Raw genomic sequence first — 57671 nt, forward strand, 5'->3', positions numbered from 1 at the left:
AAAAGAAAAGCTTAGATAAAAAATAAAAAAAGAAACAATCCTTGTTAATTGGCCAACACCCTTTTCATTTCCATTAAAAAATTTTTTCTGGTATGCAGGAAAAATAGCTTTCAGTATAAACTGAATCAAAATTGCGGAAAAAGATGAGATAAAGACCAGAATAATAAGAAACTTGATGATTTGCACATCAATAAGCAAAGGTGGAGAAATTTTAACAATTATGGTGGATAACCAATATAGGATCATGATGTGCACGACTTGGTCCAAAATAAAATAGAGAAATGAACCTAAAGAACTCTTAATGGATAGTTTTGATTTAAATGAGTCGATCATAAAATGGAGAATCCCGTTTAATAAAATAAATCCCAATATGTAAGAATTAAATGGGAATAGAAGAATCAGCATGCAAATTGTTATAATTGATGAATGAAGTAAATTCCATCTCCAATATTTTAGTTTATTTTCTGCAATTTTACCTGTTTGAAATGTAAAATCACCTAGCAGGTGGCCTAATAGTAAGTAATAGAACACATCATTTACCCCTCTGTCTTATTTTAATATGCGAATGTATGCATACTTTAAAAAGTAGATGAAAACCCTCTTAATTTTTAAGAGGGTTTTCATGGATGATTATCAGTCCCAATTATAACGTGAAAAATGCTCAGCCAAAATTTGTTGTTTCTTAACATGAATCTCAATATTTTCCCCTGTTGCCTGATCGTAAAGAAATCCATCGTATTTGTCTATTCTAATGTGAACCTTTTTAAAGAAATTTGGTGTGTCTGGGGCAAATTCAACATATCCTACCCCATTCTCAGCATAAACCTTGACATCAAAAGTGGCCGGCAACTTCGCTGGATCGATAAAATCCTTTTTAAACTCAACATTGACAAAGCCAACTTGATATCTGCCACCATCTTCTGTTACCGTAATCGTATCCGTATAAATCACTGGATTCTCAGCTGCCACAACTGGTATGCTTGAAAGCAAGAGTACAAGTGCTGTGATAATGAACATCATTCTTTTCATTCGTCTCACCTCCTTTCGATCCTTATCGCTAAAAGAAAAGGCACCTATATGAACAAGCCATAGGCGCCAAGATGATTTGCTTATTAGACAAATCAATAAATAACTCAAGTCATGCTATTTAAAACGAACAAACGTTAAGCACAACTCTAGTATACTTTGTTTCGGCAACCTGGCAATCATAGAATGATTATTCCTTAGACCCATGGCTTTGCGTCCTTACCTTTCGATAAGTTTGCTATTATCGACATCTATTAAGTTTTTACAAAAAACGACAAAATCGTTTCAATTCTTATCAATACCGTATATAATAGATTTTGGAATGATTTACTAACTTTCTTTATGATAAATAAACCATAAACTTCACTTTTTGTCAATCAAAGAACCTAGTTTTTATCATTTTTTTACGCTAGGAGGGATTCTTATTCTTTGTTTTAATTGCGGTTATCACTTACCATCAAATTATCCAAAGGAATGTCCTTTATGTGGGATGAAATTGCCAATAAAATGTTCTTCCTGTGATTCACCTAACCCCATCATGGCCAAGTTTTGCTTTAATTGTGGACATAAAATATCCCAATCAGAGATCGAAAGCTCTGTGCAAAACTATGAGATTCTTACGGAAAACAGAAAAAATGTAGCTGTCATCTTTGCTGATGTATCTGGATTTACGGCATTGTCGGAAAAAATGGATCCAGAGGAAGTTCGGGAAATCATCAATGAAACTTTTGCTTATATCACCAAACCTGTATATGAATTGGAAGGAACCATCGACAAGTACATCGGTGACTGTGTGATGATTCTTTTCGGAGCAAAATATCCTCATAGCGATGACCCTTACAGAGCCGTCAGCTGTGGCATGAAGATGATCGACTTAATCCAAGATTTTTCAAAAGAAAGACTATCCAGTAAAGGTGTAACATTAAATCTTTCCATCGGAATTAATTACGGCCAGGTTGTGACTGGAAGTGTGGGAAACTATTTTGATAAAGACTTTACCGTTATGGGAGATGTGGTCAATACAGCGCAAAGACTTCAAACTCAAGCAGCTGCTGGCACGATCCTTGTATCAGAATCCGTCTATCAAGAAACAAATGATCAAATTGATTATTCTCCTGAAAAAGAGATCATTGCCAAAAACAAAGAAAAACCAGTAAAATGCTTCACCCCTCTTCATTTAAAAAGAGAAGCAGCTATTGATTCGCTGTTTTTAATCGAACGGGATGATGAAACGAACTTTCTGCATTCAATCTACAAACAACTGAATAGCACAGAGTATATTACCATTATCGGGGAGGCAGGAACTGGTAAAACAAGCCTGCTAAGAAGCTTTACGTCAGAACTAGACAATGAACTTAAAAAAAATTGGGTCGATATCAATGTTGGCTACAAAAACAAAATGTATTCGGTTCTGTCCAACATGATCTACCAAATGATGAACCTCCATCCTACTGAAAGTGAAAAGATAAAAGAAAACCGCCTAAAGTCGTATCTTAATTATCTCTTTCAAAACTCAAGCATTGGTGAGGAGGAGATTCAACGGAACTATCGTTTTTTAAGCTTGGTTATGGGTTTAAAAAGAGACCATGAATTTCAGAATATCTTGAATGCGATGAACTATGAAGATATCAAAAGAGAAATATTCAATCAGATTTCTCTATTTATCAGACAGGCCGCTTATAAAGAACCTTTTGTTATCATCATTGAGAATATCCACTGGGCAGACGCAAGATCAATGGAAATATTGACAAATCTGGTCAAAACACTGCCAGATGTGAAATCCCTTTTCATTTTTACTTCAAGATATGATATAGAAGAATTAAGTGATAGTGGCAAAGATAGCCATCCTATTCTGAATCTCAAACCGCTTAGTCCAACTGGAACAGAGAAACTAGCTTGCAAATTATTAAATTGTAGCCATCTTGATGAAGCATTGCTTCAAGCGATTATTCAATTTACAAAAGGATATCCACTCCATATCAAAGAATATTTGATGGCTCTTAAAAGAAGAAAAACATTCTCTATTCAAGACGGAACCGCATCGATCGATGTATCCGAACTTCAGACGATTCCTAACACCATTGAAAGCCTTATTTTAGCTAACTTATCTGATCTGGATGAACAGGCGAGAAACTTATTACAAATCGCTTCAGTTATCGGGAAAGAGTTTCATTTAACCTGGTTGACTCATTTAATGAATTCAACATCCACTGAAGATGTATTAGCGCTACCTGTGAAAATGAATATTATTTCACTGCAATCAGTCCATACCTCTTTAGGGATTGACAAAATCTATACATTCAATCAAGAAACGGTAAGAGAAGTCATATATCATAGTATGCTAAACAAAACAAAAATGGAATATCATAAAAAAATTGCTGAATGGCTTGAAATCAACTATGAAAAAGACCTTGAAAACTATTACGAACAATTAGCCACTCATTTTGAAAAAGCTGGTAGCCTAAGTAAAGCAAAAGAGTATTACTATAAAGCGGCTTTCAGATTAAAAAAGGAGTATCAATATACTAGTGCTTTAGACTTTTTTAAGAAATACCTTGAAATCAACGAGAAAACACAAAATAAAGAAACAGAGTCTAAAACGGTTCTTTCTCTCATCGAGATGGGAAATATTTATACTATCCTTGCCCAATATGACAAGGCATTAGATCATCTTAAAAAAGCGCTTGAGATCGCAAATGTATCAGATGATATCTATCAGATTCAAATCATGATTGCGAATCTCTATAAAGAAAAGAGCCAATACGAAGAGGCATTGGCAATCTTAGATGAAATTCAGCCGAAAATGCGACAAAACAGAAATACGTATGGGAAATTACTGCAATTAAAATGCAATATTTTAAGAATTTTAGGAAATCCTGAAGCATTATCTTTTGCTGAAAAATCGGAGGAAATCTTATTAAAAACAAGGGATTACGAAAATCTAGCAGAAACGATGAGTCAAGCTGGAATCATATACTTTATTAAAGGAGATATAGATAATTCTCTATTTTACTTAAATAAAGCTTATGATTATGCTGAAAAAATAAATAACCTTCGATTATTAGCTAGAATTTCAGGTAATTTAGGGATTATATACCATTCATCAGGAATAATATCTCAAGCCTTAAAAAATCTTAATAAATCAAAAGAAATATCTAAACAGATATCTAATATACAAAGTCATATAACCGCTCTTAACAATATAGGAATTTTATATATAGAAAAAGGCTTATTCGCTAAAGCAGAATTATTTTTGAAAGAAGCCATCACGAAAGCTCAAAATGGAGTATCTATCTATTTAATGGACATCGCATTATTGAACTTAGGTGAGTTGATGTATGAAAAAGGAAATATAGACCAAGCTTTTGACTACTACAAGCAATCGCTGGAGATAGCAAAAACACATGGTTTACCTGTTGAGGAAGGAATCAACTATATAGGGATGGCAAAGCTTTATTTCAAACAAAAAGCCTATCAAAAAATTCCTGAGCTCTTGGAAAAAGCTTATCAAATTTTTAATGAAACAAATGAGATCTCCTATCTTAGCGACTATTATCGCTATAAGAGTGTATACGAACTGAATCATCATCATCTTGATCTTGCTGTCGAACATTGTGACCAAGCGATTAACTTTGCCGTGAAAACAAAAAACGATTTGAAAAAATTAAAGGCTTTAAGGCTTAAGGGAATCCTTTTAGTGAAGAAAAAAATATACAATGAAGCGATGACACAATATAATGAATCCATCCATTTAGCTGAACAATTAGAATCAGATTATGAAGCAGCAAAGGGATATTACAGACGATTTGAAGCCCTTCTCTCTTCAGATCGCTATGATGATGCGATTAAAGATTTGCAAAAGGCAAAGGAATTGATCGAGAAAGTGGATGGTTCTAGATGGACGCCTATCGTTCAACAAGCTTATGAACAATATTGTAATCTAAACCATCAATAACAATTAAAACGAAAAAGGGGCTGTCAATAGATGATTTTATCTACTATTGACAGCCCCTTGATTTATTCCTGGAAAATCAGGGCTTATATGACTTTAAAGTTAAACCTTAAATTTTTTGATCATCTCATTTAATCTTTGTGCTAAATCCGCTTGTGAATTGGCCACTTTACTTACTTCTTCAATCGCAGTTGAAATCTCAATCGAATTGTTGGCAATGTCTTGGGAACTTGCTGCTGATTGTTCTACAGATGAGGCCACTGATTCAATCGCTGAATTGATTTGGTCAATCGATGTTGAGATTTGTTCTGATTTTGCTGTAAATTCCTCAAATAATTGACCGATTACATTAGCATCTTGTTGATATTGTTCGCCAGTCTCAAGCAGCATTTTGTAATCAGTAGCTACCTTATCATTTACAAATTGTAAAATATCCTTGGCATTCTCCGATAAATGATGAAAACCATCTTGTACTTGCTTGACCACTTGTTGAATTTCAGAAACGGTAGAGGTAGATTGCTCAGCCAATTTACGTACTTCATCAGCAACTACAGCAAAACCTTTGCCATGTTCCCCAGCTCTTGCTGCTTCAATTGCTGCATTTAAGGCTAATAAATTGGTTTGTCCTGCAATTTCTGCGATCACTTCAGCCATTCTGCCAATTTCTGAAACAACTTTTCCTGCTTCGATGGCTTTAAGGATCCGTTCTTGTTTTTCTTCATAAATTACAGACGCTTCTTTACTTGAATATTCTACATTTTCTTTTATTTGTTCGGCTCTCTTCTCAATTTCCTTTGCGATTACATTCCCTTCTCCTGCACTTGTGACGAATTGGTTAGTTGCCGTTGCTACTTCTTGTCCTGATGCGCTAATCTCCTCGGTAGAGGCGCTGGTTTCTTCCATTCCCGCTGCGATCTGTTGTGTTGCTGCATTAATGGTTTGACTTTGAGCGGATATTTCCTCCACTGTAGCAGAGAGCTGCTGGCTAGAATCGTCTAACTCCCTTATATTTGTACTAATTTCTTTTATCATCCCTTTTAAATTAGCAACCATCATATTAAGTACTTTTCCAAGCTCGCCAATTTCATCATTAGACTCAATTGTAACCTCATTAATAGAAAGATCATTATTTGCTATTTTTGTAATCTGATTAGCAACAATCAAAATTCGGTTTGATAGTCTATTGCTGAATATATAAACAATGATTCCAGCTAAGAGAATAAGAATCACCATAATCACAAGTTGAAAGGAGACATTCTTTATCATATTTTCCTTGTACACCTTTTCTTGTTGGCCAACTATTGTATCAATTTCATCGATATAGTTTCCTGTACTTACGATATAATTCCATGGTTCAAAGAGTTTTGAATAGACTCTTTTCTCCGTTAGCTTATTTGTTCCTACATCTGTAGGTTTTTCCCACATATATTCGGAAAATCCATTATTTTCACCGTCTTTAGCAGCTTTAATAATATTTTGGATTAAGTAAGTACCATTCGGATCTTTGATATTAAGTCTGTTGCTACCTTCCTGATCTGGAAGCATTGGATGTCCAACCAACATACCATCTGTTCGATCAATCCAAAAATAGCCGGAATCTCCATAGCGCAGTTCCTTTACTAGCTTAACACCTAGATTTTTCGCATCATCTTCACTCATCGTTCCATTTTGATATTGACTATACGCATAGTTTAATAGAGTGACTGCCGTTTCTACTTCACTTTTAATCATCGTGTCATAATCTCTTAAAAGATTTTCTTTAAAATGGTTTAGTGATTGATGATTTTGATTGATTGTAGATAAAATATTATATCCACCTAAAAGACCTAAAACAACCAGTACAATAATAACAAAAAACATGATTAGTTTATATTTTATTTTTCTCATTTCCCTGCTCCTTTTCGACAAAATCTATTATTTTTGAACTTAGTTTGACAAAATATCATAGTAAAGTTTACTAAATTTTGATAGATTTTTGAATAATATTCCCCAAAAATAAGACTAAAAATAGGTCAAAATAACTAGATTGCATTAACACGAAAAGGAGTTTAGGAAGTGGCTATTGTTTATTTTTGTTGCGATTGACTCATTTGCATTACTCTTTGTACATTTCTACTACGGTAAAGAATCGTGCTTCTTTTTAAATACTCTAGCGGAATACTCCAGACATGAACGAGTCGAGTAAATGGCCAAATGCCAAAGATGGCAAAGGCAAAGAGTGTATGCAATTTAAATAGTAAAGGTACATCAACCATTAGTGTTGGATCTGGTCTAAAGAGAAGCAATCCTCTTAACCAAGGTGCAAGGGTTTCTCGATAGTCAAATCCACCAACGAATAAATTAAATCCTAGGGTATTATAGACACCTATCGCAATCTCTATAAACAAGAGAACCGCAATTAGAATATCGCTAATATGACTTGTCATACGAACTCGTTTTACATTGACTCGACGGAATAATAGGATCATGATCCCAGCTAATGTGATGATTCCAGCAAAACCACCCCCAAAGATCGCTCCAGCATGATACATCTCTTCTGTCATCCCAAGTGCTTTGGTCCAAGCTTTAGGAACAAGCAATCCAACCAAATGACCACCAAAAACCATCAAAATCCCTACATGAAATAGAATACTTCCCCATTTTAAGGATTTCTTTTCCATAAATTCACTTGATTTCGCTGTCCAACCTAATTGATCCGTATTATAACGATAAATATGGCCAACAACAAAGATGGTTAATGTAAGATAAGGGAATATCACCCACCAAAATTGGTTCCAAACGTTCATCTTTGCACCTCCTCCTTACTCTACAAAGTGATTAGGAAAGATTTGATTTAAAATCATTAAACTTGCTTCTATCAAATTAGCATATGGACTATCTACCTCTAACAGCTCATCTCTTAGCTTTTCAATCGCTGGTTGAAAGGGTGGTAGTATTTTTGCAATGTCTTTCTGGTCAGCAATTGCAATAAATTCAAGGAAAAGTGGAAGGTAATCAGGCAATTCCTCCGTTTCCATGACAAGGCCTGCCTGTTCGTAAAATTGCTTTAATTCCACTAAAACAACTCCGCGTTCTCTTTCCTCTTTCATTTTTGAATATGACAAGTAGAGATTCGTCTTTTCATTAAAATCGAATGTTTGCACGTAAAGATTCCTTAATTCATCAGCATCCGTTTCTTTTAAATAGGCAAGAAAATGAGTAAACTTTTGATAAATCTCAGGGTTTAAATCGGAGACTTCCGCTATTTCGCTTTCGAAGTCGGCTTCAAACCATTCCTGATCAGGATATTGCAATAGAATAGAGATGAGATGAAGCAATTCCCTATTTCCCATTTTTACCACCTGTCATTAAGAAAAAGCTATGATTGTCTCCATAATAATCCCCAGTCATACAAGTATTACAATCCCCACCATTAAAGTCGAAGCCTGTTGTCCCCTGTTCAGAATAAAGATGCATAAATTCTTCTTTGTGAGCTGTTGGAATCACAAACCGCTCTTCATACTTGGCGATGGCTAGAAGACGATACATTTCTTCGATCATGGTTTCATTTAGACCCAATGCTTGTAAAATCGTTTCGTCATATCCTTTTCCGAGATTTTTGGCTCTCATGAATTGTCTCATTGCTGCCATTCGTTTTAAAACAGTGGTTATCACTTTTTCATCTCCAGCAGATAGCAAATTCGCTAGATATTGAACAGGAATGCGCATTTCATCAATTGCTGGGAAAATATCGACTGGATCTAACTGGGATCCTTTTCCTTCAATTCGGTTCATAATTGGACTTAAAGGTGGAACATACCATACCATTGGCAATGTACGATATTCTGGGTGTAGTGGTAGAGCAATCCCATATTCAATCGCCAACTTATAAATTGGTGACTTGCGTGCTGCCTCTAACCAATCCTCGGAAATGCCATCACGTTTTGCTTGAGCAATCACTTCTGGATCATTCGGATCAAGGAAAAGGCTTAAATGGGATTTATATAATTCCTTTTCATCTTCAACGGACGCAGCTTCTTCTACTCGATCAGCATCATAGAGTAGAACACCAATATAACGAATTCTTCCGGTACAGGTTTCACTACATACAGTAGGCAATCCAGATTCAATTCTTGGGAAACAGAAGGTGCATTTCTCTGCTTTTTGAGTTTGCCAGTTGAAATAGACTTTTTTATAAGGACAGCCTGTCATACAGAAACGCCAGCCGCGACATGCTTCTTGGTCAACTAAGACGATTCCATCCTCATCGCGTTTGTAGATTGCTCCTGACGGACAGGAAGCGACACAAGAAGGATTTAAACAATGTTCGCAAATTCTAGGTAGATGCATCATAAAGGCTTGCTCAAACTCAAAACGAACATCTTCTTCAATTCCTTTTAAGTTGGGGTCTCGCTTTCCTGTTTCATGCGCCCCTGCCAAATCATCTTCCCAGTTAGGCCCCCATTTTAATTCCATATATTCGCCTGTAATCTGAGACTTTGGCCGTGCAACAGGTTGAACTTCTTTTTGAGGACTATTCGTTAACTTCTCATAATCATAGGTCCAAGGCTCATAATATTCATCGATTGTCGGTAAATCGGGGTTATGGAAAATATTTGCAAGCTTACTTACACGATTTCCCGCTATTAATTCCAATTTTCCATTCTTTAAGACCCAGCCACCTTTATATTTCTCCTGATTTTCCCATTCCATTGGATAGCCGATCCCTGGTTTTGTCTCTACATTGTTAAACCAGATGTATTCTGCACCTGGACGATTGGTCCAGGTATTCTTACAGGTAATGCTACAGGTGTGGCATCCAATACATTTATCAAGATTCATGACCATGGCTACCTGTGCTTTAATCTTCAAGCCAATCCACCTCCTTGAGTTTACGAATCACTACTTTTAAGTCACGTTGGTTTCCTGTTGGTCCATAATAGTTAAATCCATAACTAAATTGAGCATATCCCCCAATTAAGTGGGTTGGTTTCAAATGAATACGTGTTGGACTGTTATGGGTACCGCCACGTAAATGAGTCACCTGAGAACTTGGTACATTGATGGTACGATCCTGTGCATGGTACATATAGGTTGTTCCTTTTGGTATACGATGGCTAACGACTGCTCGTGCTACGACAACACCATTGCGGTTATATACTTCAATCCAATCGTTATCCTTAATGCCAATCTCTTCTGCATCTTCGTTATTCATCCATACGGTTGGGCCGCCACGGAAAAGGGTTAACATCGTTAATGAATCATAATACATACTGTGGATGTTCCACTTTCCATGTGGTGTTAAGTAACGTAAGGTAATCGTTTTCCCTTCCGATTCAGGCATTTGCTCATGCTTAGCAAATGCTTTAGTTGGAAGAGTAGGTTTAAATACAGGCAAGCCTTCTCCATATTCCAACATAATCTCATGATCAACATAAAAGTGTTGACGCCCAGTTAAGGTTCTAAATGGAACAAGTCGTTCAATATTGGTCGTAAATGGTGAGTAACGACGCCCTTTATTCGTTCCACTAAAGACAGGTGTTGGAATCACTTCTCTTGGTTGAGCAGTAATACTATTAAAATCAAATTTTTCTTCGGTACGACCCTCTACTAAATCTTTTAGCTTAAGACCTGTTTTCTTTTCTTCAGACTCCCAAGCTTTTAATGCCATTTTCCCATTAGTAGCACTAGATAGGGTCATTACTGTTTCCGCTACTTGGCGAGCAGTTTCTAACTGAGGCATTCCTTCAGTGATCCCCTTCGTTTTTACTGTGTTGTTGATTCGTTTTAATTCTTCATATTGCTCTTTTGCTGACCAAGCAACCCCATGTGCTCCAATCGGATTTTTCTCGACCAAAGGACCTATTGCCGTATATTTATCATAAATCTTAGTATAATCCCGTTCAACAATGACGAACTTTGGCATGGTTTTACCTGGAATAGCTTCTACTTCACCTTTTTTCCAATCACGAACCTTTCCATAAGGCTGTGCAATTTCATCAGGTGAATCATGCAATAATGGTGCAGCGACAACATCCTTTTGCACACCGGGTAAATAGGTTTTTGCCATTTCTGAAAATACCTTTGCTAAGCCTTTGAAGGTATCCCAATCCGATTTAGACTCCCATGGAGGATTTATCGCAGGATTAAATGGATGGACAAATGGATGCATATCTGTACTGCTAATATCATGCTTTTCATACCAGGTTGCTACTGGTAAAACGATATCGGAATACATAGCTGTTCCAGACATTCTAAACTCTAGGTTCACTAGTAAATCTAGTTTACCTTCTGGTGCTTGTTCACGCCATTTGATTTCACTTGTGCGCAGTTCTTTGCTCTCTTCGCCAAGCAAACCATGAGAGGTACCTAAGAAGTTTTTCAAGAAATAATCGTGCCCTTTTCCAGAACTAGAAATTAAGTTTGCACGCCAGACAAATAAAGTACGAGGGAAGTTCAATGGATGATCTGGATCTTCAACAGCAAATTGCATCCGGCCTTCTTTTAACTCTTTTACGATATAGGAAACAGGTTCTTCTCCGGCTTTTTTTGCTTCTTCTACTAGTTTGATAGAATTACGATCAAACTGTGGGTAAGAAGGTAACCAGCCTAAACGGGCTGCTAAAGCATTATAGTCTGCTGCATGTTGGTATCTTGGTTTTTCTACATTTGCTGCAATTAATTCGTTCATCGGCAATTCTTCATAGCGCCACTGATCTGTTGCAAAGTAATAATAAGATGTGGCATTTTGTAATCTTGGTGGCATTTGCCAATCTCTTGCAAAAGCGACGGTTTGCCAACCTTCTGCTGGACGGACTTTTTCTTGTCCTACATAGTGAGCCCAACCACCACCATTTACTCCTTGGGATCCTGTTAAGAGGACAAGATTTAAAATGGTACGGTAAATTGTATCTGCATTGTACCAGTGATTAATTCCTGCTCCCATGATGATCATTGAACGACCATTTGTATCTACCGCATTCTGAGCAAATTCACGGGCAATTTGAATCACTTGCTCCCGTGGTACACTGGTATATTCTTCTTGCCATGCAGGTGTATATGGTTTTTTGTCATCATAATCTTTTGGATAATCGCCTGGTAAGCCACGATCTATTCCATAGTTGGCAAGCATGAGATCATAAACGGTCGTAACGAAAAGTTCTTTTCCGTCTTTTTCAACCCTTTTTACCGGAATAGAGCGATGAAGGATATCTCGATTCAGATCATCAAAGTAAGGAAGTTCAATAGAGACTATTTTGTCTTCGACTCCTAAAAGAGAAATACTTGGATCATAAGCATTCCCTTTCTCATCTTGCATCTGAAGATTCCAATTTCCTTTCCCTTCATGACGATGTCCAATACTTCCAATCGGAACGACGAATTGCTGTGTTTTTTCATCAAAGACTACTGTTTTCCATTCTGCATTTTCGTAAGTGTCAGCTAAGTCGTTTGCTAAGAGGAAACGGTCAGTAATAAAGCTGTCCCCTTTTTTCTTTAATGTAACTAGGTAAGGTAGGTCAGTATATTTCTTTGCATAGTCTATAAAATAGGGCGTTTGTTTTTCGATATAAAATTCTTTAAGAATAACATGGGTCATGGCCTGTGCTAATGCACCATCAGAACCAGGGTTGACAGCTAACCATGTATCAGCGAATTTCACTGATTCTGCATAATCCGGGCTAACGGAAACGACTTTCGTTCCTTTGTAGCGTACTTCAGTCATAAAATGGGCATCAGGTGTACGTGTTAAAGGTACATTTGAACCCCACATCATTAAATAACCTGCATTGTACCAATCACTACTTTCAGGTACGTCCGTTTGTTCACCCCAAATTTGTGGTGAAGCTGGAGGTAAATCTGCATACCAATCATAGAAGCTAAGCATGGGGGCTCCAACTAAGGATAAAAAACGAGAACCAGCGGCATAACTGATCATCGACATCGCTGGAATCGGTGTAAATCCAGCAATTCGATCAGGACCATATTTTTTAATCGTATAAAGAAGTTGTGCAGAGATGATTTGATAAGCTTCATTCCATGAAGTACGAACCATACCCCCTTTACCTCGAGCTGATTTGTAAGCTCGGACTTTGTCCGGGTCTTCTACAATTCGCTTCCATGCTTCTACAGCATCACCGTTTGCTTCTTTTAGAGCATCACGCCAAAATTGAAGTAGAATACCGCGAATATATGGGTATTTCACGCGTAGCGGGCTATAGGTATACCATGAAAAACTTGCTCCCCTAGGACATCCCCTTGGTTCAAATTCCGGCATATCTGGCCCTGTTGTCGGGTAATCAATCGCTTGATTTTCCCATGTGATAATTCCATCCTTAACAAATACCTTCCAACTGCAAGAACCAGTACAGTTTACCCCATGAGTTGTACGAACGACTTTATCGTGCTGCCAACGATTACGATAAAGTTTTTCCCATTCTCTATCTTGAGAAGTTAATTCGCTCCAACCATTGGCATATTGTTCTTTAGGTTGGAAAAATCTTAACTTTTTCCATAATGGTGAACGTTTCTTTCCCATGCGTATCTCCTCCCTTTAATGTATTGAATGTGTTTAATAATCCAGTATATTATTTTGATTTGATAATTTCATAAGGTATTGACGATGATTAATAGCAACATTCACAAGCGTATAAATGGCCAAAAGTAAAAAACCTAAACTATAATTTCCTGTCATCTCTTTAATCATTCCCATCAAAATCGGAGGAAAAAATCCCCCTATTCCACCAACCGCACCCACTATTCCTGTCACAGCGCCAGTATCATTAGGGAACAATTGAGCTACTAGTTTAAAAACAGCTCCATTACCAATACCGACAAATAAAGCGATGGTTAATGAGCCTATCGAAAACAAAATAAAATTCTTTGTGCAAAATGTAAGAAGGATTGAACTAAAAATAATCATGAGAAAAGCAATATGTAATACTTTGCCTGCATGATATCGGTCTGAGAAATACCCACCTAATGGTCTAGCTGCAGTGGCTAGAATGATAAAACCGGCAGCTCTTAATCCTGCATCAACTGTCGATAGATGAAATAAATCTTGCAGTAAAGAAGGTAGATAAACACCAAAAGCAACAAAGGAACCAAAGGTCACAAAATAAAAGTTAGATAAAGCCCATGTATCTTTGTATTTCATTACTGAAAAAGATTGAAGGATAAACTTCTTTTGTTGAAGCAATGGCATTTCCTTTGTATTGGTCCAAAAAAGAATCGCCGTAATCCCTGTAACCGTAGACATCAGCCAAAAAGTGATTGAAATCCCAAAGTGGTTAGCGACTGTAGGCAAGGTGAAATTAGAAACAGCAGTCCCTGCGTTCCCAATCCCCACAATTCCTAAAATTAGTCCTTGTTTTTCTTGTGAATAGAATTTAGAGACATAAGTAATCGCAATGGCAAACGATGTCCCTGCCATACCAATAAGAAATGCCCAAAAAAGCAACATGGTAAAGGACTGAGCAAGGCCAATTCCGACGGTTGGAATGATTAAAAACAAAAGAAGCAAAGTAAAAACCTTTCTTCCTCCATAAAGATCAGTAATCACACCAACCGGAATTCTCATCAGCGATCCGAGCAAGACAGGGATTGCAACAAGGATGCTCTTTTCTGTAACCGACAAACGGTAAACCCTTCCAATTTCATATGCCATCGGTGCCAGTGAAGCCCATAAAACAAATGTAACGATCATCGCAAAGACAGTAACGATCAATGTTGTTCTTGGAGTTTCATGATCAGAGAGGTCTTTTTTTACATTCATACTATTACCCCCCTCTTTTTCATTACATACCATTTTAACCCTCTTTTAAATCAGGGGAATCCCCTATTTTGTTTAGTGGACTCCCCTATTTACACGGGTAGGAATTTTCCTAAGTGCTTAGTTTTTACTTATACCTGGATAAACTGACTTTGCATATTTAGTTTTTAGGATGAAAGCAATAAAGATTGAAATCACGGCTAGCACGGTATAAACGATAAATCCTTTTGCATAACCAGCTTGACCATAGAAATCAACAAAGATTCCAAGAATAGGAGGTACAGCAAAGCCTCCAAATGCACCTAATCCGCCAACCCAACCACTTGCACCACCAGGTGCACTTGGTACATATTTAGGAACAAGTTTAAATACGGCAGCATTGGCGACGCCCATTCCTGCCCCCATAATGATTTCACCTAGTAAGGAGATACCAAAGCTTTTTGCAAAAGCAAGAACCACCGATCCGACTAAAACAATCATAAAACTAACCATGGCCGTTCTTTCGCCACCAAATTTGTCACTAATATGACCACCATAAACCCTAATAAAGGAAGCAAGAATTGAAAAACCTAAAGCCATTAATAGTCCCGCTTGGCGTACCTCAAGTCCATGATATTGAATCCAATAGGTAGGGAACCAAGTGGTTAAAGCTAGGAAACCACCAAAGGATGTAAAGTATAAAGCGACTAGTCCCCATGTTCCAGGAACTTTTGCAGAAATCTTTAATGCTTGTACAACAGTGCCAGATGGAAATAATTCTTGTCCAAGCTCTTTGGATACTTGCTTTGCTTCCTCTTTTTCTACTCCTTTTTTGATCAACTGGAAGTAATAAGCATCTTGAGCAAATGCAGTGTAAATCGATGTTCCGATCACTAAGAAAAGAAACCATGTTGCATATGAACCTGTTAAGCCAAGTCCAACTAAAGCAAAGGGAAGTAAGATCCCAAAAATCCCAGGAGCTGTATTTCCTAAACCACCATATGCTCCAAGTGCAAAACCTTGTTTATTCTGAGGAAACCAATAGGAGGTTTGTGGTACCCCGACAGAGAAGGTGGCAATTCCACTACCACTTAATAGACCAAAGAAAAAGATAAGTGGGTACATTTTAAGCGTTAGTTGGTCTGGATAGTAAAGATAAAGAATACTAGTAAGTCCAGCCATTCCAATAATTGATAAAGCAAATAGAGTTAGAAAAGGCTTTTTTCCTCCTACTTTATCTACCCATGCCCCAAAAGGGATTCTTAAAAGAGAACCTGTGAGGTTTGGTGCAGCCACTAAAAACCCTAACATCAGAGCAGGCATATTCATCACTTTATTAATATTAGTTGCCACAGGTCCATACAGAGAAACAGCAGCAAAACCAATAAAGAAGCCAAAAGTTGCCATCGTTAATCCTGTTTTTGGGTTTCCTTTTAGATTGTACTTTTTCATTAAACTCTCTTTGTTCATCTTTATATCCATTCCTTTCGCTTCGCTCAAGGCACAAAACGTAATGAAATAGTTGTGCTTTGGGCGAAATTTTTATTATTTTAAACTCATAGGAATACCAGTAAACTACAAATCACGTGGAGGTGAGTGGGTTGCTCCAATTATGGAGTGACCGCATTTTTATATGTGTAGATTGCCTTTCCAAGCACAAATAAGTGTGACTTCGAGCACGCAGACTTATCTTTGTATAAACACTACTCGTTTATTGCTGGGCAATCAGTCAATGCTGGCTATCCCTATACACCTCAGAAAGGAGTTTTTCCTATTACAAACGCCATCGCTTTTCAACTTTCACCAAAGGTTTGAAAGAGCTGTCAAAATGGCTTTGTCAAAATAACTGTAAGGATGTCTGTATGGAATCTACCGGGAAATACTGGATTCCCGTGTTTAATGTACTTGAAGATTCCTGCAATATCACTCTGGCACATCCTAAATACGTCAAGGCGATACGCGGCAAAAAGACGGACAAAAAGGATGCCAAATGGATTGCCGATTTATTTAAGCATGACCTTGTAGCTGGAAGCTTTATGCCTCCACTTGCGATCATCGATCGATGGCTTGTTTGCTATGCCTTTTTTTATAGAATACTACTTCAAGTAATCATTTCAGACTTCCTCTCCCAAATTTTCTTTTTTCTATTTAATTCCACTATCATTCTACTTTTTCAGTAATGAAAACGTAATCAGGGAACTCCCCTATCTTTGGCTAGTGAATTTCCCTATTAGAAAAGGTTTGTATATTCTAAAGCGCTCCATTGTCTGTGCATTTCTTTTGTATTAAAAATTTTAAAAAAACTGCTGACATCATTGTCAACAGCCTATTATTATTGAATTATAATTTAACTTTTTACAAATAACCTGAGATTGATCACAAAATTCACGAAGGTGAATATCCCTAACAATAGGAAGCCAAGCATATATTGTCCTGTGATGTCCTTAACGATTCCCATTAAAATTGGTGGAAAAAAACACCTATTCCACCAGCAGCACCAACGATTCCGGTAACTGCCCCTGTTACTTTTGGAAACAATTCTGGCACTAATTTAAACACAGCACCGTTGCCAAATTCGGCAAAAAAGGCTATCCCCAAAGCAACTAATGCCAATGGTTGGAATGATTAAAAATATCATTAACCATGTATAAAGTTTCTTTCCTCGATAACGGTCAGTCCATATTCCTAGGGGAATTCTCATCACAGAACCCAATAAAACAGGAATGGCAACAAGAATACTTTTTTGTGTCGTTGACAATTGATATAGTTTTTGGATCTGTGAAGCCATAGGGGAAAGTGAGGCCCATACAGCAAAAGCGATAATCATCGCAATCATCTACATGATTAATGCAGAATTGGCACCATTTATCGTTCCATTCTCTTTAGTTCTCAATACAAATACACCTCTTTTTTAAGGTTTATTTTTTGTCAGCCGAAAAGTACGGAGAAAGTTAATACTACGGTAACTAATATAGTTGCGTTTTAGATATTCCAACGGTAAACTCCATAGATGGACAAGTCGTGTAAAGGGCCATAAAGCAAAGAGTAGAAATGCTAACAGAATATGAATTTGAAAACTTAGAGGTACGTCCCTCATCAATGTTGGATCAGGTGAAAAGGTGAAAAGACTACGAAACCAAGGACCAACTGTACTTCTATAGTCAAATTCACCTACCAAAAAGTTTCGAATGACGGTCATATAAACCCCTTGAAATACGACCAATAACAAGACAAACTCAGTGAACCAATCCATTCTTTGCGTAAATAAGCGAATTCGAGAAACGGTTAAGCGACGAATGACTAAAATCACCAAACCAATCAAGGCCATCACTCCAACTACTCCACCTATCGCAACAGCACCTAAATGGTATAGCTCATCTGGAACCCTTAGTGTTTCATAGACTGATTTTGGAACTAAAATCCCAGCCACATGTCCAAAAAAGGCAAAGATAATCCCATAATGAAACAGAGGGCTTCCCCATTTTAACAAGCGTTTTTCCATAATCTCACTTGATCTGGCAGACCAACCAATCTGATCTCGGTTATATTTGTAGATGTGGCCTAAAATAAAAATGGTTATGGTGACATAGGGGTAAATCACCCACAAAAATTGATTAAGGATTGTCATAACACACCTCCAGTAAGTTCAGGTTGCATTAGAGATTGAATGTGATCTAAGCTGGCTCCAACCACAAATTGATAGGGGCTTTGCAGATTGGCCAACTCCTTATACAGCTTTTCAATATTCTCTTTTTGCGAATAGAGAATATTCGGCCAATATCGATAAGGAGCGATCGCCAAAAATTCGAGTATAACGGGTAAATAATCAGGCAACTCGCTACTTTCAAGGTAAAATCCAGCTTTCCGATATTCATCCTTTAATTGCAGAAGAGCAGGTCCTCTTTCCTTTTGATCTTTATGCTGAAAATATGTCAGATAAAGGGCTGTCTTCTCATTAAAATCAAAGGTTTGAACATAGCGTTCACAAAGATCTTCTAAGTGATGATGATCGAGATAATCTTTAAATTCCTTTAAAGATTCTTTTTCTTTCCCGTTATTTAAAAATTGAAGCATTTTATTTATGTCTTTGCTTCTTACCCATGACTCTTCAGGATATTGCAAGAAAAGTGAACATAGTTTAAATAAAAGTTGGGTGTTTTCCATTATTCCCTCACCTCTAGATGGAGTTGATGGTTATCCATTTCGTCACGATACTCAGTACTACATGTTTGACAGCCTTCCAAGAAGGAAATACCTGCTATACCTTGCTCTTCTTGTAAATCACCGGTATTTTCCCGATGAGCTGTTGGAATCACAAATCGATCACTATATTTGGCAATCGCTAGTAAACGATACATCTCTTGCATCTTTCGGTCTGTAAAATCAAAGGGTTGAAGCAAGCTTGAATCTGGTTGTTTACGAATATTTAATGCACGCATATATTGGCGCATGGCAACCATTTTCTTCAGGACATTGCGAATGATTTCAGTATCCCCAGCAGTTAAGAGATTGGCCAAGTACTCAATCGGAATTCGTAATTGCTCAATCGCTGGGAATAAGACACTTGCATCTTCTTCCCCTCCTTTTCCTTGAAAGGCATTCATAATTGGACTAAGTGGTGGTACATACCATACCATAGGTAAAGTTCTAAACTCAGGATGCAATGGTAAGGCAACACCATATTCCACAGCCAACTTATAGATGGGTGAGCGCTTTGCTGCTTCAAGCCAACCTTCTGGAATGCCATCATGTCGTGCTTGCTCAATCACGTTAGGATCATTGGGATCTAAGAACATGCTTAACTGGGCTTGATATAATTCTTTTTCATCCTTTGTGGAGGCGACTTCCTTGATTCGCTCAGAATCGTACAAAACAATCCCGATGTAGCGAAGGCGACCAACACAAGTCTCAGAACAAACGGTTGGTAAACCAGCTTCAATCCTTGGGTAACAGAAAGTACACTTTTCCGCTTTTTGTGTATTCCAATTATAATACGTTTTCTTGTAAGGGCAGCCTGTCATACAAAAACGCCAACTCCGGCATGCTTCTTGATCAACCAAGACAATACCGTCTTCTTCCCTTTTATAAATCGCACCTGATGGGCACGAGGCCAAACAAGAAGGATTGATACAATGTTCGCAAATTCTTGGAAGGTAGACCATAAAGGTTTGTTCGAATTCGAAGCGGATTTTCTCTTCAATTCCTTTGAAATTATAATCTCGTTTTCCTGTCACATGAACGCCTGCTAAGTCATCCTCCCAGTTTGGCCCCCATTTAAGCTCCAGATATTCTCCTGTTAACAAGGATTTAGGCCTTGCTACAGGTTGATGTTTTTGTAAAGGGCTTTTGGTTAATTCTTCATAATCATAGGTCCAAGGTTCATAGTAATCATCGATCGGTGTAAGATGAGGATTGTAAAAGATTTGCGATAACTTTGTACTTCTTCCACCTGCTTTTAATTCCAAACGATCATTAAGAAGGGTCCAACCTCCTTTATGTTTTTCTTGATTTTCCCATTCTTTTGGATAGCCGATCCCAGGTTTTGTTTCTACGTTGTTCCACCACATGTATTCGGCACCTTTACGATTCGTCCACACATTGTTACAAGTAACGCTACAGGTATGGCATCCTATACACTTATCCAAATTCATCACCATGCCAAATTGTGCCTTAATAGTCAAGCCAGTACACCTCCTCCAATTTGCGTATGATCACTTTATCATCACGTTGTGTTCCTACCGTTCCGTAATAATTAAAACCATAACTAAGCTGTGCATAGCCACCGATCATATGAGTGGGTTTTAAATGAAGGCTCGTTAAACTGTTATGTGATCCACTTCGTTCCCCTGTCGTCGGTGAGCCAGGAATATTAATCGTACGATCTTGAGCATGGTACATATATGCGGTACCTTTTGGCATCCGATGACTTACGACAGCACGCGCAGTAACCACTCCGTTGCGGTTATATAATTCGATCCAATCGTTATCTTGAATCCCTGCTTCTTCCGCATCCTTAGTACTGATCCAGACATGGGGTCCACCACGGAATAAAGTGAGCATAGGCAATGTATCATAAAAAGTCGTATGATAGGACCATTTATGGTGTGGTGTTAGATAACGCAAGGTGATTTCCTTATCATTCGTATTTGGCCTTCGATCATTTGGATAAAAAGGTTTCATTGACAGAGTTGGTTTATAAAGCGGTAAATTCTCGCCAAATTCCATGATCAATTCATGATCTAAGTAAAAATGTTGACGACCCGTTAATGTCCTCCATGGGACTAACCGTTCTACATTAACAGTAAAGGGAGAATATCTTCTTTCCCCACTCATATGCCCACTAAATATAGCTGATGAGATCACCTTTCTTGGTTGGGTAGAGATATCAAAAAATGAAAAATGCTCTTCAGCTCGTTCTTTAGCAATATCGTTTAATTCTACTCCCGTTTTCTTTTCAAGTGCTTCCCAAGATTTCATTGCCATTGAACCATTGGTAGTACTCGATAAGGCTAATATGGCCTCGGCAGCATCCCTCGCACTGTAAAGGGAAGGACATTCCGTAAATCCTTCTTTGTCCCTTGTGCCTAGTAGATTCTGGAGTTTGGTATATTCTTCTGCTCCCTTCCAGGCGATTCCATGCGCTCCAATCGATTCTTTTACAAGCGGACCAAGGCTAATCATCTTTTCATAAACTTGGGTATAATCGCGGTCTACAACGTGAATCCTAGGAAGATTTTTCCCTGGAATGGGATCATGTTCTCCATTCTTCCAATCAGGCACTTGACCAAATGGCTGAGCGATCTCATCAGGCGAATCATGAAGTAAGGGAGTTGTAACAATATCTTTATGTACCCCTGGTAAATAGGTTTTGGCAAGCTCAGAAAAAACTTGGGCAATTCCTTTAAAAATATCCCAATCCGGCCTTGCTTCAAAAGGAGGATCAATGGCTGGGTTAAAGGGATGAACAAAGGGATGCATATCTGTACTACTTAAGTCAAACTTCTCATACCAAGTCGCTGCTGGAAGAATGATATCTGAATAAAGCGGAGTTCCAGCCATGCGAAAATCTAAACTGATGATCAAATCCGCTTTCCCTTTGGGAGCCTCTTCCCTCCACTTGATCTCTGATGGTTTTAAGGTCTGGTTTTCTTCACCTAAAACCCCGTTATGGGTTCCAAGTAAGTGTTTAAGGAAGAATTCATGTCCTTTACCTGAACTTTGCAATAGATTTTCCCGCCATAGCAAAAACACCTTCGGGAAATTTTTAGGATCATCTGGATCTTCTATTGCAAAACGTAGCTTCCCTTGTTTTAATTGATCAGCCACATATTGAACGATTTGATCCTTTTCCTTAGCTCCTGATTGCTTTGCCTCTTCCACTAATTTCAGTGGATTTTGATCAAATTGAGGATAAGAAGGTAACCAACCAAGACGAGCCGCTAATACATTATAATCTGCTGTATGACGATAACGAGTTTGGGCAACCAATGGTGAAGTGAGTTCCTCCAACATTAATTCATCATATCGCCATTGGTCGGATACGAAATACCAATAAGAGGTTCCATTTTGCAATCTAGGTGGCCCACCCCAATCTCTTGCCATCGCAATTTGCTGAAACCCTTCAAAAGGACGAATCTTTTCTTGACCCACATAATGGGCCCATCCTCCACCATTTTTACCTTGGGAACCTGTAAGCATGACTAAATTTAAAATCGTCCGGTAGATCATATCTGAATGGTACCAGTGATTGATTCCTGCACCCATAATGATCATCGAGCGCCCCTTGGTATCGATTGCATTTTGGGCAAATTCACGGGCAATTTGAATCACTAGATTCCGATCTACACCTGTAATCGCTTCTTGCCATGCTGGTGTATAGGGTTCTGCATCGTTATAATCTTTTGGATAATCTCCCGGCAATCCACGATCCACACCTGAATTTGCTAACATGAGATCGAAGACAGTTGTCGTATAGATGATTTCCCCTTGATATTCTAATTTTTTTACAGGAACAGAACGATGAAGAATTTCCTTCTTTCCTTCATCAAAATAAGGGAAAACGACCATCACAACCTCATCTTGGTGACCTAGAAGTGTTAACGGTGGATCCACATTTGTAATTCCCTTTTCACTATCTTCCATTTTTAAATTCCAATTCACTTTACCATCCCAACGATGGCCGATTGAGCCATTGGGAACGACAAATTGGTTTGAGTTTTTATCAAATACAACCGTTTTCCATTCAGCTTTATCCAAAGGTAGTCCTAAGTCACTAGCAACAAGGAAGCGGTCAGCTACAAAATTTTCTCCACGTTTTTTCAGTTTGATTAAGAACGGAAGATCCGTAAACTTTTTCACATAATCGGTAAAATATTCTGTTTGTTTGTTTACATAGAATTCCTTCAAGATGACATGGGTCATGGCCATCCCTAATGCAGCATCAGTCCCAGGGTTAACTGCCAGCCAATGATCCGCAAACTTAATGTATTCTGCGTAATCAGGGCTAACGCCAACCACTTTCGTTCCCCGATAACGTGCTTCTACCATAAAATGAGCATCAGGAGTACGAGTCTGTGGGATATTAGAACCCCATATCAGAATGTACCCTGAGTTATACCAATCGCTACTTTCTGGCACATCGGTTTGCTCCCCCCAGATTTGCGGCGAAGAAGGTGGTAAGTCTGCATACCAGTCATAAAAACTAAGTATCGGGGCACCGACAAGATTAAGAAATCTAGCCCCTGCAGAATAGCTAACGATCGACATGGCAGGGATCGGTGAAAAACCGACAATGCGATCTGGGCCATATTCTTGAATCGTATGTATCATCGAGGATGCGACCATCTTGTTTACTTCATCCCAAGAAGCGCGAACAAATCCACCTTTACCGCGTGCCTCTTTATATGCTTTTGTTTTTTCTGGATCACTTAAAATACTTTTCCATGCTTCAATCGGATTTTGCCCATATTGCTTCATAGCTTCTCGCCAGAATTTTAGAAGTGTGCTTCGAACGTAAGGGTATTTCACACGTACAGGACTATAGGTGTACCATGAGAAGGTTGCCCCTCTTGGACATCCTCTTGGCTCGAATTCTGGCATATCTGGACCTGGTGAAGGATAATCAATCGCCTGATTTTCCCAAGTAATGATTCCATCCTTCACAAAAACTCGCCAACTGCATGAACCTGTACAGTTCACCCCATGGGTAGTGCGGATAAACTTATCATGTTGCCAACGACGACGATAAATTTTCTCATTATCCCGATCATAGGGTGTTACTTCACTCCATCCATCCTTCGATCGGATCTTTTCTTGTTGAAAAAACGTCCATTTCTTTAATAAAGGCGGTATCTTTTTCTTTGTCATGCTTCATTCTCCTTTGTTGGGAAAAAATACACATTTTGTGTTAGTATTTATTGACAGAAAGAAAAATATGTAGTTTTTTTCGCAAACTAGAAAAAAAAGACAAAAAAAAACACCCCTACACAAATTCGTAGGAGGTGTAAATTCCCATTGTATTCTTTTGTTATCTATTTAATCTTATATACTCGTTTTATTTTTTATACTCATCTTGCCATTCCTTGCTAGATTGTTCTTTACTGACGATCCAAAAAGTCTTGACAGGTTTGAATATTTTCAATATGTTTCTTTTTCATCTGAGTTAAAAATGAACGGGTTTCCTCATGTAATTCCATTTGAAATAAATCATCAATTTTACGAACAACCCAGGATTGTCCTTTGTTTAATAAAGATAATCGGTTGCTTAAACCTTCTTGAGCTTTCACCTTATCCGCAAAATCCCCTGTATTTTTACTAGGTACACCGCCTTCTCTTTTCACACTTTCAATCAAACCATTGGTTGACCAAGATTCATCGCTTTTAATCAGATCAAGTGGTAATTCCACATCAGGATATGCTTTTTGAAAAAAATCCAGTGTAACGACTCCAGCTTTTTCAGCTTCAAGCAATTGATTTAACAATTCGATTTTTTTATTTTCCAATCTGATCTCTCTCCTTTATGCGGTAATCCATCGTGCCCCATCTCCATTTATGACAAGGCGATGCACTGTAGGATATGTTTCCATCAGGAAATTCTAAAACTGAATATACTACATAATATATTTGTAAAAATTTTCTCCCACAAATATTTGACTCAAACTAATCATGATAAGGAGTTGTAAGTAGAATCACACTATTGTACAATAAATATGATAAATACAGTTGTAATAGCAATAACCAAAAAGGATTGATGGAAAGATGCCATCTATAAAAGAAATGTTACAACAAGTTGAATTATTAAAAGGTTTAGATGAGGAAGACTTAGATCGAATTGAAAAAATCACTGTTAGAAGTATGATTGGAGTTACAAGGGAAACGATTAGTCGTACCTTTGCCCAATTAAAAAAAGAAGATTTAATTGAAACCGATGATAAGAATCACCTTTACATCAATCCAAATGATCTAAAAGATAAAATCTAAAATTAAGGGACCAACCATATCATCCCTTTTTTCTGCCTTTTTTCATTTTTTCTTTAGCAAGACATCGGTCTAATCGTTTTACTGAACCGTTAGTGTTCCTTTCATTCCACCATGTTGATCCAGATCCCCACATACAACAGAACAGTAAAAGGTGTAACTACCAGCCTCTTTGACATCGACTATTTTTTCAACCGTTTTCCCTGGTGCCAATGATTCGTTAATCCCTAACTCATCAATCGCAAATCCATGCATTCTTTTTGCTTTGTTTTCAATGACAAATTTAACTTTACCTGGTTTAACATTGATCGTATCAGGAATAAACTTCCAATCCTCAGCCACAATGTGAACCGTTTGAATCTGATCATCTGAGGTTTGGGCTTGATTCGATGATTGTCCACAACCAGCTAGGATTCCAAGAAAAAGCAAACTGCTTACTAAGACAAGTATGATTTTTTTCATATCCTTCACCTTTTTCATTCTTAAATTTATCAATTAGAAAGTGTAACTTTCTTCCTTTAATCACTTAGAATTTGTATATTCCATAAGCAAAGATATAGGACGACTAGCAGCTTCAGCTGTGTAGCGTCACTTGTACACTTTGTGTGCTTTTAGGAGTGTAGAAATACACGGACAACGGAGCGCGTTGGAATATACAAACCCATTTATTCTTACGGTGCTAATGGTTGATCTTTGGTATCTTTTGTAATTTTTAATATTCCGGTTGCACCTTTTGTTGCATCTTTGAAGGAGTGAGTAACAATCGGATAAGCTCCTTCTTCAGGTACTCTTAATTCAACGACATAACTTCCTCCAGGTGGAATGGTAACGGTTTGTACACCTTTATCTACATTCTCTGGATAACCGTTTAAATAGACTTTTTCAAAAATAGTTCCTACAATATGAAAGGCACTAAAATTGTTTGGCCCTGCGTTCACAACATAAAAACGGATTAATTCTCCCGGTTTAGCCTCTAGAGGCTGATCTTTATATTTAAAGGCTTTTCCATTAAATGCAACCACTTGTGGTTCGCCATTCATCATATCTTCTAGATCGTTCGCATCTTTATAGAATTCACTTTGAACCAAAACGAATTCCCTTGCTTTTTCAAAGGTTTGTTCAGAATCAGCCGGATCGACGATAATGGCTCCGTACATCCCATTTGCGATATGAGCAAGCACAGGGGGTGTTCCACAATGATACATAAAGGCACCAGGAACTTTAGCCTCCCATTCATACGTAAAAGATTCACCAGGCGCAACATCCACATAGTTTTTGTCTGGAGCGATCTCTGATGCATGGAAATCCATTGAATGCGGCATATTTGGATCTTTATTCACTAAGGTAAAACGAACCTTATCGCCCTGTTTTACACGCAATACAGGTCCTGGAACGGTACCATCAAATGTCCAACCTTGATAATATTTATCTTTTGCAATTTCAATCTTATTTTGTGTTATATAGAAAGTAATATCGACCGCGTTTCCATTTCGCTTAATTTCGGCAGGATATTTCGGTTGACCAATAAATTGCTCTGATTTTTGGTCTTGATTTTGCCCTTGGCTTTGGTTCTGTGCATGATTTATAGAAAGTTGTCCAGTGCTACATCCAGCTAAGCCAATGACTACAGCGATTGCTCCTATAAAAAAGGCCATCTTCATATTAGCTCTCATTTTGTGTCCCCCTTCACCTTTTACACTATGGTAATAGTAACAAATCCTCACAAAAAAATATATGATAAAAATCACATTTTCGTAAATACAAGAATACATTTCGGACTCAACAAAAAAGGCACCATTGCCACAATTATGACATAGGTACCTATATTTTGGTTATCTAGATAGTTGCAAAAAACTTCTTTTTCATCACTTCAATTTCTGTTTCATGCTTAAATTGGCGATTTGCGAGAAGTTCTAAACTGGCCTCGATACTATCTAAACGTTCATTAATACTCTTGATGTCTCTCTTGATTTCTGAAATCTCACCTTTAACCCCAGAAATTTCTGCTCTCATTTCTTGTTGAAATTCGCCTAACTGTTTTTGAATGGCATATATCCCTTCAAAAAGCTTGTCCATATCCAATTTCAACACCGCCTCTTAATCATAAATATATTTAATCTATTATATCATAAATCTGAATCATAAAGTGATCATTTCACTCATCCAAATCAAGTAAACCCTTTTTAATCGCAAATTTCACTAATTGTGGGCGAGTGGTGAGCTGTAGTTTTTCCATAATATTTGCTTTATGGTTCTCCACCGTCTTCACACTAATAACAAGCTTATCAGCAATTTCTTTATTAGAATAGCCTAAGGCAACAAAGGACAAGACTTCTTTCTCACGAGAAGATAGTAAATCTAATGAATCTTGTTCTTCCTTTTCTGCAAAATTTAGATAGCCTTCAATTAACCGTTTTGTAGCAGTGGGATAGAGATAAGCTTCTCCCTTACGAACCGTTCGAATGGCGTGTAACAATTCTTGACTTGGTGCACTTTTTAGAATATAACCTGAAGCGCCAGCTTTTAATCCACGGAAAAGATACTCATCGTCATCATGCATTGTTAGAATTAAGACTGATAAATGAGGCATCGCTTTTTTTAATTCTGCAGTAGCGGAAAAGCCATCTTTTCCATGTGGCATACTGAGATCCATTAACACGACATCTGGTTTTAGTTCCAATGCCTTGTTAATCCCCTCATTTCCATCAGCTGCTTCCCCTACAACCTCCATATCGGTTTGGGCATTCATTAACATCATTAATCCAGATCGAACCACTGCATGATCATCCACTAATAAGATTTTGATCTTATCCAATCTTCTCCTCCCCCTTTTGTAAAGGAATATGGACCTCAATTTCTGTCCCTTTCCCTAGTTGAGAAGTAATATGGAAGGTCCCCCCCAACATGGAAGCTCGTTCTTCCATTCCGTATAAACCTACCCCTTTATCATGACGCCCGATATCCTCCATTGAAAATCCTTTTCCATAATCTTTAACCTTCAAAACCACTTCATTTTCTTTTTTGCACATCGTTAAATCAACTCGATCACTATCTGCATATTTGGCTACATTGGTTAATGCTTCTTGACTAATTCGATACAATGCAGTTTCAATGCTGGAAGCTAATCGTTCCTTGTCCCCTGAATATTCAAAATTAATTTGAATTCCGAATGTATCACCAAACGTCTTTATATATGATTTAAGTGCAGCAATTAACCCTAAGTCATCTAAGGCAGAAGGCCTTAATTCAACAGCCATATGTCTAATTTCTTCTAGAGTTCGCTTTGTCGTCACCCTTAATTGTTCCAAATGCTGTCTTGCTTCTTCACTTTTTAAAATCGGTTGCATATATTCTAATCCTAATAATACACTAAAAATCGACTGTCCAATCCCATCATGTAATTCTCGCGACAAGCGTTTTCTCTCCTCTTCTTGCGCACGAATCATGGAAGCAGCAAGCATATTATGGATCCGATTCTGTTCCTTTTTGCGATAATCGCTCAAATTTCGAATAGACAAGATGGTTAAAGGCTTTTGGTCTGCTCCCAAAAAGTTTGAAGTACTAATTGAAACAGGAATTTTAGAATCATTTTTATGATTTAATTGCAATTCATAGTAGGATAGCTTGTGGTGGTTTAAAAAACATTTATCATATTCACAAATTTTTAATTTACCATTCGTGTCTTGACAGATATTGCAGAAAATATCTGGTACGATTTCGCCTCCAAGCAACTCCTTAGCAGTATCATTCATTTCAACTATATTCTTCTGTTCATCTAAAACCATAATTCCATCTGAAACATGTTGAAACACATTAAGTAATCTTTCCCGTTCAGCTCTTATCGCTTTGTCTTTGCGATAAATGGTATAAAAAAGAATAGTAGATAAAAAAATGGTGCCCAAAAATAAGATGAGTTCGTTCATTAAATGACTACCTTTCTTTCATGTCCAACAATTTTTGTGATAAGTAAAAAAAAAAATTCGCAAATGAAATTGAAACAATATAATTATATTGATAAACTTAATTATGATTATAACAAAAATATAACATTTTAAGGAGAAAAAAAGGCTATGAAATTAATTGTACCAAAAGAGCATGGCGCATGGGCAATGTGGATTGCACCCTATATCATTGGCTTTCTTGTTACCGATTTTCACTGGTTCCATATCCTTCTCTTTATTAGTATCTTTTTTGCATATATATCAATTTCTCCTTTTTTGCAAGGGATTAAAAGGCCTTCGGATCGGAAAGAGTGGTGGAAGTTATCCTTTACCTATTTAGCCATTTCATTCCTTCTTAGCATCCCTTTTCTTATTTGGTTTCCTAAGTTACTTTCTATTATTTTAATGATCATTCCCTTCTTTTTGATCAATCTATATTTTGCTAAGCAGAAAAAAGAAAGGGCATTATTCAATGACTTCAGCGCAATGGTATCGCTTACGTCAACATTGCTTGCGTCTTACTATATCGGTAGTCATCAAATAGATGAGAGAGCCTACTATTTATGGTTGTTAAATTTACTCTTTTTCTTTGGAACCGCGCTATTTGTCAAAACTTTATATCGTGAGAAAGAAAACAAACGTTTTAAATGGGTCACAAATCTCTATATGATATTCCTCCCTTTATTGGGTTTCTTATTTTCTGAGTTCTATTTGATATTGGCTTACTTATTTTCTATGGTAAAGACACTATCAACACGTGCTGGAGCCCCTTTAACGCCTAAAAGGGTCGGTATCCTTGAAATTATCAATACGATTTGGTTTATCATTTTTGTCGTCTTAAGTGTAAAATGAAATAAAACCTGAAACGAGGAGTGACTTTTTTGACAACTACTAAAGAAGAAATTCGCAAACTTTTTTTAGAAAAACGAAGAAATCTAGATCCACATGAGGTTACCATACACTCTAGAAAAATACTTGAACATTTATTTGAATCTCCTATCTTTTATCAAGCCAAACATATTATGACATATATGAGTTATCAAAACGAAGTTCAAACAGATGACCTTGTTTCTAAAGCCATCAACTTGCAAAAGGTCGTATCGGTGCCAGTATGCAATCCAAAAGATACAACGCTTTTCCCCAGTCAAATAACAGGTTTAAGTATGATTGAAAAAGGATATTTTGGTCTACGTGAGCCAAAAAAAGAAATGATTCGTCCTGTTGATCCGAAGAAAATCGACCTAGTCATCGTGCCTGGTGTCGCTTTTGACCCTAAAGGAAACCGTATTGGTCACGGAAAAGGCTATTACGATCGTTTTCTAGAGACCTTAAACCCTTTAGTCCCTAAAATTGGCCTAGCCTTTCAATCGCAAATCGTTAGAGAACATTGGCATGTAAGCCAGTGGGATATTCCAATGGATGGAATCATGACGGAAGAAGGATGGGTTTACAAAAACTTTTAAAGGAGTTTTTCTGATGGAACACCCACATGCAGCAAAAAAAATCATCAACTTAATTCCCTTATTCGCAGATTTGTCAGAGCAAAATAAAGAATTATTAAAAAATGCCCTTGTTGAGCGAACTGTAAGAAAAGGAACGGTTTTATTCGTGGAACACGATCCAGTAGATGCCATTTATTTCCTTCGCAAAGGAAAGGTTCGCTTAACCAAGTCAACACCTAATGGAAAAGAACTCATCTTACATATACGAAAACCTGGTGATCTCTTTGCAGAGGTTGCCTTATTTAGAAAAACGATCTATCCTGCCACCGCTGAAATGATTGAAGACGGTGAGGTTGTCATCATTAGAAATCAAGATCTTGAACAGATTATTATGCGTTATCCTGAGATTGGGATTTCTATTATTCAGATCATGGGAGAACGTCTCCATCAAGCTCAATCCAAATTACGTGATGTTACATTATATGGAAAGTTAGGGGCTTTATCTGCTTCATTAGTTCGTCTTGCAGAAGAATATGGTGTGAAGACCGAAGAAGGGATTGCTATTCAATTAACTCTTACCCACCAAGAATTAGCTAATTTTATTGGAGCGGCAAGGGAGAATGTAAATCGGATGATGTCAACTTTAGAGAAAAATGGGATCCTAACCATGAAACGAGGGGAAATTGTAATTAAAGATCTGGAAGAGTTAAAGAATTATATTAATTGAAAAAATGTATTTTGTACATAGCTCCGTTGTTCGCCTCTTTCTTTGGTGTACAAAATACATTTTCTACGGAAAAGGATGATTATCCAACAATTCCTTTTTCTTTAAGTGCCTCTAGGGCTTCTTGTTCTTTTTCTTCTTTGATTTGATACTCTAATTTACCGTTGGTTATTTTTGCACAACGTCCTCCAAAAGGTTTTAACATTTCTTTAATCTCTTTTAAATCTGCTGTTGTTTTTAAATCATAAAATACTTTCATCTTTCTCTTCCTTCCTCTCATCATTTTACTAGTTTAAAACATTCCTAATTTTTTCTTTGCTTCATCAGTCATTTTATCAGGTGACCAAGCTGGTTGCCAGAGTGAACTACATCGCCATTGAAATGGCGAGCTTCCAGTTCTACGCTATGAACTGTTGTCCATTGAACGTATACACTGTTGGCGTGTCCAACACCACTACTGATTGAACATTTAGTTCTTTCAGATACTTTTTACTGATATTGATTGCTCCATTTACATCAGCATTGATTACAGTTTGACAATCACTGCACTCATATAGTCCTCTGTATTTCCGATTGGACTTTTTCGCATGATCTTTAGATGGTATTGGTTTACATACAGAACAAGTTTGTGATGTATATTCTTCTGTTATCTTTTCTACAGAAATTCCCCGTTCTTCTGCCTTATACGTAAGCATATGGATAAGTTTATGATATGGAAGATTATGAAACTTTTGATTCGTTTTCTTACCCATATCTGCCTGTTCTCGTATCCCTGTGATGTCACCTATCACAATTGTTTCAACCCCTTGTGTCACGGCTATTTCTATGACCCTCTTTGTCATGCAGTGTAGAATATGAAAAATTTGGTTTTTCTTTTTCTTGTATAGTTGCAGAACTCTTTTTGATTTTTTTGGATATTTCACGCCTTTGGCTGATTGTTGAGCGTCAGAAATAGCTTGATAATGCGCTATTTTCTTGTGAAAGTATCGTTCAACCGACAGCCATTGTCGTCCTGATATGATATGTGAATGTCCTAGATAGTCATAACAGGTTAAAGCATTAGCAATACCTATATCAATCGCCATGAATTTTGTGCCATTCTTTTTGGTTGGTATATCTTGATATTCTTGTGACAGTATGATTTTATATTCTCCGTCAACTAATGGCTTCACTTCAACCGTTTTTACTATCCCTATTTTAATGTGTTCAGGTATTGGGATATAAACAAACTTCGTTTGAATCCCATATTTTTCACGAAGATGAGCTTTTTGTTTTGCTGGAATAGATAGCCTTATTCTATTTCCTTCGATTCGAAATCCGTTATTCAAAAATTTCACATTCAAATTGCTTTCTTTGAATCGTGGAGGTTTTGGATTTTCGATTCCGCCTGCCTTTTTCAATTCAAAGAACGATTCCCATGCTTCCTGAAGAACTTTTAAAACTTCCTGCGCTGATTGGGAAGGCAGATTCTTATACCAAAAATGTTCTTTCAGCTTCTTTTTCTGTTCGTACCAATTTGGAAATGCTACACCACTATCCTTTGTCCAGTTTCTTTTTTCGTAGTTTCCTACATTCCACAATTTTCTTGCTGCATATCCTAACTGAGATAAAATGATATTGGTTTCTTTATTTGGTTTGAAAACAAAATAAGAAGCACGAATCATCCTTATTCACCACCTTTTGATTGATTTGCAATATATTTTTTGATTACATCCTCGCTCATAGAGCCTACTGTTTCAAGATAAAAGCTACTGTTCCATAAATGTCCTTTCCATAGTTTTTGTTTGATTTCAGGAAACTGTAAAAATAATTTCCTTCCTGATATGCCTTTTAACATTTTTACAATGTACGAAGGAGCTACTTTTGGATGAGCGGACGCAAATACATGAACGTGATCTTGTTCTCCTACCTCCATCATCACAATTTCAAATCCTTTTTCGTTTGCAATTTCTTGAAAAAGTTCTTTTAGATAACTTTCAATTTGACTTGTTAAAACCTTTCTTCGATATTTAACAGACCATACAATGTGATAGTTGACGTTATATACACAAGTTCTAGCATGTTTGAGATTTGATTTATTTTCCATACATATAGTGTATAGAAAATGTCATTTAATATCAATGATTATGGAGAATTTTCACAATACACATAGTACGTAGACAATACAAAGAAGGCGGTCAATCATCTCTTCATTGAAATGAAGAGGATTCTGACCGCTTTATCCTAAATTTACATCGACGTTATTTACCCCTTCAATAGAACGAATGGCTGATTCTGCTCCAGCAGTAATACTGCCATATTTAATCTCTCCTTTACATAATTCCTATTTCTTCATCAGCTAAGTAGCATTAAGGGTCCGATTCCCATAAGTCACCGTACACTGCCTCTGCCCGTCTTCTAATGTTACCATTAGTTTACTTTGGAATTTTTACCGTGTCTGTGATTTTTATCATAGTGATAGTGCAAAGTTTATTTTATAATTTTTCTAGAGATGAAAAAGAGGTGGTCGTAATGTACATACCCGATTATAATCAGGCTCCTTTTATCACGATCTGGGAAGTTACAAGAGCCTGTGCGTTAAAATGTTTGCATTGTCGAGCAGAAGCACAATATCACCGTGACCCTCGGGAGTTAACAACAGAAGAAGGGAAACGATTAATTGATCAAATTGCTGAAATGGAAAGCCCTTTACTCGTTTTCACAGGTGGCGACCCTTTAATGAGAGAAGATATTTTTGAATTTATGGAATATGCGATTCACAAAGGACTACGTGTATCGATGACACCGAGCGCAACCCCTAAAGTAACCAAGGAAGCGATGCGCAGATCAAAAGAAGTAGGCCTTGCAAGATGGGCTTTTAGCCTTGATGGTTCAACTGCTGAAATTCACGACTATTTCCGTGGTACAAAGGGTTCCTATGAATTAACGATGAAGAGTATTCAGTATCTAATGGAACTAGAAATGCCAATCCAAATCAATACCACAGTGAGCCGTTTTAATATCCATGACTTAGAAAACATCGCGCGAAAAATTGAGCAATTTGGTACAGAGTTATGGAGTGTTTTCTTTTTGGTCCCAACTGGCCGAGGACAAATCAAAGATATGGTTTCTCCAGTTCAACATGAAGAAGTATTTCGATGGTTACATCAGTTAAAATCAAAAGTTTCCTTTGATATTAAGACGACAGCAGCTCCACATTATCGCCGATATGTCATGCAACAACAAGCAGAAGAAATTAATTCCCCGATTAAAAAAGTAAGGGACAATATTGGTAGAGCTGCCGGGATCAACGATGGTAAAGGTTTTGTCTTTATTTCCCATATCGGTGATGTTTACCCAAGCGGTTTTTTGCCCGTACTTGCTGGTAATGTAAGAAATATTCCTTTAGCCGATATTTATCGTCATTCTCCGATCTTTACTAGTTTACGTGATCCAAACCAATACAAAGGAAAATGTGGAGTTTGTGAATATCGAGAGGTTTGTGGTGGCTCAAGAGCACGAGCATATGCGGTCACAGGGGATTATTTGGAAAGCGATCCATTCTGTATATACCAACCCAATATACAAAAATAGCAATAAATTTTTTGTAACATATGCCTATTCATTTACATAGACATATATCAGGGTAGTTAGTGAACTATAGGATTCTTTTTTAATTAGAAAACGCACAAAAATGACGACTTTTTCAAAGCGTACTTCGATTACTTTTGTGGAGTTTGAAAAAGCCTGCAAATGCATGCAGGCTTTTTTAGAGGAGGGTTTTGTCAAAAAGAAGCTATCTGAGAATCAACTCAAGAGAGCCACATAACAGTTGAGTTTTGTTATGTATAAGGGGGAAAATCCCCCTCTACTTTAGAAGTAGAAACCACCAACAAACCAGAAGAAGATAATTACTAGAAGGATGAACAATAATAAGGTTCTGAATCCATACCATCCGTATCCGTCAGCCATTTAATTACACCCACCTTATTTATATTAGAGTTTCTGTTGTGGTGTAGAAAAAGGGGGAAAGTTCCCCCCCTTCCCTATTACCACCAAGTACCGCCTACAAACCAGAAGAAAATAATCACAAGAAGGATGAACAATAACAATGTTCTATATCCTCCGTATCCATATCCATATCCCCAACCACTGGCCATTAACTATCCCTCCTTTTCATTTTTCTACCATACATTATGAAAAAGGTATCTAACTTGTATAGTTATTTGTACTCTTTACAATAAAAATAGGGGTTTACCTAGTAATAGCCATATCCTCCATATCCATAACCGCCCCAACCACCGAAAAAGCCCAAGAAGAGCCAGATAAAGAGAAAAATGATGATAATCCACCAAATCCAGGACCATCCTCCAGCAAAAAAGTTCGTATTAGCTGCCATGCTTTCACCCCCTTTCACTAAAAACATCCATATCCGTAATAGCCATACCCTCCATAACCAAACCCTGTAAACTTCCAGAATATCCATAAAAATAGGAAGATTATAATGATCAACCAAATCCAAGACCATCCATAGCCTGCTTGATTTATTTTTGCAGTCAACATCTTCCCCTCCTCTCAAAATTACCTGGATAGAGAAAAAACAATTATCCTTTTCTTTACTTTTAAAAAAGGGGGAAGGATCATCCTTCCCCTTCTCTAGTTACTACCACCAAATACCGCCTACAAACCAGAAGAAAATAATCACAAGAAGGATGAACAATAACAATGTTCTATATCCTCCCCATCTGTATCCATCTGCCATAAAAAATCCCCTCCTTTTAACTTTTCATTGCTTTCTGTCGAGAACTTTTATTTGTCCTCTGTACTATAACCTATGAAAAAACCATGATTCTTGTATAGTTTAATAGCCTATCTTTTTTAAAAATGTGTAAATACCCTATAGAATCCAGATTCCTTTAAAGAAAATCCAGATAAAAATAAAAATGATAATAATCCACCCAATCCAACTAAATCCTATTAAATTAAGATGCGCCATAAAAATTTCCTCCTTTCTTTAGAAAATGTTGAATTGTTAATATCTTTTTATGGCGCTGCGCTAGTTTTTTAGAACAAACCCAACAATAACCAAATAAAAATGAAGATAATGATAATCCAGATGATCCAACCAAAACCTCCAAAAAAGTTTACTCTAGGCATAAGCATATATCCTCCTCTCTATTCTAGGATTATTCATAGTTTATGTTGATTAATTGTTCTACGCTTGTTTATTCAACCATTTACATAAAAAATCCGCACAAGATTGCCCACAAAAGTGACAACCTCCTTCGAAGCGTATTCCGATTACTTTTTTGGCGTCCCATAATAATAAAAAAAGGTTTGTATATTCCATCGCGCTCCGTCATCCGTGCCCTTCTATGAATAAAGATTACGGAGAGAAGGGCACTTCTGAAGGCACACAAAGTGTACAAGTCGTGCTACACAGCTAAAGCTGCTAGTCACGCTATGTCGCAGCTTATGGAATATACAAACCCTTAAATGACATATGGATAACCTATAATAAGAAACTCATAAATAACGTTGCTATTCCAAAATAAATCATCATCCCCACAATATCGTTAATCGTTGTAATAAATGGTCCTGAAGCAACAGCTGGATCAATCTTTAAACGTTGAATTAAAATGGGAATCGTTGCTCCAGATAAAGTTGATACAACCAAAGTGCAGAATAGGGATAAACCAACGACAAGGCCTAACATCGGATTACCCTGCCAAAAATAGGTGATTAAGGTAATCATCAATCCAGCAACTGTACCAGTAATTAATCCAGTCCCTAGCTCTCTTCTTAACATGTGTAATAGATCCTTTTTCTCCCATTCTCCAATAGATAATCCTCTTACCACGACAGCCAAGGCTTGAGTCCCAGCATTCCCTCCTGTACCACCTATTAACGGAATAAAGACTGCTAGAATCGTTACTTGCTGTAATGTTGCCTGAAAGTGACCAATAATCGTTGCGGTTCCCATTCCAATAAAAAGAAGCATAATTAGCCAAGGTAACCGACGTTTGGCTGACTCGAAAGAATTCGTATCAAAAAGATCATGACCATTTATCGCCGAAAACTTCGAGATGTCTTCTGTCGCCTCTTCACTCATGACATCCATTACATCGTCAACCGTAACAATCCCTACTAAACGTTCTTGTTCGTCGATGACAGGCAATGCCAAAAAATCATACTTCTGAACAATATCGGCAACTTTTTCCTGATCTAGTCCGACATAAACAGACACAACATGTTCAGACATGATATCTTTAATGAGTGCACTTGAATCTGCGATGATTAAGTCTCTTAATGAACATACCCCAACTAATCGATGCTCCTCATCAACCACATATAAATAATAGACTGTTTCTGCATCTGGGGCTTCTTTTTTCAGTTGCATAATCACCTGTTGAACAGTATAAAATGCTGGAATGGCCACATATTCAGTTGTCATCAAGCCACCAGCTGTATCCTCTGGATAGTTGAGTAAGCTTTTAATCTCCTTTGCTTCTTCAACATTTAATAATTTAAGGTATTGGTCTTGGTTTTCAACTTCCAATTCACCTAAAAAGTCTGCAGCATCATCCACATACATCTGTGCAAGCATCGCAGAAGCATAGGTCGGTTCAAGACGTCCAAAGATGATCTTCTGTTCCTTAATCGGCAAATGCTGAAAGATATCTGCCATCTCTTCTGGAGATAAAAATTGAAAAAGTCTATTTTGATCTTCTTCATTTAATCCTTGAAAAAACTCGGTTTGCTCATAAACGTGCAGATCAAAAAAATCTTTTCGAAATAGCTCTATTTGACCTAATTCAATGAAGCGGACTAATTCTCGGAAAAATTCTTCTTTGTTTGTTTCATCTAAAATAACCATAAAGCTCCCTCCATTCTGTAGAGGGAGCTTATTTATCCAGTTCATCAAGTTGAAATAAAGCTACCCTCTACATCCATATTTAATTTTATACACCTAGGACTCGGGTCACTTTTCAACTTCGTCACCTCAATAAACCCTTCAAAAAAGAAGAGAGTTTATTTTTTTTCAACACTCCTATCATAACGAACAAGCATTTATCTGTAAAGGTAAGATCGATAAGTCATGGGGATATGAATAGTTTATGGACCATTTATTTAAGAAAGGTTGGGAAGTTAGAGAATACGAAGATCAATTGGTAGTTGAGTAAAAAAAACGGCAGCTGTTTTTATAGCTACCGTTTTTCACTATAATATTTCTTATCAGACTATCATTAATGGACCACAATCGTTTTCCACTTAAACAATCCTTCTAAATCCAATTCATATTTTTTGTCCTTTTTGAGGATAAAAGGATCCCAGTAGATCTGAATACCTTCCTCCTCAAGGACTCGATAATATCCTTCTTCCTTAGGTTTGCCTAGTTGTGCCCCAACGAAGAGAAAGTTGGTACAGCAACCTGTTTGAGGTGCTTCTGCGATGGTAAGAATTCCCCCATTATTCTTAATATACTCTTTTAACCTTTCAGTCAACTCGATTTGAATGTCAAAGACTGGAATAATAGGTTTCATCCGTTTCTCACCTCTCTAAAAGATTTTACTGTTCTCTAATTTTCTAATGAAACTGAATATTGTTTTCTTGTTTTGATAGCCTTAAGCGCAAAGATGATGACGATTGCTGCTGTAATGATTAACCCTACTGGGTATGAAATCGTTGTTGGCAATCCAAATCCTTCTGGCGCTTGTAAGATATAAGTGAAAGATACTGCTGTCATAAAAGTCGCTGGAATCGTTGCAATCCAGTAATTCTTTCCTTCTTGTACTAAGAACATAGCTGCCGCCCATAAAAGGATCATCGCTGTTGTTTGGTTCGCCCAGGAAAAATATCTCCATAAGAAGTTAAAGTCGATTAATGTTAAACTATAACCCACTGCAAATAATGGGAGTGTAATCATTAAGCGTTTACTAATTTTACGTTGACTTAGTTTTAAGAAATCCGCAATGAGAAGACGTGCACCACGGAACGCAGTATCTCCTGAGGTAATTGGTAATACAATGACACCGATAATTGCAAAAGTTCCACCAACTGCCCCTAACATAGAAATAGAGACTTGGCGCACAACTCCTGCTGGTCCACCATATTGTACTAATGCATCTTGTAGTCCATCAACTCCATTGAAAACAGCCATTCCTGCTGCTGCCCAAACCATAGCGATCATGGATTCAGCAATCATCATGCCATAAAATACTTTACGTCCATATTTTTCATTTTGAATGGTACGTGCAATAAGTGGAGATTGAGTAGCATGGAAACCACTAATCGCACCACAAGCAATCGTAATGAAGAGTAATGGCCAAACTGGTAATCCTTTTGGATGTAAGTTGCTTAATGTTAATTCAGGGATATGATAACCTTTAACAAGCAATCCTCCCCCGACACCGATCGCCATAATAATCAATAAAGCACCAAATAATGGATAAATCTTCCCGATAATTTTATCAATCGGTAATAAAGTAGCCAAAATATAGTAAGCGAAAATCAAGGCACTTACAATTCCTAAAGTCATCCAATCAGGTGTTAGTGTGACAATTAAAGAAGCAGGTCCTGTTACGAAAACGACTCCAACTAAGATCAGTAATACTAAAGAGAACACGTTAACAAATTGACGCATACCATTACCAAGATATTTACCAACTAAGTCAGGTAATTGTGCACCATTGTTTCTTACGGATAGCATACCAGAGAAGTAGTCATGAACTGCACCGGCAAAAATCCCACCTAATACAATCCACAAAAAGGCGACTGGACCCCACAATGCCCCTAAAATAGGCCCAAAAATGGGTCCTAATCCTGCAATATTTAATAACTGAATCAAGCTTCCCTTTTTCCAATCAATAGGTACAAAGTCCACACCATCATTACTTACATAGGCAGGTGTTTGCCTATTTTCATTCACACCAAATACTTTCTCAACATATCGCCCATAAAAAATATAACCTAAAATAAGAGCTACAAATGATAATAAGAAAGTAATCATGATACATTTCCCCTCTTTCTCTTATGTTGATTAATTTGCAATCGTTTTCAAATTCAATTTTAATAAAAGAAGGAAAAATTGTGTCTAAATTTTGTCTAAAATGTTCAAATCTTGGTATGAATGGCGATTATTTTGTCCTGTTTGGTATTCGTATTAAAGCTCTAGTGCATCTCTTAGTGGTTTGACAAATTGTCTACTTACAGGAACCTTAGATTGTTGTTGATCTTTCATCGTCAAAGTATATGCACCATTAAACCAAGGAGTCATTTCTTGAATATGGTTTAAATTTACTAAATAGCTGCGATGTACACGAAAAAAGGAAAAGTTCTTCAATTTTTCTTCTAAAACCTGTAACGTGTATTTGGTGGTATAGGTTTCCGCAAATGTTTTGATTAGGACACCCCGACCCTCTCGAAAGGCATATACAATATCATTTGGATCGATTAAAAGCACGCGTTCTTCAAGTTGAACAGCTAATTTTGAAGTATGTTTAGACTGCTGATTGGAACCTTCTCTTAATTGCTCGAGCCATTTAAAAAAAACTTCTTGATTTGGATGATTTAATTTTTCTTTAATCTTTTCAATGGTTTTCATCACACGATCTTCGTCAAAAGGTTTGAGCAAATAGTCGATCGCATTCACTTCAAAAGCATGAATCGCATGTTGATCATAAGCCGTTGCAAAGATAATGAAAGGTTTCTTTTTTAAGTCTAGCAAAGTTCTAGCTACTGTTAATCCATCAACTTTAGGCATCTGAATATCTAAAAATACGATATCTGGATTTAAATTGAAAATTTTCGTTAAGGCCTCTTCTCCATTCTCCGCTTCCCCAACGACCTCTATCTCATCCTCTTGACTCAATAAATATCGTAGCTCATCCCTAGCTAAAGACTCATCATCCACAATCAATACTTTTATGGTCATCGCCTATTCACTCCCATCTTTAACCAATTGGTACCAGGAACCAAATCAATGTTCCTTTTCCTACTTCACTTTCAATATGAAGCCTTGACTCTTCGCCAAACCGTCCAAGTAAACGTTGGTGTACATTATATAATCCTAATCCAGTTCCAGATACAGATTCTACACGTTGGTAAAGCAATTGGTTGATTCGCTCTACTTCCATTCCAATTCCGTTATCTTTTACGGAAATCATGGAATGATTACCCTGTTTTTTTAAAGTTATATCAATCATCCATTCTTGTTGGCTGTTCTTCAAACCATGTTTAATTGCATTTTCTACTAAAGGCTGTAATGTTAATGGGGGCAATAATACATGCTCAACTTTTTTATCAATGTCAAAATTCACCTTTAACCTTTCAGAAAATCTTGCTTGTTCAATATTTAGGTAAGCTTGTGTATGTTCAAGTTCTTGTTTAAAAGTAACGAGTTCATACATTGACGCATTCAAGTTTTGGCGAAAAAAATGTCCTAATTGAATCAGCAATTTACGTGCTAAATCAGGTTGTGTACGAATCAAAGCGACAATTGTATTTAGTGAGTTAAATAAAAAGTGAGGATTTACCTGCGCTTGTAATGCCTTAATCTCGGCATCAGTCACTAACTTGGCTTGTTTTTCTGCTTCAATCACTTCAAGCTGGTGAGAAAGCAATCTCCCTAGACCTAATGCTAATTCCTTATCTACAGGTCGAATTTGCTTAGGGTTAGAGAAGTAAAATTTTAAAATTCCTATTGGTTGATTTGATTTCTTGATTGGGACAATAATGGTTGCCTGTAAAGGACATTTTGGATGTTCACAGCGTATTTCATCGGTTGATTTTGCTACATATATTTTTCCTGTTTGTAAAACTCGTTTGGTTGCCTCCGTTAACAATGAATGACCTGGAATATGATGGTCACTTCCCAAACCCACATGGGATAATATCCGATGTTTATCTGTAATCGAGACAGCTGAAACCCTTGTTGTTTTTAATAATAGCTTTGCAATTTCAGTGGCAGATTCTTCATTCAATCCTTTACGTAGATGTACAAGGGTTTGATCAGCAATATGTAAGACCTTTTGTGCTTGGTTGGCCTCAATCCGGTCTTCTTCATGAATCACACTGTGAATGATCGCAATAAAAATAGCGATACCAATACTATTAGCGATAATCATTGGTAGTCCAATCACTTGTACTAATGCCCATGCTTTATCAAAAGGTTTAGCAAGTAATAGGATGATCAACATTTGTACCGTCTCAGCAACAAAACCTGTCAAAAATGCCATGCTAGTAGAAACGATGCGACGATTGCCAAATTTCTTATAGACCATCCCTGCCATTAAACCCTCCGTAATAGTTGACATGCCACAGGCTAACCCAGTAAAACCACCTAAAAGCATACGGTGAACCGCAGCAATGAGACCAGCCCCTAATCCAACCACTGGTCCTCCTAATAATCCTCCAATCGCAACACCAACTACCCTAGAATTAGCCAATGCTTCGTCAAAATCAATTTGAACGATATCTTTGATCCATAATGTAGAACCATGAGTTTCAGGTTGGATCGCAACTCCAGTATAGGTTCCTACAATGCCAAATAAGCCAAATAAAATCGCTAGCTTAATCTTAGTGATGGTGTCCGATTTATGGTCAATTAATTTGCGAAAAGTGGTTGATCTAGTCAATACAAATGCGATCGTCACAATTAAACCGATTCGTTCAATCATCAGTAGAAGTAACTGGAACATAAAATGATGACCCCTTTAATAGAAATGATTTGTCTTCTTTCATGTTACCATTTCAAAGGGTAAAATAAAAAGCCACTTTTTAAGTGGCTATGATGCTTCATAGATGGAAATAGATTGAACCTTGTCATCTTCAATTTTAAATTTAATAGCAAACCAATAGTCATCAGTGGAGTAAATAAGATCACCTGTTTCCCGCCAATCATAGGAAGGGGGACCGTATTGTTTGATTACCTCATCGACTGAACTTCCAACTTGAATGCCCCGATCTGTCGGTATCAATCCATCATCATTAGTCTCTATCAAATGTACATAGGGTTCTTCTGTTTCTAATAAAGCATGAACAGTAATTCCTTGGTAGACCATAGCAAGGTCATATCCATACATTTCGTCATAACTCATATAGGCCATCATAGGTTGGTCAAAATGGCCAGTCACTTCATCAACAGTTGAACCTAAAATCACCTCTTGGAAGCCTAATTCTGAATAAGTAAGAGGTGAGCCTGGAGTTGGAACCTGCCTATTCAAAATAGTAGGAACAATCCCTCTAGCCGTTAAGTATTTGCTCAATTGAAAATTAATCAACTGATTCCTTTCATCAAATTGTAACTCCAATCGATACCCATTAACATCATCATAAATCCATTCTTCTAGATTCTGCCATTCAATTTGTTTACTTTGGACCAAATTCGGTTTCCCCAATTTTTCTTGAATTTGTTCTTTTGTTAAACCAATACGAAACCCTGGAATGATGATTTCCATAAAATCTTGAGGTTTTTTAAATATCAGTGAAGTTGGAAAAGCCTCTTGTAACGTATTTACTGTCCCAGAAGAAGGATTCTGAGGGTTCTTTGGGGTCTGTGGATTCTCTGGTACCTGTGGCTCGACCAAGTGTTTTTGTGAATCGTTATCAAAAAGATTACAACCTGTTAACAAGAGACTAAGAAGAAGTAACCCTATAATTATTTTTGAAAAACTTTTCATATGAAATCCCGGCCTTCGTAAATAATAAACAAAGCATAGCTTTCTTTTCCAATTAAAATGGGATCCCGCAAAAGTAATCGGATTAAGCTTGAAAGAATTACGTCACTTTTATGGGCTATCAGAAAAATTGAATCTACATTATTAAGACGTAGCAGCTGGGCAAAAAGTTTCATTTATTTTTTTTATACTTCAATCTTTTTTATAACATAGATTTTTGAATGCACATCGGCTACAATGTTCAAGATTCTGAGTAAAATCTTCCTGGGCTTGGGATTGGTTGATCTTGTTCATTATTTCTTCTAATTGTTCTTCCCACTCTAATAATCGTGCTTCATCGATTACAATCGACTCAATCTGATTGTGTCGAATAAAATATAAATAGCCGTTTGCGGGTTTTAAGTCTAGATTCTTTTGTATTGCAAGGGCATAAGTGAGAATTTGCGGTTCATAAATCTCTTTGTCTACGTTTTTATCTGTTTTATAGTCAATGATTGAAAAGGTTCCATCCGAATGTATGTCAAGACGGTCTATGGTTCCAAAGATTTTCCCATTCCTTAGTGAAAGGATAAAATCATACTCTGTTAAATAGGAATCAGATGGTTGTTGTCTGAAAAACGGGCTTTGCTGGAAATAATCTACAAACTGATGAACTTCGGTTTGGAAAACTTCCCAATCCGTGTCTACTATATTCTCTACCCTAATCCCTTGCTTAATTAAATTCTTTTGTAAAAGTTTCTGCCAATCACCAATTTGATCAGGTTGGTGAGTAAGAGCTTCTAACAGTTGATGAACAATCGTCCCTTTCAAACTTGGTGTTAATTGTTCAGTCTTTAGTGAGTTAGTACCATTATTTTCATCAGTATTTTCACCAACCATTTCTACATCTTCTTCATTAAAATCGATCTTTTCTTCATTCAACCAATCCAATGTCGAAAACAATGAAAGACGATCCGTAAAATAATAGTATCGTGGGCATTGTTGATAACGTTTAATCGATGATACACTGTACCTTGTATCTTCTGCTGAAACTTGTAATGGTTTGGTGTAATTTAAAACTTTTATTTCCCGATTCGTATTTTTCTTACTAGATTTTACAGCTTCAACTTCATCCATTGAATCAGATTCTTGCAATGTTTCTTGATCATCATAGTGAATAACTTTTATTCTCCCAACTTCTCCATTTTTCAAAGGATAATGCCAAATCGCTTCCCCTAATGAGATCGTTTCATATTTTAAGACAACATCGATCCATTTGCTCCAGGTGTTGGTAGATAAGACCTCACTAACTTCGATTTCTTTTTTCACTTGTTCGACTTTTCCAGATAGAATCAGTTTTTGCTCTGCTCTTGTTGCGGCAACATAGAATACCCGTACAGATTCATCCCGTTCTAACTCTTTTTCTATTTTAGAAAGGTACAACCAACGAATGGGTTCCTCCCATTCTCCCTCTAACAACGGCACTTTACACGAAAGCCCCATTTTCGAATTAAAGCGGATTAATGAATCGTCATTGACTGGTTTTCGTGACAAATCTGGAACAAAAACATAGGGAAACTCTAGCCCTTTTGATTGATGAATGGTCATCAATTTTACAGTGTTTCCTGTCTCCGATTCCACAGCTGCCTCTGTTTCTTCTTGAGATTCCTCGATTAAGCGTTCTATCCGTTGTAAAAATTCATAGACAGAGTAAGGGTTATCTCCCGGGAAATGTTCAGCCTGCCTAATCAGTTTTTCCACGTTTGCAACGGCTTGGACTCCCTGTGGTAAAGCAAACAAAATCGTTTGATAATGTGTCAATTCTAAAATCTTTTTTAATAGTACAGACACTTTCGTTCTTCCTACTTCTTTTTTAAGTAGAGAAACCCAATGAACAAAATGTTCTACTTTTTCTATTTCTGTTTGCGCTAAGTCGTTTATCGCACTACGCCATTGATTAAATGGTTTGTTCCATATATCTTTTGTCAGCAAATGATATAGCGTATCATCAGTGATAGCAACCATTGGTGAACGAAGAATCCCGGCTAAAGCAATTTTATTGGTAGGGTCGATTAGATATTTTAACACATGTAACAGATCATAGATTTCCTGTTTTTGATAAAACCCACGTCCTCCTACCACATAATAAGGAATATTCTTCTTCAAAAGAGCTTGTTCATATATTTTCACTTGGGACATGGAACGAAATAATATGGTGATCTCTTTCGGTTCTACTCCTCTAGCAACTAACTGTTCGATTCGTTTAGCAATATAGGTGGCTTCTTTTTCCCGTACAGATTGCTCATCATCTGTATCATGATATATAGGAATAAATTCAACCACTTCATCTTCAGCGATTTTTTCCTTCTTCGCAATCGCTTCTTTATAATAATTTGGCGACGTTTCATCACTGGACATGACTTGTTCAAAGAAAAAGTTTACAAACTGAATAATATCTGGATGAGAGCGAAAATTATATTGCAATGGAGCAATTCTTCCTTCCATTGCACTGATTTCCTGTTCCATTTTTTTAAAAACATGGACATCTGCCCCACGGAAACGATAAATCGATTGCTTCGGATCACCAACAACGAATAAACGACCTGGTTGGATGGTTTGTTTATCATCCTTTAAAAGCAGTGAGATCAGCCTTTTTTGAACCTGATTATTATCTTGAAATTCATCAATCATTAAATAGGAGATTCTTTTTTTCAGTTTTTCTTTTACCTCTTGATTTTCTTCCAACAAACGAATGGCCTGAAATTGTAAATCATCAAAATCCAAGCTGTTGCGTTTATTTTTTTCACGTCGAAATGCCTCATCTATTTTTTGTAACAAAGGATAAAAGCCTGTCAAATATTCTTTTTCCCATTCATGGTACTCAATCGCTTTTAGCCATTGATTTAACTCTTTGGCCTGATCATTGGCTTTTTTCCTTAAAGCTGAAACCAAACCTTTACCAAACTGACCACTGGTGATTTCGATCATCTGGTTGATCGCTTCTTGAAGGCCTTCTCCAACTTCTTGTGCCAAGACGATTTGTTGTTTTACATTTGGCCATTGTTCCCGATATTCTTTAAAACGTTTATAATTACTATCACTATTAAACAATCCGTCTCCTGCCTCAATCAGTTGGTCAATTCCAGTGATCCATTGGTAGGGAGAAAAACGGAACTGGGCTTCAGTTAATTCTTTAATCTGTGTAAAATCGATCCCCGTGTTTGATATTTGTTCATATACCTTTTGCAATTGTTTAAAAACTCTAGAAAAACCAGCTTTAGAAACCCACTGATAAAAAGGAGATATTCCTTTTTCCTTCTCTTCTTTTAGAAATTTTTTAAATTCCCTTTCAATCGTATCAGCAAGAATCCACTTAGTATCTGTTGCTTCAAGTACTTGGAATTCCGGATCAACCTTCGCTTCTACAGGAAATTCCCGCAATATCTTAGCACAAAAGGAGTGAATGGTAGAGATGGATGCCCGTTCTAACCGTTGAATATTGTTTCGCCAAAGGTTGGCAGCATCTAAATCGCCACTTTCAAAAGCTTGGTCCCTTCTTTCAACCATTCCTTTTCTAACCCGTTCTTTCATTTCCTTTGCTGCTTTTTCAGTAAAGGTGATAGCCACGATTTGTTCAATTATATTTGGAACGTCTGCATATTTTTCAATAATTTTAAGGTATCTTTCTACAAGTACCCTCGTTTTTCCTGAGCCAGCACCTGCAGGAACAATACAATTTAGATGTAACGTATCTACTGCAAATCGTTGTTCATCTGTTAAAGGAAAAGCCACTAGACTCCCTCCTTTAGCCGGATTTTGTTTTTGATGCGTTCTTCATCTTTTCGACAAATATGTTGAAAAGGACAATAGCTTGGACATTCTGTGCTTGGCAATACAGAAAAATCTCCTTGTTCCATTTCAGTGAGCAATTGTTCGATTCTTATTTTCATTTCTTCTACCCACTGTTGCCATTCTTCTTCGTCTATTTTAGAACCAACTCGGTTACTGATTCCTACTTGATCTAAGAAATCATTTTTCCAAATACCACGATTCCGGCTATCCACGATTTCCCCTTTGTCATTCCTTTTCCCTTGGGTATAAAAGGAAGCTCCAATCGCAAGATCTAATGGAAAATGGAATAGAGATTCCAAAACAAATAAGTAAAGTGGAAGTTGTAGATGGATTCCTTGTTTAATTTCTTTGTTTTCCGGAGGTTGACCCGTTTTATAATCATAAATTACAAACTGTCCTTCATCATTTACATCAATACGATCAATTTTGCCCCTTAATACTAACGTTTTCGTTGCTAATTGAATCTCTGCCTTCTCAGTCGTAGAAAGAGGATCAATTTCCTCTTTTCTTAGCATTTCTTCATCAATGGGCATGCCAAAGGAAAACTCAAGGTATTGTGGATAAAGAGTAGATCCGCTTTTTTTTCGCCAAGATTGTTCATGACGAACGATCTGTTTTAGATCTTGTACAACTTTTTGCCAATCTAAATCACTTAATACGGGATGAATGGTTCGCTCATTCTGGTGTAGAAAGACTTGCCATTCTTCTTCAGCTATTTGTAGCAACCATTTTTCATATTCCCCCTGTAACTCGGGCTGAAAGATCTCTCCACCATTTTTACGAAAACGGGAAAAAAAGCGTTGTAATACACGATGAATCAAATCTCCCTTTTCATTTGGGGACATGGATTCCTCTGGTTCTTCCCACTCCGTTAATTTTAAAATATCTTTTGCAAAATAAGCAAAACGACACTGACTTGCTTGATTTAATTGAGATGTACTCCAAACCTTTTTCGTCATCCATTGCTTCATTTCTTCAACATGTTGTGCTTGTTGTAAATTGCCATCATATGAGGAAAATAACAAATCCCGTTCTTTTTCACTGGAAATACCATTTTCTATTTTTCGTATTTTTTCCTCATCTTGTTCTCTAAGCATGTCTTTGATCAGATCATGATTTTCTTTAAACACTTTATTCCATAATTGCTCTTCATGGGCGCAATCCTGAAAATCTCGTGGAACAAGGTCAGACACATCAAGGGTTTTTGTATCATACGTTTCCTCTATGATGCATTCTAAGCATTCTTCAATAAAGAAAGAGCGTAACCATTCTTTTCCTTCCTCATTCTTAGAGGAATAGACAAGGTATAGTTGTTCTGTAGCTGAAGCAATGCTTTGATAAAAATGATACTTTTGTTGATTCTCGTATTCCCTAGAAAGATTTAAATGAATCCCCTGTTTTCTTAACTCATAGCGTTCTTGGTCAGGCATAAGCCAGTCATTCTTGATCGGTCGTGGGAAATCTCCTTCCACCAACCCAAGAATAAACACGATTTTAAATTGTTGTCCGCGTATTTGGTTGGGTTGTAAAATTGAAATACCTTGTTTTTTCCCTTGCGTAAAATCATAATCGCTTTTCTCACATGCCAAAATTAAAGATTGGATCCAGTTCCAAAAATCGACCTGATTCTCCCCATGTTCTCCTTCCATATATTGATCCATCATCGCAAGCTCCTGTTTCACTTCCTGCCACTTTTCGTAAGCCTTTAGATCACGAAATGCCGTTTCCTCTGTAGGATTTGAAAAGAAATATTGCTTAATCTGTTCTTTTATTTGTAATGTTTGCTCTAATCGATTGATAAATTGGATATATTCCTGATTCATCCCCTTTTTGGGTGCAATCTCAGCCAACTTAAAAATTGTTTGCATGACGTCATCATATTTTTTTAATTCGTTTTCTTTTGATTCATATCTCTGTTTATAGGAGATGAATCTTTCATTCCAGCTCTTTTGTGTCATGGGATATCCGCATGAGCGAAAGATTTGTGTAAGTTGGTAAGGATCAATCTCTTGATTCCATTTAAAATAAGGGCTAACCAACATCGACAACCAATCGTTCTTTTGTCCATTCATGGCTTTTAAAAGACTAATGATCGCTTGAACAAAAGGATTTTCTATCAGTCGTTGTCTTTTGGCAAGACGAATCGGAATCCCAGCTTTCTCCATCACTTCATAGATAACCACTTTATACCGTTCCATTTGTGGCACAATGATCGCCATTTCATGTAAAGGAATCGCTTGTCCCAAAGCATGAGATTTGATTTCTGCCGCAACCATTTCGACTTCCCGTTTATTACCAGGAACAGCAAGTAAATGAACGGATTGATGTGCATCGATTTTTTCAGGAAACGGGGAAAAGATTGCTTTTTTGAGATGGTTGATGGTTGGTGAAACTTTGGATTGCATCTCTTGATTTTCCTCAGTGTTTCTCTCTTGTTGAAAACCTAAGTTCGTTAGAAAGTCAATCGTATTTAACGTCCATTGGAATAATTCAGGGCGTTGTTCATCAACCGCTAAATGAACGATGATATCTAAGCCAAGACCCCCTAATTTATCCAACACCTGCATTTGAATGGGTGAAAAATCATAAAACTGGTCTGTCACCACACCCATGTATTCATGTAATGATTCCCCTAATTCTAATTGTCGTAAAAACAAATAATAAGATTCCTCATGGTCAATCAAAGCGTACTTTTGTAATAATTGGTGGTAGGCCTCATAGATCCATGCTAATTCTTTATTTTTTTGTGAATCTTCTTGCCATAAAGCAATCAGCTGATCAGGGGTGACCCCTGCCCGTTTGATTTCACCGATCCACATCTCCACTTGATGAAGCCATCCAGTTTTATTCATTGACTCGTAAAAATGAATGATGCCTTTTTCCCTATGTACTTGTTCAACAGCATGTTTGACCAATAACTCCTGTTCAGAAGGAGTAAGCATCTTAGAGTGTTCACTATTTAAAGCAATTTGTCGCATCATTTGGTCAAAAGTCATCACTTCAATTCCCTTTTGAACATGAGGTTGCTTTATATCTAGCAACATCTCTTTTACTTTAGGAATCAACGATCCACTCGGTACCAGATAGATCCATTTTTTAGTAGATGAAAGGGGTTGAATGGTTTGAAGACCCTTGCCTAAAGGACTAAAATCTTTATGCAACACGATTCGTTTCATAAAAAAACTCCTCACCATGTAAGCTCATTATTATCATGCTAACACATTTTACGATGGTTGGGGAGTACGATACATTGATTTATCAAAACAAATGTTCTTTTTGGACAAAAAGAAAAAAGGATGGCTCCCCTCGTTAAAATCGATAATACTTAATAGCCATTCTTCTATTAATGCCATCTTGTCCAAGGAGTTTTCCATCAATTTTAATTTGTGCTGTCCATCCACTTCCAGAATTACTTCCCAGAAATTTTGTTGCTGCATTTGTATCGGGAGCATACCACTTTATTTCTATTTTGACACCATTAATTGTGTAATTGTATTTATATCCCTCAATAATTGTAGATGAAGGTTTGAATTTATTAACAGCGTCCTTTGAAATCATTTTTTTAAGGTCTTCTATATATATCTTTCCATCCTTCAATAATTGCTGAGCCGCAAATTTTGGGTCATATACTGTTAATGCTCCACCTCTCATCATAGGAGGCTAGCCCTTCAAGTTCTGCTTTAATTCCCATATCTATCCATGCATAGTTATATCTATATTTCATATTAACTAGTAAAAGTTTGGGAGCAACTCTAAGCTTTTCAGACATACTAGAATTTTCACTTTTAATTATTCTAGTATATTCTTCAATCTTTTCATAATCCTTCTTTAATTGATTAATATCATTTGTTAAAACATCATTTGTTATTGTGATATTTATGTCTGAATTGGATGGCATTCCCCCAGAGCTATTATTAAAGTTATTACTCCTTTGTGCTAGAATTTCCTGCACTGTAGGTGTATGCGTATCATGGTCATTATTCCTAGAACCAGAGCTACCACTACCGCTACTTCCCTCATCCTCCTCAGGAAAGGTCACGATCACACTTTGAGTATCGCTATCCCATATAACTGTACCTCCCCAATCTTCAAATGTATCTCTAACTGATGATCCGTCTTCAAGGTATGTATATCCATCTGATAAGGTTACTTCTCCTTGTTTTTCTCCATTTACAATTAAATCTACCGTTGTCGTATTTGTATTTCCTGTTGAACCATTTACACCTCCTGCACCAGCCTCAGCTTGGTGACCAGTTGGATCTATAAAGTTAACTGGATTGTTCATTACATAGCTATATCGGTTTAAGCTAAGTGGTTCATCAATCCAGCCAAAGAATGTATCTTCAGTTATAAATCTACCATAGTTAGGACTATACCATCTAGCAGAATAATCCATTAAGCGGGCTTTGGGATTATAGATATGAATTAGCACTTTATTTCTCCAGAAATAAAGTGCTAATTTTCAAAATAGAACACTAATTAATGAAAATATCATTTAGAATATTAATCAAATACTCCTAATTGAATCAAGATAACGAGAACAATCACAACAACAATAGTTAATATAAAAGTACCAAATCCTACATATACCAGTGCTTTTGATTCTGGATTATTTCGTAATTTCCAACCTTTAATAAATAATAGAATAAACATAGTAATAATTAATACAAATATCGGAACTACAAATATATTTTCTATTAATGTTTCATGAGAAGGATATTTCCCCTCTAAAATAGTACCGATTGAAGCCAAAATCGCACCAATTGAAATAATAATTCCAATCGCTTTCAATAGACGGTCGTTTTTAACTTTAAATATAAAGAAGTAGAACATAGGTAATGTAATAATTAAAACAAAATACGGGTTATAATTCACTATTAATCAATCCACCTTTTTTTAAGCCATGAACTTCCATAGCTTATAAATGTACCCACCCCAATACTTGCAGCTATTGTAATACCTGCTCCAACCAAAACAGGTGCTGATAATGCGGCAACTGCTGCACCAACTAAGGCACCCGCTACTATAGATAAACCTGTTGCACCAATATCAACTGTTACAGCTATTGCTTTATCTTTATTAGTATAATTTTTATTCGTTACATCTTTAACTACATCATTTAATCCAGTAACTAGTGATAGTCCAGCTCCTCCCCACTTTCCAAAGGAGTTTATTTTCTTGGCTACGCCTCTTAAATCATCTGCTTTATTTGCCAGTGTCGTTAGTTTTCTATATGCTTCTTTACGGCTTGAACTGGTTATAGTAGTATGATAAACCTTTTCGGCAGCATTTTTATAGCCTTTTTCAAGTGCATAAGAAGCTGTTGATAACGTTGAACCTGGAAGTGAATCAACATGTAACCACTTACGTTCCTTGTTGGGTCAAGGTAGTTAACCGGGTTATTTCCAGGATAAGCATAGCTGTAAATCCACCATAATTCATTCCACTGTATATAATTTATTTGATAGTTTTTGTAGATAGAATTGGCTACCGATTTTCTCGATAGCCTTAATCTAATTAATATATAGTGATGAATTCTTTCTGGATTATATCCTAACCATAATACATTATGAGTTATACCTTTTAATATTGGTAACCTTCAACCAAATATGCCGAATTGCGCCAAAATAATAACAACAATTATATATATCACAATTAATATCAAAAATCCAAAAAAGAGTTTTGTATATTTTTTATATTTTGGATCATGTCGTAAATTCCATGCCCTTTTAATTAGTAAAATAAATATTATTAGTATACCTGCAAAGACCGGAACAATAGATATATCTTCAATTAAGGTTTCGTAAGAAGGAAAATATTTCGCTAAAAAAAGAGCAATTGATACAACCAATCCACTAATTGAAATAGTTCCTAATAGCATTTTCCAATTCCGATCTTCTCCCTTATGTTTGAATACCAAATAAAGTAGATATACTGAAATAATTAATGTAATATACGGATTTCTCATAATTAATCAATCCACCATTTCTTTAAATATGAAGACCCATAGGAAATTATAGAATTAACTGCTACTCCTGCTACTGCCACAGCTATAACTGGTGCAGACACTGGCATTAAAGCAGCCACTGCAAAGCCTGCAACTACAGAAACCAATGCAGCACCAATATCAACAGCCACTGCTTTTGCTTTATCTGTTTTAGTATAATCTTTATTTGTTACATCTTGAAATACTTCATATCCTCCACTAGCTAATGATAAAGCAGCTCCTCCCCATTTTCCAAAGGAGTTTATTTTCTTGGCTACGCCTCTTAAATCATCTGCTTTATTTGCCAGTGTCGTTAGTTTTCTATATGCTTCTTTACGGCTTGAACTGGTTATAGTAGTATGATAAACCTTTTCGGCAGCATTTTTATAGCCTTTTTCAAGTGCATAAGAAGCTGTTGATAACGTTGAACCTAGAAGTGAACCAACAACCGATTTTATAAGACTAGGGTCTTCTACTTTTGCAGTCTTCTCAGTCGAACTAGTTAGGGAAGACGTCGGCATATTTCCTGCTGCATTAGCAAAATTGCTGTCTTTTTGCGCTATTCTCTGTTGTAATGTCGGGCCGCTATTATGGTTGCCGCTTGAGCCACTGCTTCCGGAGCTTCCTCCGCCTGATCCACCTCAGCTTCCTCCATCATCGTCATCATCATCATTTGAACCACTACCGTTACGAATTGCCTCCGCTTCTTCATGGATTCTGTCTCGCTCTTCTTGGGTATCTGCTTCATACCACTTGTCTGTTAGATCACGGATTGGTTCCTGATCATCTTCGGATAGATTCTCATCTCCCTCTTGCCAGTGTCCTGTCGGGTCGATGAAATTCACCGGGTTGTTGTGGACATAGCTATATCGGTTTAGACTAAGTGGATTCTCTATCCAACCCATAAAGGTGTCCATGGTGTAACCACTCATTTTCTTTTTAGTGAAATAAGTGGTTACACCATATGAAAACTTAATTTTTTTGTACCCATTGATCAGCCAAGTTGCAAACTTCCTTTAGTATATAATCATTGGAAAACCAATAAAATAAGGCCCAAAAATTAAAGTTAATATATTTATAACCAATAATATTATCGTATATTTTAAGTTCCATGATTTAAAATATAACATCATTATTAAAAGTGTTATTGAAAGAATATTGGTTATAATAAATATCTTTGTCACTTGTACATAAAAGGCCCACCAAAACCTATTTAAATCCATAAATACGGATGGGAAAAATCTCACAACTAACCCAAATACCCAATAAATTATAGTTAATATAATAACCATATATTGAGCATTATATTTTAAAAGCAAGCTTGATATATTCATACTTGGCATCCTTTCTATACATTCTGTTAATTTTGCAGTTCATTTCTTCTTTGTTCTATTAATCTTTCTATTTCATCGTAATTTTCATCTGAAGCTTCTGTCCCATGTCCTGATTCTATCCTTCTTATATCTTGATATGAAAACCCATCTACATTCCCCCACTTCTTCCAAGGAGAAATATCATATTTGTTATGCAAATAAAACTTTTGTGGATTATAAGATCCGGGAGCATAATTATACGTCCCCATATTAGCCGGGTCAGTAACCATTTTTCCGGTACCTGAGTTATATACAGCTTCAAACCTCCCATCTGCAGACACAAATTTGACATTTAAAGCTCCATTAAGGGTTCCGATGTTATATCTATGATATTGCGTACCAGTATCGGAGAATAATTTCCAGTCACCTTTAGCAGCTAACTCTATCATTTCTTCTAACTTATTTGGAGCACCACTATAGGAGTTTAATATATTTCTAAAATAATGCATTTCTTCAGTAATACTATCTAATTTTCTAATATTTTCATCAAATGTTTCAAAAAATTGAACAAAATTTTCATTACTTCTTGTTAAAGCATTTCGGTTATTTTCTAGATCATCCATCATTTGATTTATAACTGTTTCTGCTGCTTTTTCTTCTGAACCATCATAAATATACCATTTATCATTTTCATTTTTAACTTGTTCAAAAAGATCATCTAGTTCATCAAAATATTTATCAGAAAGAAATACTGTGGCTGGTGGCATCTCCCCAGCAAGAGTACTAAAATGTGAGTCTCTATATTGAATCCACTCTTGATAGGTCATGGAATGATCAGAATCATCATCTGAATCACTAGAACCAGAGCCTCTACTACCGCTACTTCCTTCATCCTCTTCAGGAAGGGTCACGATCACACTTTGAGTATCGCTATCCCATATAACTGTACCTCCCCAATCTTCAAATGTATCTCTAACTGATGATCCGTCTTCAAGGTATGTATGTCCATCTGATAAGGTTACTTCTCCTTGTTTTTCTCCATTTACAATTAAATCTACCGTTGTCGTATTTGTATTTCCTGTTGAACCATTTACACCTCCTGCACCAGCCTCAGCTTGGTGACCAGTTGGATCTATAAAGTTAACTGGATTGTTCATTACATAGCTATATCGGTTTAGACTAAGTGGATTCTCTATCCAACCCATAAAGGTGTCCATGGTTGTAAAACGGCCATATTTTGGACTATACCATCTAGCATTGTAATCCATCAGACTAGCTTTGGCATCATAAGTTTGGCCTGTAAATCCGACTACGTTATAAGGTGCTGCCATTTGGGTAAATAGGTTACCAAAGGCATCATAACGGTATTTCATGACTACATCGCCTGTTTGGTCAGTTAGATCCATGACGTTTCCTAGTGCATCTTGTTGGTAGTATAATAATCCGCCACGAGTGCGAATATTGCCCTCATATCCTTCTTGTTTTCTACCATGAAGGCCAAACATTTTCCTCGCGATGACTTGACTTTCTGCCATATAATATTGTGCTAGAGGTTCTCCATTTTCTCCATATTCCTTTAGGACATTCATCCCATCATAGAGGTATTGAGTAACTTCTTCTTTTAATAGATGACTATATGGATTTTCGATTTGTTGTCTTAATCCATTTTTTTCTCCATTGCCCTTTTGAATGGCATTATATCTTCCTTGTCCATTACCCTTTGAGTTGTCACCCTTTAAGTCATAAAATGTTTGGGAACGACTAATTTTTCGACCAAAAGCATCATACTGAAATTCTACTTTGGTTTGATCAGGATAGTAGACTCCTTTTAGCTTGTTGTTGCCAGTATATTCATATTTGACTATACCATCTTTAGTTGTCTTTTCAATGAGATTGCCGTTTTCGTCATAGATAAAGGAATCTTCTCCGGCTTGAAGTAAACGATTCGCTTTATCATAAGAATATGTTGTAATCTCTCCATCAGCGATCATTTGTGTACGATTGCCTGCTTTATCGTATTCATACCATACTTCTTCAACTGGATCAATTAAGTAATCTGGTTTTTCCGGATAAAGGTTTAACTGAGGAAGGTTCATGTTCCATAGAAATTGTTCCCAAGGTTTAGGTTTTTTACTTTTATCCTTTCCTCTACCGTGGGCTTTTTCTTTACCTTTTCCCTCGTTATTCCCTTTTCCGTTATTCCCTTTTCCGTTATTCCCTTTTCCGTTATTCCCATTTTCTTTATTACTATTTCCATGGTTTGAATTTCCGTTATTTCCACTATTTCCTTGATCGTTTCTTTGTCCACTTTTCCCGTTATTGGAATGCTCATTTCCCTGGTAAACATCATTCGTAACAGTTGTCATCTTATTTGCGAATAAGACTGTATCAGATAGTGCCCAAAAGAGAGACGAAGTTTTTCCCTTTTCCTTAGTATTTGATTTTCCATTTTCATTGCTATTATTCTTACCTTGATCTTGTTGAGGTGTTACAGTTGGAAGAATATTTTCACCCGTTATTTGTTTATTTTCTTGTGGAGGTGTATAGTAGCTTGCTTTAATCTGTTCAATCTTTTCTTTAGGATAATGAACGTATGT

Annotated in this window: 47 protein-coding genes, 1 pseudogene and 1 riboswitch (1 of these 49 running past the window's edge); of the genes and pseudogenes, 7 read left to right on the forward strand and 41 right to left on the reverse strand. The window is 36.8% G+C overall.

What is annotated here, in order from left to right:
- Together TEPIDINF_RS06305 and TEPIDINF_RS06310 are read right to left on the reverse strand one after the other, a co-directional pair.
- Nucleotides 1–531, reverse strand: a 531-nt coding sequence (locus TEPIDINF_RS06305) for a DUF3307 domain-containing protein (protein ID WP_421691554.1), incomplete at its 3' end; no start/stop codon positions are given.
- A gap of 102 nt (nucleotides 532–633) precedes the next feature.
- Nucleotides 634–1029, reverse strand: a complete 396-nt coding sequence (locus TEPIDINF_RS06310) for a hypothetical protein (RefSeq protein WP_421691555.1) — start codon at nucleotides 1027–1029, stop codon at nucleotides 634–636.
- A 160-nt stretch (nucleotides 1030–1189) separates the two neighbouring features.
- Nucleotides 1190–1276: riboswitch (cyclic di-GMP riboswitch) on the reverse strand.
- Nucleotides 1277–1396: 120 nt separating this feature from the next.
- Between TEPIDINF_RS06310 and TEPIDINF_RS06315 the strand changes: the two genes are divergently transcribed.
- Nucleotides 1397–4981, forward strand: a complete 3585-nt coding sequence (locus TEPIDINF_RS06315; protein ID WP_421691556.1) for a tetratricopeptide repeat protein — start codon at nucleotides 1397–1399, stop codon at nucleotides 4979–4981.
- Nucleotides 4982–5080: 99 nt separating this feature from the next.
- On the opposite strand, the gene TEPIDINF_RS06320 is transcribed toward TEPIDINF_RS06315, so the two are convergent.
- From TEPIDINF_RS06320 to TEPIDINF_RS06350, 7 genes are all read right to left on the reverse strand, one after another.
- Nucleotides 5081–6865, reverse strand: a complete 1785-nt coding sequence (locus tag TEPIDINF_RS06320; protein ID WP_421691557.1) for a methyl-accepting chemotaxis protein — start codon at nucleotides 6863–6865, stop codon at nucleotides 5081–5083.
- Between the two features lie 179 nt (nucleotides 6866–7044).
- Entirely contained in the window at nucleotides 7045–7764 is a 720-nt protein-coding gene (gene narI, locus TEPIDINF_RS06325) for a respiratory nitrate reductase subunit gamma (protein WP_421691558.1), read from the reverse strand.
- A 15-nt stretch (nucleotides 7765–7779) separates the two neighbouring features.
- Entirely contained in the window at nucleotides 7780–8310 is a 531-nt protein-coding gene (gene narJ / locus TEPIDINF_RS06330; RefSeq protein ID WP_421691559.1) for a nitrate reductase molybdenum cofactor assembly chaperone, read from the reverse strand.
- Nucleotides 8300–9829, reverse strand: coding sequence for a nitrate reductase subunit beta (gene narH, locus TEPIDINF_RS06335; RefSeq protein WP_421691560.1), 1530 nt, complete (start codon nucleotides 9827–9829; stop codon nucleotides 8300–8302). Before narH (TEPIDINF_RS06335) ends, narJ (TEPIDINF_RS06330) begins: the two co-directional genes overlap by 11 nt.
- On the reverse strand, nucleotides 9819–13493 hold the full coding sequence (locus TEPIDINF_RS06340; RefSeq protein WP_421691561.1) for a nitrate reductase subunit alpha: 3675 nt from the start codon (nucleotides 13491–13493) through the stop codon (nucleotides 9819–9821). Before TEPIDINF_RS06340 ends, narH (TEPIDINF_RS06335) begins: the two co-directional genes overlap by 11 nt.
- Nucleotides 13494–13526: 33 nt before the next feature.
- Complete coding sequence (locus TEPIDINF_RS06345; protein ID WP_068724889.1) at nucleotides 13527–14729, reverse strand: MFS transporter; 1203 nt, start codon at nucleotides 14727–14729, stop codon at nucleotides 13527–13529.
- A gap of 117 nt (nucleotides 14730–14846) precedes the next feature.
- The gene (locus TEPIDINF_RS06350; RefSeq protein ID WP_068724892.1) at nucleotides 14847–16175 is read right to left on the reverse strand and encodes an MFS transporter; all 1329 of its coding nucleotides are present in this window, start codon (nucleotides 16173–16175) and stop codon (nucleotides 14847–14849) included.
- A gap of 302 nt (nucleotides 16176–16477) precedes the next feature.
- On the opposite strand from TEPIDINF_RS06350, the pseudogene TEPIDINF_RS15235 reads away from it, so the two are divergent.
- A pseudogene (locus TEPIDINF_RS15235) lies at nucleotides 16478–16759 on the forward strand (IS110 family transposase); the annotation flags it as partial.
- 497 nt (nucleotides 16760–17256) lie between these two features.
- Here the strand turns inward: TEPIDINF_RS15235 and TEPIDINF_RS06360 are convergent.
- The 6 genes from TEPIDINF_RS06360 to TEPIDINF_RS06385 form a co-directional block, all read right to left on the reverse strand.
- Nucleotides 17257–17532, reverse strand: a complete 276-nt coding sequence (locus TEPIDINF_RS06360; protein ID WP_069798454.1) for an MFS transporter — start codon at nucleotides 17530–17532, stop codon at nucleotides 17257–17259.
- Nucleotides 17533–17616: 84 nt separating this feature from the next.
- Complete coding sequence (narI, locus tag TEPIDINF_RS06365; protein ID WP_421692148.1) at nucleotides 17617–18327, reverse strand: respiratory nitrate reductase subunit gamma; 711 nt, start codon at nucleotides 18325–18327, stop codon at nucleotides 17617–17619.
- A gap of 2 nt (nucleotides 18328–18329) precedes the next feature.
- Entirely contained in the window at nucleotides 18330–18869 is a 540-nt protein-coding gene (gene narJ, locus TEPIDINF_RS06370; RefSeq protein WP_068724898.1) for a nitrate reductase molybdenum cofactor assembly chaperone, read from the reverse strand.
- Entirely contained in the window at nucleotides 18869–20386 is a 1518-nt protein-coding gene (gene narH / locus TEPIDINF_RS06375) for a nitrate reductase subunit beta (RefSeq protein ID WP_421691562.1), read from the reverse strand. The genes narJ (TEPIDINF_RS06370) and narH (TEPIDINF_RS06375) overlap by 1 nt, the downstream gene beginning before the upstream one ends.
- Nucleotides 20376–24071 carry a nitrate reductase subunit alpha gene (locus TEPIDINF_RS06380; RefSeq protein WP_421691563.1) on the reverse strand — a complete coding sequence of 1232 codons (3696 nt, stop codon included), beginning with the start codon at nucleotides 24069–24071 and terminating at the stop codon, nucleotides 20376–20378. Before TEPIDINF_RS06380 ends, narH (TEPIDINF_RS06375) begins: the two co-directional genes overlap by 11 nt.
- A 230-nt stretch (nucleotides 24072–24301) precedes the next feature.
- Nucleotides 24302–24706, reverse strand: coding sequence for a DUF6306 domain-containing protein (locus TEPIDINF_RS06385; protein ID WP_068724904.1), 405 nt, complete (start codon nucleotides 24704–24706; stop codon nucleotides 24302–24304).
- A 256-nt stretch (nucleotides 24707–24962) separates the two neighbouring features.
- Between TEPIDINF_RS06385 and TEPIDINF_RS06390 the strand changes: the two genes are divergently transcribed.
- A complete protein-coding gene (locus tag TEPIDINF_RS06390) occupies nucleotides 24963–25184 on the forward strand; it encodes a helix-turn-helix domain-containing protein (protein ID WP_068724906.1) in 222 nt (73 codons plus the stop codon).
- Between the two features lie 78 nt (nucleotides 25185–25262).
- Here the strand turns inward: TEPIDINF_RS06390 and TEPIDINF_RS06395 are convergent, their stop codons facing one another.
- The 5 genes from TEPIDINF_RS06395 to TEPIDINF_RS06415 all read right to left on the reverse strand — a co-directional run bounded on the left by TEPIDINF_RS06395 (nucleotide 25263) and on the right by TEPIDINF_RS06415 (nucleotide 29104).
- A complete protein-coding gene (locus TEPIDINF_RS06395; protein ID WP_069798446.1) occupies nucleotides 25263–25643 on the reverse strand; it encodes a cupredoxin domain-containing protein in 381 nt (126 codons plus the stop codon).
- A gap of 209 nt (nucleotides 25644–25852) precedes the next feature.
- Complete coding sequence (locus TEPIDINF_RS06400; protein WP_069798444.1) at nucleotides 25853–26854, reverse strand: multicopper oxidase domain-containing protein; 1002 nt, start codon at nucleotides 26852–26854, stop codon at nucleotides 25853–25855.
- 163 nt (nucleotides 26855–27017) lie between these two features.
- Nucleotides 27018–27269, reverse strand: a complete 252-nt coding sequence (locus TEPIDINF_RS06405; protein WP_068724911.1) for a hypothetical protein — start codon at nucleotides 27267–27269, stop codon at nucleotides 27018–27020.
- A gap of 67 nt (nucleotides 27270–27336) precedes the next feature.
- Nucleotides 27337–27996, reverse strand: a complete 660-nt coding sequence (locus TEPIDINF_RS06410) for a response regulator (protein WP_421691564.1) — start codon at nucleotides 27994–27996, stop codon at nucleotides 27337–27339.
- Nucleotides 27989–29104, reverse strand: a complete 1116-nt coding sequence (locus tag TEPIDINF_RS06415; RefSeq protein WP_421691565.1) for a histidine kinase — start codon at nucleotides 29102–29104, stop codon at nucleotides 27989–27991. Before TEPIDINF_RS06415 ends, TEPIDINF_RS06410 begins: the two co-directional genes overlap by 8 nt.
- A gap of 147 nt (nucleotides 29105–29251) precedes the next feature.
- On the opposite strand from TEPIDINF_RS06415, the gene TEPIDINF_RS06420 reads away from it, so the two are divergent.
- From TEPIDINF_RS06420 to TEPIDINF_RS06430, 3 genes are read left to right on the forward strand one after another with little or no spacing between them, the layout of a single operon-like run.
- Nucleotides 29252–29974, forward strand: a complete 723-nt coding sequence (locus TEPIDINF_RS06420) for a YwiC-like family protein (protein WP_421691566.1) — start codon at nucleotides 29252–29254, stop codon at nucleotides 29972–29974.
- Nucleotides 29975–30003: 29 nt separating this feature from the next.
- Nucleotides 30004–30585 (forward strand): 5-formyltetrahydrofolate cyclo-ligase, encoded by a 582-nt coding sequence (locus TEPIDINF_RS06425; protein WP_421691567.1) that lies wholly within the window; start codon nucleotides 30004–30006, stop codon nucleotides 30583–30585.
- Nucleotides 30586–30598: 13 nt separating this feature from the next.
- Entirely contained in the window at nucleotides 30599–31291 is a 693-nt protein-coding gene (locus tag TEPIDINF_RS06430) for a Crp/Fnr family transcriptional regulator (protein ID WP_421691568.1), read from the forward strand.
- A 79-nt stretch (nucleotides 31292–31370) separates the two neighbouring features.
- Here the strand turns inward: TEPIDINF_RS06430 and TEPIDINF_RS06435 are convergent, their stop codons facing one another.
- The 3 genes from TEPIDINF_RS06435 to tnpA form a co-directional block, all read right to left on the reverse strand.
- Nucleotides 31371–31547 (reverse strand): hypothetical protein, encoded by a 177-nt coding sequence (locus TEPIDINF_RS06435; protein WP_201024161.1) that lies wholly within the window; start codon nucleotides 31545–31547, stop codon nucleotides 31371–31373.
- Nucleotides 31548–31686: 139 nt separating this feature from the next.
- Nucleotides 31687–32952 carry an RNA-guided endonuclease InsQ/TnpB family protein gene (locus TEPIDINF_RS06440; protein WP_421691569.1) on the reverse strand — a complete coding sequence of 422 codons (1266 nt, stop codon included), beginning with the start codon at nucleotides 32950–32952 and terminating at the stop codon, nucleotides 31687–31689.
- Between the two features lie 2 nt (nucleotides 32953–32954).
- Nucleotides 32955–33374: an IS200/IS605 family transposase gene (tnpA, locus tag TEPIDINF_RS06445; RefSeq protein WP_421691570.1), complete on the reverse strand. Its 420-nt coding sequence runs from the start codon at nucleotides 33372–33374 to the stop codon at nucleotides 32955–32957.
- Nucleotides 33375–33799: 425 nt separating this feature from the next.
- Here tnpA and TEPIDINF_RS06450 point away from each other — a divergent pair, with 425 nt between their 5' ends.
- Nucleotides 33800–34861, forward strand: a complete 1062-nt coding sequence (locus tag TEPIDINF_RS06450; RefSeq protein ID WP_421691571.1) for a TIGR04053 family radical SAM/SPASM domain-containing protein — start codon at nucleotides 33800–33802, stop codon at nucleotides 34859–34861.
- 455 nt (nucleotides 34862–35316) lie between these two features.
- Here the strand turns inward: TEPIDINF_RS06450 and TEPIDINF_RS06455 are convergent, their stop codons facing one another.
- From TEPIDINF_RS06455 to TEPIDINF_RS06540, 18 genes are all read right to left on the reverse strand, one after another.
- Complete coding sequence (locus TEPIDINF_RS06455) at nucleotides 35317–35427, reverse strand: sporulation protein YjcZ (RefSeq protein WP_153012021.1); 111 nt, start codon at nucleotides 35425–35427, stop codon at nucleotides 35317–35319.
- 98 nt (nucleotides 35428–35525) lie between these two features.
- Entirely contained in the window at nucleotides 35526–35666 is a 141-nt protein-coding gene (locus TEPIDINF_RS06460; RefSeq protein WP_161937302.1) for a hypothetical protein, read from the reverse strand.
- Between the two features lie 17 nt (nucleotides 35667–35683).
- Entirely contained in the window at nucleotides 35684–35830 is a 147-nt protein-coding gene (locus tag TEPIDINF_RS06465; RefSeq protein WP_421691572.1) for a sporulation protein YjcZ, read from the reverse strand.
- Between the two features lie 949 nt (nucleotides 35831–36779).
- A complete protein-coding gene (gene mgtE / locus TEPIDINF_RS06470; protein WP_069798432.1) occupies nucleotides 36780–38144 on the reverse strand; it encodes a magnesium transporter in 1365 nt (454 codons plus the stop codon).
- A 370-nt stretch (nucleotides 38145–38514) separates the two neighbouring features.
- Entirely contained in the window at nucleotides 38515–38811 is a 297-nt protein-coding gene (locus TEPIDINF_RS06475) for a CC/Se motif family (seleno)protein (RefSeq protein WP_068724922.1), read from the reverse strand.
- Between the two features lie 35 nt (nucleotides 38812–38846).
- Nucleotides 38847–40277, reverse strand: coding sequence for a carbon starvation CstA family protein (locus TEPIDINF_RS06480; RefSeq protein WP_068724924.1), 1431 nt, complete (start codon nucleotides 40275–40277; stop codon nucleotides 38847–38849).
- Nucleotides 40278–40430: 153 nt separating this feature from the next.
- Nucleotides 40431–41201, reverse strand: a complete 771-nt coding sequence (locus TEPIDINF_RS06485) for a LytR/AlgR family response regulator transcription factor (RefSeq protein WP_068724926.1) — start codon at nucleotides 41199–41201, stop codon at nucleotides 40431–40433.
- A 19-nt stretch (nucleotides 41202–41220) separates the two neighbouring features.
- The gene (locus tag TEPIDINF_RS06490; protein ID WP_068724932.1) at nucleotides 41221–42966 is read right to left on the reverse strand and encodes a sensor histidine kinase; all 1746 of its coding nucleotides are present in this window, start codon (nucleotides 42964–42966) and stop codon (nucleotides 41221–41223) included.
- A gap of 87 nt (nucleotides 42967–43053) precedes the next feature.
- A complete protein-coding gene (locus tag TEPIDINF_RS06495; RefSeq protein WP_068724933.1) occupies nucleotides 43054–43947 on the reverse strand; it encodes a hypothetical protein in 894 nt (297 codons plus the stop codon).
- Between the two features lie 189 nt (nucleotides 43948–44136).
- Nucleotides 44137–47715: a UvrD-helicase domain-containing protein gene (locus TEPIDINF_RS06500; protein WP_068724936.1), complete on the reverse strand. Its 3579-nt coding sequence runs from the start codon at nucleotides 47713–47715 to the stop codon at nucleotides 44137–44139.
- Entirely contained in the window at nucleotides 47715–50951 is a 3237-nt protein-coding gene (locus tag TEPIDINF_RS06505; protein WP_068724937.1) for a PD-(D/E)XK nuclease family protein, read from the reverse strand. Before TEPIDINF_RS06505 ends, TEPIDINF_RS06500 begins: the two co-directional genes overlap by 1 nt.
- Before the next feature lie 133 nt (nucleotides 50952–51084).
- Nucleotides 51085–51429, reverse strand: coding sequence for a hypothetical protein (locus TEPIDINF_RS06510; RefSeq protein WP_421691573.1), 345 nt, complete (start codon nucleotides 51427–51429; stop codon nucleotides 51085–51087).
- Entirely contained in the window at nucleotides 51398–52207 is an 810-nt protein-coding gene (locus TEPIDINF_RS06515) for an RHS repeat-associated core domain-containing protein (RefSeq protein ID WP_421691574.1), read from the reverse strand. Before TEPIDINF_RS06515 ends, TEPIDINF_RS06510 begins: the two co-directional genes overlap by 32 nt.
- A gap of 71 nt (nucleotides 52208–52278) precedes the next feature.
- Entirely contained in the window at nucleotides 52279–52650 is a 372-nt protein-coding gene (locus tag TEPIDINF_RS06520; protein ID WP_421691575.1) for a hypothetical protein, read from the reverse strand.
- 724 nt (nucleotides 52651–53374) lie between these two features.
- Complete coding sequence (locus TEPIDINF_RS06525) at nucleotides 53375–53743, reverse strand: hypothetical protein (RefSeq protein WP_421691576.1); 369 nt, start codon at nucleotides 53741–53743, stop codon at nucleotides 53375–53377.
- 2 nt (nucleotides 53744–53745) lie between these two features.
- Nucleotides 53746–54282, reverse strand: coding sequence for a hypothetical protein (locus TEPIDINF_RS06530; protein ID WP_421691577.1), 537 nt, complete (start codon nucleotides 54280–54282; stop codon nucleotides 53746–53748).
- A 120-nt stretch (nucleotides 54283–54402) separates the two neighbouring features.
- The gene (locus TEPIDINF_RS06535) at nucleotides 54403–54678 is read right to left on the reverse strand and encodes an RHS repeat-associated core domain-containing protein (protein WP_421691578.1); all 276 of its coding nucleotides are present in this window, start codon (nucleotides 54676–54678) and stop codon (nucleotides 54403–54405) included.
- A gap of 443 nt (nucleotides 54679–55121) precedes the next feature.
- Nucleotides 55122–57671, reverse strand: partial view of an RHS repeat-associated core domain-containing protein gene (locus TEPIDINF_RS06540; RefSeq protein ID WP_421691579.1) — the 3' portion only. 4458 nt of this gene lie beyond the right edge of the window; 2550 of the gene's 7008 nt are visible here — the last part of the coding sequence; its start codon lies off the right edge, out of view — the gene reads right to left on this strand; it ends in the stop codon at nucleotides 55122–55124.

The sequence above is a fragment of the Tepidibacillus infernus genome (assembly GCF_048898065.1).
GTDB classification, from domain to species: Bacteria; Bacillota; Bacilli; order Tepidibacillales; family Tepidibacillaceae; genus Tepidibacillus_B; species Tepidibacillus_B infernus.

Excerpts from the sequence above, each read along its gene's own strand:
- TEPIDINF_RS06310 (WP_421691555.1), bottom strand. The coding sequence starts at position 1,029 with ATGAAAAGAATGATGTTCATTATCACAGCACTTGTACTCTTGCTTTCA.
- TEPIDINF_RS06320 (WP_421691557.1), bottom strand. The coding sequence starts at position 6,865 with ATGAGAAAAATAAAATATAAACTAATCATGTTTTTTGTTATTATTGTA.
- narI (WP_421691558.1), bottom strand. The coding sequence starts at position 7,764 with ATGAACGTTTGGAACCAATTTTGGTGGGTGATATTCCCTTATCTTACA.
- narJ (WP_421691559.1), bottom strand. The coding sequence starts at position 8,310 with ATGGGAAATAGGGAATTGCTTCATCTCATCTCTATTCTATTGCAATAT.
- TEPIDINF_RS06340 (WP_421691561.1), bottom strand. The coding sequence starts at position 13,493 with ATGGGAAAGAAACGTTCACCATTATGGAAAAAGTTAAGATTTTTCCAA.
- TEPIDINF_RS06345 (WP_068724889.1), bottom strand. The coding sequence starts at position 14,729 with ATGAATGTAAAAAAAGACCTCTCTGATCATGAAACTCCAAGAACAACA.
- TEPIDINF_RS06350 (WP_068724892.1), bottom strand. The coding sequence starts at position 16,175 with ATGAACAAAGAGAGTTTAATGAAAAAGTACAATCTAAAAGGAAACCCA.
- TEPIDINF_RS06360 (WP_069798454.1), bottom strand. The coding sequence starts at position 17,532 with ATGATTATCGCTTTTGCTGTATGGGCCTCACTTTCCCCTATGGCTTCA.
- narJ (WP_068724898.1), bottom strand. The coding sequence starts at position 18,869 with ATGGAAAACACCCAACTTTTATTTAAACTATGTTCACTTTTCTTGCAA.
- TEPIDINF_RS06380 (WP_421691563.1), bottom strand. The coding sequence starts at position 24,071 with ATGACAAAGAAAAAGATACCGCCTTTATTAAAGAAATGGACGTTTTTT.
- TEPIDINF_RS06390 (WP_068724906.1), top strand. The coding sequence starts at position 24,963 with ATGCCATCTATAAAAGAAATGTTACAACAAGTTGAATTATTAAAAGGT.
- TEPIDINF_RS06395 (WP_069798446.1), bottom strand. The coding sequence starts at position 25,643 with ATGAAAAAAATCATACTTGTCTTAGTAAGCAGTTTGCTTTTTCTTGGA.
- TEPIDINF_RS06400 (WP_069798444.1), bottom strand. The coding sequence starts at position 26,854 with ATGAGAGCTAATATGAAGATGGCCTTTTTTATAGGAGCAATCGCTGTA.
- TEPIDINF_RS06415 (WP_421691565.1), bottom strand. The coding sequence starts at position 29,104 with ATGAACGAACTCATCTTATTTTTGGGCACCATTTTTTTATCTACTATT.
- TEPIDINF_RS06420 (WP_421691566.1), top strand. The coding sequence starts at position 29,252 with ATGAAATTAATTGTACCAAAAGAGCATGGCGCATGGGCAATGTGGATT.
- TEPIDINF_RS06430 (WP_421691568.1), top strand. The coding sequence starts at position 30,599 with ATGGAACACCCACATGCAGCAAAAAAAATCATCAACTTAATTCCCTTA.
- TEPIDINF_RS06435 (WP_201024161.1), bottom strand. The coding sequence starts at position 31,547 with ATGAAAGTATTTTATGATTTAAAAACAACAGCAGATTTAAAAGAGATT.
- TEPIDINF_RS06440 (WP_421691569.1), bottom strand. The coding sequence starts at position 32,952 with ATGATTCGTGCTTCTTATTTTGTTTTCAAACCAAATAAAGAAACCAAT.
- tnpA (WP_421691570.1), bottom strand. The coding sequence starts at position 33,374 with ATGGAAAATAAATCAAATCTCAAACATGCTAGAACTTGTGTATATAAC.
- TEPIDINF_RS06450 (WP_421691571.1), top strand. The coding sequence starts at position 33,800 with ATGTACATACCCGATTATAATCAGGCTCCTTTTATCACGATCTGGGAA.
- TEPIDINF_RS06455 (WP_153012021.1), bottom strand. The coding sequence starts at position 35,427 with ATGGCCAGTGGTTGGGGATATGGATATGGATACGGAGGATATAGAACA.
- TEPIDINF_RS06460 (WP_161937302.1), bottom strand. The coding sequence starts at position 35,666 with ATGGCAGCTAATACGAACTTTTTTGCTGGAGGATGGTCCTGGATTTGG.
- TEPIDINF_RS06465 (WP_421691572.1), bottom strand. The coding sequence starts at position 35,830 with ATGTTGACTGCAAAAATAAATCAAGCAGGCTATGGATGGTCTTGGATT.
- mgtE (WP_069798432.1), bottom strand. The coding sequence starts at position 38,144 with ATGGTTATTTTAGATGAAACAAACAAAGAAGAATTTTTCCGAGAATTA.
- TEPIDINF_RS06475 (WP_068724922.1), bottom strand. The coding sequence starts at position 38,811 with ATGAAACCTATTATTCCAGTCTTTGACATTCAAATCGAGTTGACTGAA.
- TEPIDINF_RS06480 (WP_068724924.1), bottom strand. The coding sequence starts at position 40,277 with ATGATTACTTTCTTATTATCATTTGTAGCTCTTATTTTAGGTTATATT.
- TEPIDINF_RS06485 (WP_068724926.1), bottom strand. The coding sequence starts at position 41,201 with ATGACCATAAAAGTATTGATTGTGGATGATGAGTCTTTAGCTAGGGAT.
- TEPIDINF_RS06490 (WP_068724932.1), bottom strand. The coding sequence starts at position 42,966 with ATGTTCCAGTTACTTCTACTGATGATTGAACGAATCGGTTTAATTGTG.
- TEPIDINF_RS06495 (WP_068724933.1), bottom strand. The coding sequence starts at position 43,947 with ATGAAAAGTTTTTCAAAAATAATTATAGGGTTACTTCTTCTTAGTCTC.
- TEPIDINF_RS06505 (WP_068724937.1), bottom strand. The coding sequence starts at position 50,951 with ATGAAACGAATCGTGTTGCATAAAGATTTTAGTCCTTTAGGCAAGGGT.
- TEPIDINF_RS06510 (WP_421691573.1), bottom strand. The coding sequence starts at position 51,429 with ATGATGAGAGGTGGAGCATTAACAGTATATGACCCAAAATTTGCGGCT.
- TEPIDINF_RS06525 (WP_421691576.1), bottom strand. The coding sequence starts at position 53,743 with ATGAGAAATCCGTATATTACATTAATTATTTCAGTATATCTACTTTAT.
- TEPIDINF_RS06530 (WP_421691577.1), bottom strand. The coding sequence starts at position 54,282 with ATGCCGACGTCTTCCCTAACTAGTTCGACTGAGAAGACTGCAAAAGTA.
- TEPIDINF_RS06535 (WP_421691578.1), bottom strand. The coding sequence starts at position 54,678 with ATGGACACCTTTATGGGTTGGATAGAGAATCCACTTAGTCTAAACCGA.